This window comes from Arthrobacter sunyaminii (genome assembly GCF_018866305.1).
Lineage (GTDB): Bacteria > Actinomycetota > Actinomycetes > Actinomycetales > Micrococcaceae > Arthrobacter_B > Arthrobacter_B sunyaminii.
On record NZ_CP076456.1, the window covers coordinates 1,943,493 to 2,000,172 of the forward strand.

General features: G+C 65.0%; 53 protein-coding genes and 1 riboswitch (2 of these 54 only partly in view). Of the genes, 29 read left to right on the forward strand and 24 right to left on the reverse strand.

The genetic code is table 11. The features are described from left to right. Positions 1-210 carry the end of an alpha/beta fold hydrolase gene (locus KG104_RS18075; protein WP_237686808.1) on the forward strand. Its footprint begins 2,238 nt before the window's first position, so only the last 210 of its 2,448 coding nucleotides appear in the window; its start codon lies beyond the left edge, outside the window; its stop codon occupies positions 208-210. Between the two features lie 6 nt (positions 211-216). On the opposite strand, the gene KG104_RS08690 is transcribed toward KG104_RS18075, so the two are convergent. The 3 genes from KG104_RS08690 to KG104_RS08700 all read right to left on the reverse strand — a co-directional run bounded on the left by KG104_RS08690 (position 217) and on the right by KG104_RS08700 (position 2,225). Continuing rightward, entirely contained in the window at positions 217-483 is a 267-nt protein-coding gene (locus KG104_RS08690; RefSeq protein WP_207346755.1) for a hypothetical protein, read from the reverse strand. A 39-nt stretch (positions 484-522) separates the two neighbouring features. Continuing rightward, positions 523-1,365 carry a putative protein N(5)-glutamine methyltransferase gene (locus KG104_RS08695; RefSeq protein WP_216202365.1) on the reverse strand — a complete coding sequence of 281 codons (843 nt, stop codon included), beginning with the start codon at positions 1,363-1,365 and terminating at the stop codon, positions 523-525. 62 nt (positions 1,366-1,427) lie between these two features. Continuing rightward, a complete protein-coding gene (locus KG104_RS08700) occupies positions 1,428-2,225 on the reverse strand; it encodes a DUF4334 domain-containing protein (RefSeq protein WP_216202367.1) in 798 nt (265 codons plus the stop codon). Between the two features lie 614 nt (positions 2,226-2,839). On the opposite strand from KG104_RS08700, the gene KG104_RS18080 reads away from it, so the two are divergent. The 6 genes from KG104_RS18080 (at position 2,840) to KG104_RS08730 (ending at position 10,655) form a co-directional block, all read left to right on the forward strand. Next, on the forward strand, positions 2,840-4,192 hold the full coding sequence (locus KG104_RS18080) for an HNH endonuclease (protein ID WP_237686810.1): 1,353 nt from the start codon (positions 2,840-2,842) through the stop codon (positions 4,190-4,192). Between the two features lie 43 nt (positions 4,193-4,235). Next, the gene (hrpB, locus tag KG104_RS08710; protein ID WP_237688700.1) at positions 4,236-6,950 is read left to right on the forward strand and encodes an ATP-dependent helicase HrpB; all 2,715 of its coding nucleotides are present in this window, start codon (positions 4,236-4,238) and stop codon (positions 6,948-6,950) included. A 63-nt stretch (positions 6,951-7,013) separates the two neighbouring features. Then, a complete protein-coding gene (locus KG104_RS08715; protein ID WP_207346758.1) occupies positions 7,014-8,075 on the forward strand; it encodes an FUSC family protein in 1,062 nt (353 codons plus the stop codon). A 39-nt stretch (positions 8,076-8,114) separates the two neighbouring features. After that, entirely contained in the window at positions 8,115-8,783 is a 669-nt protein-coding gene (locus tag KG104_RS08720; RefSeq protein ID WP_207346759.1) for a response regulator transcription factor, read from the forward strand. A 14-nt stretch (positions 8,784-8,797) separates the two neighbouring features. Further along, entirely contained in the window at positions 8,798-10,048 is a 1,251-nt protein-coding gene (locus KG104_RS08725; protein WP_207346760.1) for a sensor histidine kinase, read from the forward strand. A 100-nt stretch (positions 10,049-10,148) separates the two neighbouring features. Then, a complete protein-coding gene (locus KG104_RS08730; protein WP_207346761.1) occupies positions 10,149-10,655 on the forward strand; it encodes a hypothetical protein in 507 nt (168 codons plus the stop codon). A 146-nt stretch (positions 10,656-10,801) separates the two neighbouring features. On the opposite strand, the gene KG104_RS08735 is transcribed toward KG104_RS08730, so the two are convergent. The 4 genes from KG104_RS08735 to KG104_RS08750 all read right to left on the reverse strand — a co-directional run bounded on the left by KG104_RS08735 (position 10,802) and on the right by KG104_RS08750 (position 14,862). Then, a complete protein-coding gene (locus KG104_RS08735) occupies positions 10,802-11,659 on the reverse strand; it encodes a C40 family peptidase (RefSeq protein ID WP_237686811.1) in 858 nt (285 codons plus the stop codon). A 52-nt stretch (positions 11,660-11,711) separates the two neighbouring features. Next, positions 11,712-11,862, reverse strand: a riboswitch (cyclic di-AMP (ydaO/yuaA leader). Between the two features lie 236 nt (positions 11,863-12,098). After that, complete coding sequence (locus KG104_RS08740; protein ID WP_207346762.1) at positions 12,099-12,710, reverse strand: hypothetical protein; 612 nt, start codon at positions 12,708-12,710, stop codon at positions 12,099-12,101. A 212-nt stretch (positions 12,711-12,922) separates the two neighbouring features. Beyond that, on the reverse strand, positions 12,923-13,567 hold the full coding sequence (locus tag KG104_RS08745; RefSeq protein WP_104054383.1) for a response regulator: 645 nt from the start codon (positions 13,565-13,567) through the stop codon (positions 12,923-12,925). Continuing rightward, a complete protein-coding gene (locus tag KG104_RS08750) occupies positions 13,555-14,862 on the reverse strand; it encodes a sensor histidine kinase (protein WP_207346763.1) in 1,308 nt (435 codons plus the stop codon). Before KG104_RS08750 ends, KG104_RS08745 begins: the two co-directional genes overlap by 13 nt. A 163-nt stretch (positions 14,863-15,025) precedes the next feature. On the opposite strand from KG104_RS08750, the gene KG104_RS08755 reads away from it, so the two are divergent. From KG104_RS08755 to KG104_RS08780, 6 genes are all read left to right on the forward strand, one after another. After that, positions 15,026-15,781, forward strand: coding sequence for an ABC transporter ATP-binding protein (locus tag KG104_RS08755; protein WP_104054382.1), 756 nt, complete (start codon positions 15,026-15,028; stop codon positions 15,779-15,781). 2 nt (positions 15,782-15,783) lie between these two features. Continuing rightward, positions 15,784-18,276: an FtsX-like permease family protein gene (locus tag KG104_RS08760; RefSeq protein ID WP_207346764.1), complete on the forward strand. Its 2,493-nt coding sequence runs from the start codon at positions 15,784-15,786 to the stop codon at positions 18,274-18,276. 116 nt (positions 18,277-18,392) lie between these two features. Next, complete coding sequence (locus KG104_RS08765) at positions 18,393-19,901, forward strand: MDR family MFS transporter (protein ID WP_372434094.1); 1,509 nt, start codon at positions 18,393-18,395, stop codon at positions 19,899-19,901. 239 nt (positions 19,902-20,140) lie between these two features. Next, a complete protein-coding gene (locus tag KG104_RS08770) occupies positions 20,141-20,473 on the forward strand; it encodes a histone-like nucleoid-structuring protein Lsr2 (RefSeq protein ID WP_104054379.1) in 333 nt (110 codons plus the stop codon). A gap of 377 nt (positions 20,474-20,850) precedes the next feature. After that, positions 20,851-22,089 (forward strand): cobalamin-independent methionine synthase II family protein, encoded by a 1,239-nt coding sequence (locus tag KG104_RS08775; RefSeq protein ID WP_207346765.1) that lies wholly within the window; start codon positions 20,851-20,853, stop codon positions 22,087-22,089. A gap of 87 nt (positions 22,090-22,176) precedes the next feature. Continuing rightward, a complete protein-coding gene (locus KG104_RS08780; protein ID WP_237686812.1) occupies positions 22,177-23,457 on the forward strand; it encodes an acyl-CoA dehydrogenase family protein in 1,281 nt (426 codons plus the stop codon). 274 nt (positions 23,458-23,731) lie between these two features. On the opposite strand, the gene KG104_RS08785 is transcribed toward KG104_RS08780, so the two are convergent. Further along, positions 23,732-24,313: a TetR/AcrR family transcriptional regulator gene (locus KG104_RS08785; RefSeq protein ID WP_104054377.1), complete on the reverse strand. Its 582-nt coding sequence runs from the start codon at positions 24,311-24,313 to the stop codon at positions 23,732-23,734. Positions 24,314-24,417: 104 nt separating this feature from the next. Further along, a complete protein-coding gene (locus KG104_RS08790) occupies positions 24,418-25,239 on the reverse strand; it encodes an SMP-30/gluconolactonase/LRE family protein (RefSeq protein WP_104054376.1) in 822 nt (273 codons plus the stop codon). Positions 25,240-25,431: 192 nt separating this feature from the next. Here KG104_RS08790 and KG104_RS08795 point away from each other — a divergent pair, with 192 nt between their 5' ends. Continuing rightward, positions 25,432-27,024: an ABC-F family ATP-binding cassette domain-containing protein gene (locus KG104_RS08795; RefSeq protein ID WP_104054375.1), complete on the forward strand. Its 1,593-nt coding sequence runs from the start codon at positions 25,432-25,434 to the stop codon at positions 27,022-27,024. Positions 27,025-27,072: 48 nt separating this feature from the next. Here the strand turns inward: KG104_RS08795 and KG104_RS08800 are convergent, their stop codons facing one another. From KG104_RS08800 to KG104_RS08830, 7 genes are read right to left on the reverse strand one after another with little or no spacing between them, the layout of a single operon-like run. Then, on the reverse strand, positions 27,073-28,194 hold the full coding sequence (locus KG104_RS08800) for an acyl-CoA dehydrogenase family protein (protein ID WP_104054374.1): 1,122 nt from the start codon (positions 28,192-28,194) through the stop codon (positions 27,073-27,075). Continuing rightward, positions 28,175-29,392, reverse strand: coding sequence for an acyl-CoA dehydrogenase family protein (locus tag KG104_RS08805; protein ID WP_104054373.1), 1,218 nt, complete (start codon positions 29,390-29,392; stop codon positions 28,175-28,177). Before KG104_RS08805 ends, KG104_RS08800 begins: the two co-directional genes overlap by 20 nt. Before the next feature lie 15 nt (positions 29,393-29,407). Next, positions 29,408-30,586 carry a lipid-transfer protein gene (locus KG104_RS08810; RefSeq protein WP_104054372.1) on the reverse strand — a complete coding sequence of 393 codons (1,179 nt, stop codon included), beginning with the start codon at positions 30,584-30,586 and terminating at the stop codon, positions 29,408-29,410. Then, positions 30,583-30,990, reverse strand: a complete 408-nt coding sequence (locus KG104_RS08815; RefSeq protein ID WP_104054371.1) for a hotdog family protein — start codon at positions 30,988-30,990, stop codon at positions 30,583-30,585. Before KG104_RS08815 ends, KG104_RS08810 begins: the two co-directional genes overlap by 4 nt. Beyond that, the gene (locus KG104_RS08820) at positions 30,987-31,436 is read right to left on the reverse strand and encodes a Zn-ribbon domain-containing OB-fold protein (RefSeq protein WP_104054370.1); all 450 of its coding nucleotides are present in this window, start codon (positions 31,434-31,436) and stop codon (positions 30,987-30,989) included. Before KG104_RS08820 ends, KG104_RS08815 begins: the two co-directional genes overlap by 4 nt. Beyond that, entirely contained in the window at positions 31,433-31,993 is a 561-nt protein-coding gene (locus KG104_RS08825) for an FAS1-like dehydratase domain-containing protein (RefSeq protein ID WP_104054369.1), read from the reverse strand. The genes KG104_RS08820 and KG104_RS08825 overlap by 4 nt, the downstream gene beginning before the upstream one ends. Further along, positions 31,990-33,693, reverse strand: coding sequence for an AMP-binding protein (locus tag KG104_RS08830; RefSeq protein ID WP_207346766.1), 1,704 nt, complete (start codon positions 33,691-33,693; stop codon positions 31,990-31,992). The genes KG104_RS08825 and KG104_RS08830 overlap by 4 nt, the downstream gene beginning before the upstream one ends. A gap of 153 nt (positions 33,694-33,846) precedes the next feature. On the opposite strand from KG104_RS08830, the gene KG104_RS08835 reads away from it, so the two are divergent. The 3 genes from KG104_RS08835 to KG104_RS08845 all read left to right on the forward strand — a co-directional run bounded on the left by KG104_RS08835 (position 33,847) and on the right by KG104_RS08845 (position 36,621). Beyond that, the gene (locus KG104_RS08835; RefSeq protein ID WP_207346767.1) at positions 33,847-34,644 is read left to right on the forward strand and encodes an IclR family transcriptional regulator; all 798 of its coding nucleotides are present in this window, start codon (positions 33,847-33,849) and stop codon (positions 34,642-34,644) included. Positions 34,645-34,701: 57 nt separating this feature from the next. Continuing rightward, the gene (locus tag KG104_RS08840) at positions 34,702-35,469 is read left to right on the forward strand and encodes a hypothetical protein (RefSeq protein ID WP_207346768.1); all 768 of its coding nucleotides are present in this window, start codon (positions 34,702-34,704) and stop codon (positions 35,467-35,469) included. 87 nt (positions 35,470-35,556) lie between these two features. Next, complete coding sequence (locus KG104_RS08845) at positions 35,557-36,621, forward strand: MBL fold metallo-hydrolase (protein ID WP_207346769.1); 1,065 nt, start codon at positions 35,557-35,559, stop codon at positions 36,619-36,621. Here the strand turns inward: KG104_RS08845 and KG104_RS08850 are convergent. Continuing rightward, complete coding sequence (locus KG104_RS08850; protein ID WP_207346770.1) at positions 36,601-37,053, reverse strand: acyl-CoA thioesterase; 453 nt, start codon at positions 37,051-37,053, stop codon at positions 36,601-36,603. The genes KG104_RS08845 and KG104_RS08850 overlap by 21 nt on opposite strands. A gap of 118 nt (positions 37,054-37,171) precedes the next feature. Here KG104_RS08850 and KG104_RS08855 point away from each other — a divergent pair, with 118 nt between their 5' ends. Beyond that, the gene (locus KG104_RS08855; protein ID WP_207346771.1) at positions 37,172-37,915 is read left to right on the forward strand and encodes an SDR family NAD(P)-dependent oxidoreductase; all 744 of its coding nucleotides are present in this window, start codon (positions 37,172-37,174) and stop codon (positions 37,913-37,915) included. Between the two features lie 52 nt (positions 37,916-37,967). Here the strand turns inward: KG104_RS08855 and KG104_RS08860 are convergent, their stop codons facing one another. Next, positions 37,968-39,578, reverse strand: coding sequence for a flavin-containing monooxygenase (locus KG104_RS08860; protein WP_207346772.1), 1,611 nt, complete (start codon positions 39,576-39,578; stop codon positions 37,968-37,970). Beyond that, complete coding sequence (locus KG104_RS08865; protein ID WP_207346773.1) at positions 39,575-40,519, reverse strand: alpha/beta hydrolase; 945 nt, start codon at positions 40,517-40,519, stop codon at positions 39,575-39,577. The genes KG104_RS08860 and KG104_RS08865 overlap by 4 nt, the downstream gene beginning before the upstream one ends. Positions 40,520-40,618: 99 nt before the next feature. Between KG104_RS08865 and KG104_RS08870 the strand changes: the two genes are divergently transcribed. Then, positions 40,619-41,236: a PadR family transcriptional regulator gene (locus KG104_RS08870; protein ID WP_104054360.1), complete on the forward strand. Its 618-nt coding sequence runs from the start codon at positions 40,619-40,621 to the stop codon at positions 41,234-41,236. A gap of 41 nt (positions 41,237-41,277) precedes the next feature. Here the strand turns inward: KG104_RS08870 and KG104_RS08875 are convergent, their stop codons facing one another. Next, positions 41,278-42,066, reverse strand: coding sequence for an SDR family NAD(P)-dependent oxidoreductase (locus KG104_RS08875; RefSeq protein WP_207346774.1), 789 nt, complete (start codon positions 42,064-42,066; stop codon positions 41,278-41,280). A 175-nt stretch (positions 42,067-42,241) separates the two neighbouring features. Here KG104_RS08875 and KG104_RS08880 point away from each other — a divergent pair, with 175 nt between their 5' ends. From KG104_RS08880 to KG104_RS08910, 7 genes are all read left to right on the forward strand, one after another. After that, positions 42,242-43,471: an ABC transporter substrate-binding protein gene (locus KG104_RS08880; RefSeq protein ID WP_207346775.1), complete on the forward strand. Its 1,230-nt coding sequence runs from the start codon at positions 42,242-42,244 to the stop codon at positions 43,469-43,471. Positions 43,472-43,510: 39 nt separating this feature from the next. Next, the gene (locus KG104_RS08885; RefSeq protein ID WP_104161019.1) at positions 43,511-44,371 is read left to right on the forward strand and encodes an SDR family oxidoreductase; all 861 of its coding nucleotides are present in this window, start codon (positions 43,511-43,513) and stop codon (positions 44,369-44,371) included. 212 nt (positions 44,372-44,583) lie between these two features. Continuing rightward, entirely contained in the window at positions 44,584-45,441 is an 858-nt protein-coding gene (locus KG104_RS08890; protein WP_104096793.1) for a branched-chain amino acid ABC transporter permease, read from the forward strand. Positions 45,442-45,443: 2 nt separating this feature from the next. Continuing rightward, complete coding sequence (locus KG104_RS08895) at positions 45,444-47,267, forward strand: branched-chain amino acid ABC transporter ATP-binding protein/permease (protein ID WP_207346776.1); 1,824 nt, start codon at positions 45,444-45,446, stop codon at positions 47,265-47,267. Continuing rightward, entirely contained in the window at positions 47,264-48,007 is a 744-nt protein-coding gene (locus tag KG104_RS08900) for an ABC transporter ATP-binding protein (protein WP_104161021.1), read from the forward strand. Before KG104_RS08895 ends, KG104_RS08900 begins: the two co-directional genes overlap by 4 nt. A gap of 100 nt (positions 48,008-48,107) precedes the next feature. Beyond that, positions 48,108-48,917: an SDR family oxidoreductase gene (locus KG104_RS08905; RefSeq protein WP_207346777.1), complete on the forward strand. Its 810-nt coding sequence runs from the start codon at positions 48,108-48,110 to the stop codon at positions 48,915-48,917. Further along, positions 48,917-50,137 (forward strand): acetyl-CoA C-acetyltransferase, encoded by a 1,221-nt coding sequence (locus KG104_RS08910; protein ID WP_207346778.1) that lies wholly within the window; start codon positions 48,917-48,919, stop codon positions 50,135-50,137. Before KG104_RS08905 ends, KG104_RS08910 begins: the two co-directional genes overlap by 1 nt. Before the next feature lie 105 nt (positions 50,138-50,242). Here the strand turns inward: KG104_RS08910 and KG104_RS08915 are convergent, their stop codons facing one another. Then, positions 50,243-51,853, reverse strand: a complete 1,611-nt coding sequence (locus KG104_RS08915; RefSeq protein ID WP_207346779.1) for an AMP-binding protein — start codon at positions 51,851-51,853, stop codon at positions 50,243-50,245. Between the two features lie 119 nt (positions 51,854-51,972). Here KG104_RS08915 and KG104_RS08920 point away from each other — a divergent pair, with 119 nt between their 5' ends. After that, positions 51,973-52,590 carry a TetR/AcrR family transcriptional regulator gene (locus KG104_RS08920; protein ID WP_207346780.1) on the forward strand — a complete coding sequence of 206 codons (618 nt, stop codon included), beginning with the start codon at positions 51,973-51,975 and terminating at the stop codon, positions 52,588-52,590. A 17-nt stretch (positions 52,591-52,607) separates the two neighbouring features. Here KG104_RS08920 and KG104_RS08925 read toward each other — a convergent pair whose 3' ends face one another. Both KG104_RS08925 and KG104_RS08930 read right to left on the reverse strand, forming a co-directional pair. Continuing rightward, a complete protein-coding gene (locus KG104_RS08925) occupies positions 52,608-53,366 on the reverse strand; it encodes a CoA-transferase subunit beta (RefSeq protein ID WP_104054347.1) in 759 nt (252 codons plus the stop codon). After that, a complete protein-coding gene (locus KG104_RS08930) occupies positions 53,366-54,232 on the reverse strand; it encodes a CoA transferase subunit A (RefSeq protein WP_104054346.1) in 867 nt (288 codons plus the stop codon). Before KG104_RS08930 ends, KG104_RS08925 begins: the two co-directional genes overlap by 1 nt. A gap of 121 nt (positions 54,233-54,353) precedes the next feature. Between KG104_RS08930 and KG104_RS08935 the strand changes: the two genes are divergently transcribed. Then, positions 54,354-55,088, forward strand: a complete 735-nt coding sequence (locus KG104_RS08935) for an SDR family NAD(P)-dependent oxidoreductase (RefSeq protein WP_207346781.1) — start codon at positions 54,354-54,356, stop codon at positions 55,086-55,088. A gap of 68 nt (positions 55,089-55,156) precedes the next feature. After that, a complete protein-coding gene (locus KG104_RS08940) occupies positions 55,157-55,903 on the forward strand; it encodes an SDR family NAD(P)-dependent oxidoreductase (RefSeq protein ID WP_207346782.1) in 747 nt (248 codons plus the stop codon). Positions 55,904-55,906: 3 nt separating this feature from the next. Here the strand turns inward: KG104_RS08940 and KG104_RS08945 are convergent, their stop codons facing one another. Next, positions 55,907-56,680 carry the 3' portion of an acyl-CoA dehydrogenase family protein gene (locus KG104_RS08945; RefSeq protein ID WP_207346783.1) on the reverse strand. The gene runs 402 nt beyond the window's last position, so only the last 774 of its 1,176 coding nucleotides appear in the window; its start codon lies beyond the right edge, outside the window — the gene reads right to left on this strand; it ends in the stop codon at positions 55,907-55,909.

Below are 56,680 nucleotides of genomic sequence, written 5' to 3' on the forward strand. Positions count from 1 at the left end.
AAGGCGCCAACACTGGTAATCCACGGCGACCGGGACCCCATTGTGCATCCGAGCGGGGGAGCGGCAACCGCTGCGGCCATTGCCGGCTCACGCCTGGTGACGGTGCCCGGCATGGGCCACTACTTCCACCCCGCCGTGGTGCCCGAGCTGCTGCGGCTCATGATCGGGCATCTTCCGGCGGGACGGACGGCAGAGGAGTCCGCGTACTGAGTTGTCCTACTGACCCATACCGGGGGAAACCGGAACGAAATTGATCTTGTTGTTGTCCAGGACCCGCTTGTTGGCGATGCGGGTGAAACCCTTGGCGTCCAAGTGGTTCTTGGCGCGGAAATCTGCCAGGGCGTCGTCGTACGCCTTATTGATCTGTGCGCCGGTGAGTACTTCCGTGCTGCCGTCAGTGAAAACGATGCTGACGGGGGCGGACTTGGGGAAGTGCCGGTCCATGCGAATGAAGCCGTCGTTGTCCTGCTGAAGAGTGATCAAGTGGTTCCGCCTTTAGAGATGATGAGGTTCCAGTCTTCCCTATATTTGGGCCTGTGCCGTACCAGCCCCTGTACCTGCCGGGCCGCGGCCGACGGCGATCGTTGCCTCGGGCCCCTCACTGGTGATGATTTCAGGCCGCAGGTCCTGCGCCGCCATGAGTTGGGCCACGGTGGCGGACTGCTCCCTGCTGCACTCCACCACCAGTGATCCGCCCGGGCGCAGCCATGCCGGTGCTGCGCTGATGATGCGCCGGAGAACAGTCACGCCGTCGGCGCCCCCGTCGAGGGTAATTGCAGGTTCATGGTCGCGCGCTTCCGGAGGCAGGGTGTCCAGTTTCGAAGTGGGGACATAGGGGGCATTCGCAACGACGACGTCGACCCGCCCGAGCAGGGTTTGCGGCAGCGCACTGAACAGATCACCGGCCAGGACGGTTGCCCGGCCGGCCAGGTTGATGCGTGCACATTCGATCGCTGCGGGGTGGATGTCGACGGCATAGGCCTTCAGGGAATGGCCGGTGCGTGAGGCGATGGCCAGGCTGACGGCTCCGGAGCCGCAGCAAAGCTCGACGAGCACCGGGTTGGTCAGGGCGCTGATCAGCGCTATGGCGTGAGCGGCCAGCAGTTCCGTCCGCCGGCGGGGGATGAAGACGCCGGCGGAGACCGTAATCCGCAGGCCGTAAAACTCGGCCCAGCCGAGAACCTGTTCAAGCGGAAAACCGGCGCACCGCCGCAGGACCATCTGCTCCAGATTCTTGGAGCCTGCAGTTTCGGCGCTGCGCTTTACGGCTTCGGCGAGAAGGAGACTGGCCTCCTCCTCGGCGAAAACACAACCGGACGCTCGGAGCCGTGCGGCCAGCAGTTCTTCGGGAATGGTCCGGTGCACAGGGATACTGTCACAGCTGCGGCAGCGTGGGGCAAGGGACAGAGGCGGGCGCGAAGCTGCCGCTAGCTGATCCTCACAAGCGTAAACATGAAGGAAGGATGGGGTCCGGGCATGTCCATTGCCCCCAGCAGCGTGTTCGCGTCCACTCTGCGAAAGGCATCGTTGATTGGCAGCGAATCGTAGATCATGGTGGCTGAGGCCACGCCGCGGTACTCCATCATGCGGAGTCTGGCCTTCGGCTGTGTCGTTCGGAGCAGGCGCAGCAACGGGCGGATGACGCGGCCGGCGGCCGGACGGCGCAGGATGGGGCCGAGCTTCAGGGCTGTCCGCAGCGGAACAAACCACGGATTCACCTCGAAGAGGTTGCCGTCCCTGCCGCTGAAGACCAGCGGGTGTGCGGACTCGGTGCCCTCGAATCTCTTTCCCTGCCATCCGAAGCTGCCGAGAACGCCGTCGAGGGGATGACCGGTTGGCACTTCTGCTCCCTGCCATGAGCCGGTGAGTTCGTTGATGCCCACCGGCGGGAGGGAGTCGAAAAACGCCAGGGCTTCGCTGGAGGTGGCGCCGGCGCTGAGGCCGTTCAATCCGGCCAGTGCTTGGGTGACATCGTTGTTGGGACTGATGCCGGTGGGGTTGCCGAGGCGGGCACCGGACAGCGGTGCATAGGCTTCCCAATGTCCACCGGCACTCTCGAGCTTTTCGGCATCGGAATTTGCGTCCTCATATCCGGAGGTGAAGGCTCGCGCGGCCGCAGGATTTGTTGCAGGCGCACTGCTGCGAATTGTGCGGCTCTTTCCCTTGCCGTTCTCGAACCTCACAACAAAGTCACTCCCCAGCTCTGCTGCGATTTGAGCGGCCAACGCTCTTCCCTGCTCCCCGTGAGTTCGGTCCTTACGCCGTGGTGCTGCCTTGTCACCGTTGGCTGTCGCATCCGTAATCGAGGCGTAGTAGCGGCTTTCCCAGGCGGCCAGGTCCGCTTTGAGCTGTTCACTAAGCTGTGAGTCCCCGAAGTCGACGGGACCGCCAGGGAGCCAAACAGGAGATTCGGCCCATCCGGGAAACAGTCGGACGAGGACGGGAACGCGATGGTGGTCCACTGGGCCTTCTTCCATGCGACGGGTTTTCGACGTTAGGTGAAATGTACGTGAAAGGTACCTCTGAGCAAACGTTATGAAACCCGCGGCACTCAGTCCGGGCGCCAGAACACCAGTACTTTTTCGAAGAAATTTGAGTAGGGCCGCCTTCCAATTGTGCCGGACCTGAAAGCTAAAATAGAACATATGTACTACTCGTGAAGGCTGAACGGCACGGAGGCTCCAGATTGAAAACCGCAGTCATCCCAGGTAAGCCTCCCCTTGAAGGGAGGACTTCTGACGGCAGCGCTCGCCTCTGCGGTCCCGGCGGAGAGCAGGCTGTTGACCCGGCTGTTGAGTCAGCGACGGTGGGGGTGCTGGAGGCTGCTGAGCGTGCCTGGTTGATTGATGAGATTCGGTTGTTGGAGGAGTTGAAGTCCGCGGCCGCGGCGGCGCAGGCTCGGGCTGCGGCGGCGTTTGATGCCTCGACCCGCCGGGCGCAGGTCCGGGCGGGGCTGGCGGCGGAGGAGTTGGGCCGGGGTGTGGGCGCGCAGGTGGGGTTGGCCCGCCGGGAGTCCCCGCACCGGGGCAACCGGTTGCTGGGTTTGGCGAAGATCCTGACCACGGAAATGCCGTGCACCCTGCACGCTTTGAGTGTGGGGGTGCTCAGTGAGTGGCGGGCGACATTGTTGGTGCGGGAGACGGCGTGTCTGTCCCGGGAGGACCGGGGCCGGGTGGATGCGGTGGTGGCCGGGGACCTGGCGGGGTTGGAGGCCCTGGGTGATCGGGCACTGGTAGCCCGGGTGAGGTCTTTGTCGTACGGGTTGGATCCGCAGTCGGTGGTGAATCGTGCGGCGAAGGCGGTCGAGGGCCGGTATGTGTCGTGTCGTCCGGCGCCGGACACGATGACGTATTTGACGGGGTTGTTGCCGGTGGCCCAGGGGGTGGGGGTGTTCGCGGTGTTGTCGCGGGAAGCTGACCGGTTGCGTGCTGCCGGGGATTGCCGGGGCCGGGGTCAGATTATGGCCGATACGTTGGTGGAACGGGTCACGGGGCAGGCGCGGGCGGAGGATGTGCGGGTGGAAGTGCAGTTGATCATGACGGACCGGGCGTTGCTGGCCGGGGTGCTGCCCGCAGGTGTCATGGATTCCGGTGATCCGGACGCCGGTGTTCCTGATGGTTCGGAGCCGGCGGTGTTGGCGGGGTACGGGGTGGTGCCGGCGCAGTGGGCGCGGGACCTGATCCGCGGCAGCCGGCCGGACACTGGTTCGGGTTCCGATGCTGAAGGATCATCCGCCGCGGTTGTCCTTCATGGCGTTGAAGGAACATTGTCGGGGTGGGGCAGGGTGCGGGTGCGGCCGGATCCGCGGACCGAGGTGTGGTTGCGGCGGTTGTATGCGGTTCCCGGGTCGGGGCGGCTGGTGGCGATGGATTCGAAGGCACGGTTGGTGCCGAAGGGTTTGGCCCGGTTTATCGCAGCTAGGGACCGGGTGTGCCGGATGCCGTGGTGTGGTGCTCCGATCCGGCATTTTGACCATGTTGTGCCGGTTCGTGAGGGTGGCTTGACGTCGGCGGGGAATGTTCAGGGTTTGTGTGAGGCCTGCAACCAGGCCAAGGAAGCACCCGGCTGGACCGCCCGAACCACGCAGGACATCGCGGACCACCCGCCGGACGGCAGGCACACGGTTGTGACCACTACGCCTACAGGGCATGTCTATCGGTCCATTGCTCCTTGTCCGCCGGCTCTGGAGTAAAGGTGTTGGCAGAAGTCAGGTCCGGACACGGGAGAATGGAGCGGTGAGCACACAGCATTCAACCGGCAATCCGGACCGTTCAAACGTTCTGGCCAAGGCTCCCTTCAACCTGGAGCACATCGGCGCGGGGCTGGTCTTTGCCGAGGCGCTCCCGGATCTGGCGGGGGCCCTGGACCCCGCAAACGGGAAGAACGCCGCCGTGGTGCAGGCCCCGCCGGGAACCGGCAAGACCACATTGGTTCCTCCGTTGCTCGCCAATCTCCTGGTCTCGCAGGAGAGCGCCGGCGAAGGGCGCACCGCTCCGGCGGTCACCGCCGAAATGCCTCAGCGGATTGTCGTAACACAGCCGCGCCGGGTGGCGGCGCGTTCGGCCGCGCGCCGGCTCGCTGCTTTGGACAACAGCCGTGTTGGTGCCCGGATCGGTTACACAGTGCGGGGAGAAAGCCACACCAGCCCGGAAACCATCATCGAGTTCGTGACCCCCGGCATCCTGCTGCGCCGGCTGCTCGCTGACCCGGGGCTGGAAGGAACATCCGCCGTCGTCCTTGATGAAGTGCACGAGCGCGGGTTGGAAACAGACCTGTTGCTGGGCATGCTCACCGAGGTCCGGCAACTGCGCGATGACCTGACTCTGGTCGCCATGTCGGCGACCTTGGATGCACCCCGCTTTGCTGCGCTGATTGGCAGCGGGGATGGAAGTGAGAGAGACGGGGCCAGCCCGGTTCCCGTCGTCGGCTGCGCCTCGGCACTGTATCCGCTGGACGTTCGGTGGGCGCCGGCACCGTCGCTGCGTCTGGACGAGCACGGGGTGACCCGTAGTTTCCTCCATCACGTGGCGGATACGGCGGCCGCTGCACACAGCGAACTGCTGGCCGGAAATCCGGAGGCCGATGCCCTCGTCTTCGTACCTGGCGCCTGGGAAGTCTCCCATGTGGCCGCACGTATCCGCAGTAGCGCCGGAGCCGGAACCGAGGTGCTGGAGCTGCACGGGCAGATCGACCCGCGGGAACAGGATCGGGCCGTCTCGGGGAGGTCAGCCGGTGGCAAGCCGCGAATCATCGTCTCCACCAGCCTGGCTGAATCCTCCCTAACAGTCCCGGGGGTCCGTCTGGTCATCGATTCCGGATTGGCACGGGAACCGCGCCGGGACGCGGCACGCGGCATGTCGGGATTGGTGACTGTTTCCTGCTCCCGGGCATCCGCTGAACAGCGCGCCGGACGTGCCGCCCGCCAAGGACCGGGACGCGTTGTCCGGTGCTATGACGAACGAACCTTCGGAGCCGCGCCGGCACACCAGACACCTGAGATCTCCGTTGCAGACCTGACGGCTGCAGCTCTGGTCCTGGCCTGCTGGGGCGCGCCGGGCGGTGAAGGATTGGCACTGCCGGATGCACCGCCGCATAGGGCCATGGAAGATGCCCAAATCGTGCTGCGGGATCTTGGTGCCGTGGACGCCTCCGGCGCCGTCACCCCGATGGGTAAAACGCTGGCAGGAATCCCCGCAGATCCCCGCTTGGCGCGGGCCCTGCTGGACGGATCCGGTGTTGTTGGCGTTCGCACGGCGGCAGAGACGGTGGCCTTGGTTTCCGGAGACCACCGCGCTCCGGGCGCCGACCTCACGCGCCTTCTCACCGCCCTGCGCTCGGGACGGGATCCCGGGGAGAGGCGCTGGTCGGAGGACGTGCGGCGCATGGAGTCCATCGCCCGGCGTGACGCCCGGCGTGAAGAAGCAGCGCGCCGTAAAGAATCGCTTGATGTGGCAGCCACCGACGCCGTTGGCTTCGTGATCGGGCTCGCGTTTCCGGACCGCATCGCCCGCCGGGTGCCCGGAGAAGGACCTGAGCGCTATCTGCTCTCCTCCGGGACACGTGCCGGCTTGCCGGCCGGAAGCCCGCTGACAGGCCACGAATGGCTGGCAGTTGCCGAAGTGACCCGCGCCCAAGGCCGGGACGCGGCGGGAACGGGAGCCGTGATCCGTTCCGCCGCCCCGTTGAGCGAGGAAGCTGCTGCCTCCGCGGCACGGCACCTGCTCACGGACACGCTGGAGGCACGCTTTGTGTCCGGCCGCGTCACGGCGCGGCGGGAACGCAGGCTGGGAGCGATCGTGTTGTCCTCAACGCCCGTCCGGCCGTCGGCCGAGGAAGGGAAACCGGCAGTGGCACGTGCCCTGGCATCGGAGGGCCTCGGCGTCATCGGGTTTTCTCCCGCCGCGGATTCCCTCCGCCGCCGCATGGCCCTGATCCGCCGGGAGCTGGGGGAGCCGTGGCCGGATGTTTCGGAGCCGGCGCTGCTGGCCAGGCTGGAGGACTGGCTGGCACCGGAACTGAACGCCCTGGCCGCCGGTGCCTCCGTGAACGGCATCGATCTCACCGAGCCGCTGCGCCGGCTGCTGCCCTGGCCCGAGGCCTCACAGTTGGCCGAGCTTGCACCGGAGCGGCTCGCCGTTCCCAGCGGCTCCCATGTGCGGATCACTTATCCGGACCCCGACGACGACGGCCGCCCGGTGGTGGCAGTCAAGCTGCAGGAGTGCTTCGGCTGGGCAGAAACCCCGCGGCTGGTGCATGGCAGGGTGCCGGTGCTGTTCCACCTGCTCTCACCGGCACGGCAGCCCCTTGCCGTAACGGATGACCTGGCCTCATTCTGGGCCGGGCCTTATCAGCAGGTCCGGGCACAGATGCGCGGCAGATATCCCAAACATCCCTGGCCCGAGGATCCCTGGTCGGCGAAGGCCACGGCAAAAACGAAGGCAAGGATGTAGCTGCGACGGGTATCACGTGGGTGACTCCGCGGCCGCGGTCAAGTCCGCTCATAGGCTGGTTGGGTGGCAATTCGAGATTTCCTGGCGGTCCCGGCAGGCCGTGGCCACCGATTTCCGGCAGTTCGGGTAGCCGCTGGCCTTCTGGTTCCGTTGCTGGTGCTGATTCTGCTCGGCCGCACCGACCTGACCATGTGTGCCATCTTCGGTTCGCTGACCGGAGTCTTTGGCCGCAGTGAACCCCACTGGCGCCGGCTCCGGCATCAATCACAGTCCGGGGTACTCATGATCCTGACCGTGGTTGCAGGCGTCTGGATGTCCCTTGCCGGACGAGGCGACTGGGAAGTCGTTGCAGCCGCGACAGTCATCGCCGGCATCATTTCCGTTGCCGCCGACTATCTGCGGGTCCGGCCCGCCGGGCCGTTCACCTATATTTTTGCTTTCACCGCAACTGCCGCTGCCCCGTTTACGGGAGTCGTAAGTGAAGCTGCCCTGGCCGCGGGAGGCGGCGCGGCGACGGCAGTGGTCCTGGGCATCGCCGGCCGGGCCCACGCGCGCCGCCACAGCCCGCTCCTGCACCGACCGTCCGTGCCGCCGCCGGATTGGCGGGCGATCCTGCAGCATTCGGGCAGATACGTCACCGCTGTGGCGGCGGCCGGTTCCCTTGCCGTACTGGTTGGACCCGGACACAGCTACTGGGCGATGCTGGCGGCATGCGCCCCGATTGCTGCCGTGAACGCGGCACGTGCTCCGCTGCGGGCGGCACATTTCCTCCTGGGAACCTACGCCGGAGTGCTGCTCTCGGCACTGCTGCTCCAGCCGGACTGGACCCCGGTGCAGCTGGCCGTCCTGCTGACCCTGCTGCAGTTTGCCGGTGAGATCTACGTGATCCGGCACTATGCGCTGGCCATGGTGTTCCTGACCCCTGTGGCCCTGCTGATGGGCAGCTTTGTGTCCACTCAGCCGGTCTGGGAACTGACCATTGACCGGGCGGTGGAAACCACCATCGGCGCGGTGGTCGCCGTCGTCGTCGTCCTGCTCACCACGCGCCAAAGGGGAACGCAGGCGCCCTCCACAGCGAACGATTCTGCAGCAATCGAGGGCCACGGGTACCCAAACCCGAGCTGACCCCGGGCCCGCCGGGCGCCCGGCCAATAGACTTTCGGCATGACGGACCGACCCCGGATTCTCGTCGTGGAAGATGACCGGCAGCTGTCCCGGATGCTGGCGGACCTCCTGGAATCGGAGGGCTACGCCGTGACCCTGGCTTTTGACGGGCAGCGCGCACTCCACGAGGGCCTGACCCACCCCTTCGACGTTCTGCTCCTGGACCGCGGGCTGCCCGCCATCGAGGGACTGGATGTGCTGTCGCGGCTCCGCAGCCGCGGGATCCTGACACCGGCCCTGGTCCTGTCCGCCCTGGGCAACCCCGCGGACCGCGTCGAGGGGCTGGACCGCGGAGCCGAAGACTACCTGGCGAAACCCTTTGACATTGACGAGCTGCTGGCCCGCCTTCGGGCACTGCGGCGCCGGAACATCGCACGGGTTCCCGTCCTGTCCGTGCCCGGCGGAGTTTTCGACACCGCGGGCCGCACGGTAACCACCGACGAGGGGGAAGTGGTGGTGCTCTCGGACCGGGAGAGTGCGCTGCTGGAACACCTGGCCCGCCGGCCTGGTCAGGTGTTTCCGCGGGCTGACCTGCTGAGCGCAGTCTTTCCGGAAGCGGACGACGACGGGGTGGTGGACACATATGTGCATTACCTTCGGCGCAAGCTGGGCAGGCAGGCAGTGCTGACGGTGCGGGGAATCGGTTATCGGCTCGGTGCCGGGTCATGAGGGTTCGGCGGCCGTTGAGCGCGAAACCGCGCAGTTTGGAGGACACTGAACTGCGGCGGGCCGCACTGCGGCTGGCGGTACAGTTCACGGCACTGACCGTGGTGCTGCTGGGTTTGGCCGGCGTTCTCGTGTACGGACTCGTGTCCGCCCAGACCCGGAGCGCTGCGGAGCAAACCCTCATTTCGGCTGTGGAGTCCGACTCTCCGCGGGAAGCTCCGCTGGATGTGTTTTTGGCCGTGTACGACGACGGCCGGTTGGCCGTGTCCCGCAACATGCCCTCGGGTCTGCCGGACGAAGAGGCGCTGGCTGAAGTGGCAAGAACCGGGGAGTCCCGCCGGGACACGGTAACCGCCGGGGACCGCAGCTATGAAGTCCTCACTGCCCGCCGCGGCGGCGATGTGGTGCAGGCTGCCGTCGACACACGGGAGGCCACTGAACAGCTGCGCCGCCTGGCTCTGGCGCTGGTGGTGTCGGTCCTGGCGGCGGGGGTTGCCGCCGGTGCACTTTCGGCCTGGGCGGCACGGGCCGCCATGCGGCCGATGGCCGAAGCCCTGGCCCTGCAGCGGCGCTTTGTCGCCGATGCCAGCCATGAATTGAGGACACCGCTCACACTCCTGAGCATGCGCGCACAGATGCTGCGCCGTCGGCTGGCCGCGGAAACGGATGCGCCGAAGTCCATCGAGGAAGCCGTCCACGCTGCCGACGAGGTGGTGGATGACACCAAGGTGCTTAACGGAATCCTCGAAGATTTGCTGATGTCTGCTGATCCCCGCCAATCGGGACCGTTGGAGGAGGTAAACCTGGTGTCGCTGGCCCGCTCCACCGTCAACTCCCTGGAACCCGCGGCTCATCGGCGGGGATTGACACTGGAACTTGAAGCCCCCGAGCCGCAGGTGCTGGTGCGCGGCGGACAGTTCGCGCTGCAGCGGGTGTTCACTGCGCTCGGCGCCAACGCCTTGGACTATGCCCGTTCACGGGTGCGGTTCTCGGTTCGAAAAAGCGGCGGAGAAGCGGTCATTCGTGTGTCCGACGACGGACCTGGCTTTCCGCCCGGTTTCAGCCGGCACGCCTTCGAACGGTTTGCCTCGGCCCGCGACAGGGCAGAAGAAGCGCCGGGACCACGGCATTACGGTCTGGGACTGGCCCTCGTGGCGGAAATTGCGGCACGGTACGGCGGCAGCGTCCGGGCCCTGCCGGCGGTGAATGGGTCCGGAGGTGTGCTGGAGGTGCGGCTTCCGGCAGCCCGGGAGCATTCCCCGTTCTGAGCAGCGGAACCCAGAGAGCCGTGGAAGTCTAAGAATCCTCGAAGAATCAGCTCCGAAAATAGTTGTGTAGGTAAACCACTATTGGAGGTGAGTAAACACAATGGCTTTCCGGGACAAGGTCAGGGGCCCGCTCGGCTGGATTCTTGGTGTCGTGGGAGGTCTGGCACTGCTGGTTGGTGCCTTCTTTGCCGGACTGGCCACTGGTGACAACAGCGTTGACCAGGAACAGGCGTCAGTGACCGAACAGCAGGAAAACCAGCAGGACCCGGACACGGACCAGGACTCTGATTCCAAGCCGGAAAAGGGTATGCCTGACGGTGACCACAAGATGCGTGGCGACGACAGTGAAGCCCAGGGCGACGGACAGGAGCCGGGGAACGGAGACAAGAAGGGTGTCGAGGAAGGCACCGACGACGGAACCACTGACGACGGCACCACAGAGGATGCACCGGAACGCGGGCACGCCGGGCGCCATCACGATGGCAAGTTCGACGATGGCGCCCCGGATGAAGACCGCCCGGCCAGGGACCGACACAGCGATGGTGACCACCATGAAGACGGCGGGAACGATGAAAACGAAAACACTGAGAACGAGCCCGCGGCCTGACTTTTCAGTCCACCGGCGCACCCCAACCGGGTGCGTGCCCTAACCAAAAAGAGAACGCCCGGCCACTTGGCCGGGCGTTCTCTTACCTTTATCGGGGCGCAGGTCCGTTCGCTTCCTGCGCCCCATTAGGAGCTACTGCTGCGTGATTACGCTACGCGGTAGTAGACAGCGCCGGAACCGACGTTGGCGCTCTGCTGGACAGTCTGGTTGCCGTTCCATCCGCTGTGGATGGCCTGGCCGTCACCAACGTAGATGGCGATGTGGGCAAGGCCCATGCCGCCGTCGGCGTAGTAGATGATGTCGCCGGGCTGGGGGTCAGAAACCGGGGTTCCGTAAGCAGCCAGCTGTGCCGGTGCCAGGTCGCCCACCGAGTGGCCGGCTGCCCGGAGGGCAACCTCCACCAGGACGGTGCAGTCCTGGGCGGCGCCCATCTGGGCGTAGGCGGAGTTCAGCATGATGGAGTTCGTGCCGGTGACAGCTGCACCCGTGGAAGCAGCCGGGGTCACGGAGGACGCCGGGGTGCTGAAGGTGCTGAAGTCGGCTGCGGCCGGGCTGGCTTCAGCCGGTGCGGTGTAGGCGGCCTCAGCCGGTGCGGCGTAGGCAGCTTCGGCGGGTGCGGCGTAGGCAGCTTCAGCTACCTCAGCAACAGCGCCTCCGGCATACGTGATGACGTCACCGGGGTAGATGATGGATTCCAGCGAAAGGCCGTTCAGTGCCAGGACGTTGTCCAGGCTGACGCCGTAGGTGGCTGAAATTGCACTCAGGGTGTCGCCCGACTGGACAACGTGAGTTGACGCGGTGGAGACTGCGGCGGGTGCCGGAGTTTCCACGGGTGCGGCGACAGCCGCAGGAGCGCTGTAAGACTCGGTTGAGTCGTTGGCGATGACGCCTGCCGAGGCGGGGCCGGCCATGCTCAGCACCAGGCCGGAGCCTGCCGCCATGACTGCAGCGGCGCTGCCCACGGTGCGGGCCTTGCTGCTTGCGGTGTTTGCGATTGCGGCCAACAGTCCGATATTTCCGGCACGGTGGCGTCCACGAGTATTGTTCAACATTAGAGTTACCTCTCCCGATACCTGCGAGGTGAGCTGTCGGATGCGGATGGGAGTCATCCGGTCCGCCGAAGAAACCTCGGCTGACTTAACCCCAAGGATTCAAGGAACCCGTAAGTGGTTCCCCCGCCTCTGCCGAAGTGTGAAATCTGTGGACCTTGACCAGCGGCAGAGCTAGGTAACAAGTCAAGGGCGCCGTTTCAGGTAACGGCTTGGCATCAACAGTACAAGCGGATTACGGGAAGATAACTATTTAGTAACGAAGGTCGCACAGGCGTGTGAGTGGCGCCGCTGTGTGGTATGGGTGGTCGGTGGCACAATAGGCCGCCGAGCCCCCGGAAACCGGGGGATAGGGCGAGCGGGCGGATCCCCGCGATCAGCCCGCAGGGGAGCGTTAGTCGGGTGAATCCGTCTGGCGCTCGAGCGTGGCGGAGGTCAACTCCCCGAATCCGTGCACCAGGTCACCGGGTGCAAGCCGGAGCCCGCGGGCCACACCGGAACCCTTCAGCACTGAACCGCGCTTCTCGGCCGGCAGCGAGGCATGGTCCCCGCCGTCGGCCAGCACCACTGACTCTGCACGGACGGCGCCAACGATCTGCGATCCGGAGCCAAGCACTGACCTTCCCGTCACGACGGCACCGTGGGTGAGCCGGGCGCGGTCGCCCACTGCAACAGCATCCGACCGGCCCGCCGTGAGCTGGACGCCGCCCGGCCCCAGGGTGATTTCGGAGCCAAGCAGAAGCATTCCGCCGTCCTCCGCAGACAGGAAAGTGCCCGGATAGAAGATGTTCCGGTCTCCAATGACGCAGAAACTCTGTTCGTCGACGGCAATAACGGTTCCGGGATAAAACACATTACCCTCGCCCAGCTGTGCTTTGCGGGAAATCAGTGTGGATGAAGGGTCCAGGATCTTCTGGGTGGCACAGAGCTGCAGGATTTCCGCGACGGTGAGGTAACCGAATTCTTGGCGAATACTGTCGGGATCGTTCCCTTGAAGCTCTGGCATATTCATCTCTTCCTCGTCATCTTGCCGGACCGGGTATGCATCAACCGGGACCGGGGCACTCTTTAGCCTACCTGTCCTGTTAGCTGTGCAGCAGCGGACTGGAGGGAAGGATCAGCGGAACAGTCCGATGACACGTTTGTCCAGAGTGCAGGCGGGGTGCACAGGAGAAAAAATGCTTGGGTCGGCAAATGCTTTCCGTAAATCCCAGGCAATTAGGACCGAAGGTACGCCAATGTGGCCAGAACCCGGCGGTGGCCGCTGTCGGACGGAGAAAGACCGAGTTTCGCGAAGATATTGCCGATGTGCTTGCTGACGGCGGTTTCGGAAACGGAAATGGCCTGGGCAATGGCAGTGTTGCCGAGTCCTTCGGCCACCAGCCCCAGCACTTGGAACTCCCGCGGAGTCAGCGACCTCACCGGGTCCTGCGTGCCGCGGCGGCTGAAGAGCTGGGCAATGACTTCCGGGTCCATCACCGTTCCGCCGGCCAGGACACGCCTCAGGCCGTCCACGAAATCGCCCACCTTGCCCACACGTTCCTTCAGCAGGTAGCCCACGCCCTGCGCACCGGAGGCCAGGAGCCGGCTAGCATATCTGTCCTCCACATAGGAGGACAGGACCAGGACCGGAAAGTCCGGTACCCGCGAACGCATCTCCAGCGCGGCGCGCAGCCCCTCATTAGTGAACGACGGCGGCATCCGGACATCGAGGACCGCCCCGTCCGCGCTCCCCGGCTCAAAGGCAGCGAGCAGGTCCTCAGCGTTGTCGGCCGAGCCGACCACCTCGAAACCCTCGCCCTTCAGCAACAGCTCCAGTCCGGCGCGCAGAAGGGCATCATCTTCGGCGATCAGAAGGCGCATGGCAGTTCCACCCTTAGCTCGGTTGGTCCGCCCTGCGGACTGTTGAGGATCAGCTTGCCGCCAAAAGCGGAGGCCCGGCGGGCAATTCCCGCCAGCCCGGTGCCCCTGCCGGCCCCGGGGCCGGGACCGGTGCTGGCGCCGGGCACTGCACCATACGCCGGAACTGCAGCCCCGCCGTCGCCGTCGTCGCTCACCCGGATCACCAGTACATCTTCGCGCGGTATGGCCTCCGTGCGCAGGACCACGTCGATTCGCGACGCATTCGAATGCTTCGCCGCATTGGTTAGCGCCTCGGCCAGCACAAAGTAAGCAGCTGATTCCACAGCCGCAGGAGCGCGCAGCAGGCCGTGCACGTCCAGGGAACACGGAATGGGAGAGCGGCTGGTCAGTGCTGAAGCAGCTCCGCCCAGGCCCAGCTCATCAAGGATGGGCGGGTAGATATCGTGCACGGCCTCGCGCAGGCCGGCCAGTGCCTCGGTGGCGGCGTCCTGGGCGCGGCTGATGAACGGCGCTGCGGCGGCGGGATCGCTCTCCGCTGCGCGCTGGGCCAGCCCGAGCATCATCACCACGCCCACCAGCCGGTTCTGGGCGCCGTCGTGCAGTTCCCTTTCGATTCGGCGCAACTCAGCGGCATGGGCGGTCAGAGCGCTGGCGCGGGCAGCGGAGAGATCCTGGATCCTGCGGGAGAGCTCGTCATACCGGCGGGGCGAAAGAATGGCCAGCGTCCCGCCGCTGAGCCGCCGCGCCAGCCACGGAGGCAGCAGCCACGCTGCATATCCGTAGATCAGGCCCAGCAGGACGGTGGCTCCTGCCGCAGGCCAGCTGGTCACCGGAAAGGCCAGCTCAAGCGGCGTCGCCGGGGGAAACAGCACCCATAACGGCGCCGCGAATACGTAGAGCACCGCGGCCAGCGGCAGCGCCACGGCCAGGCAGCCGGACAGCAGGGCGAAAGCCCCGTGGAACAACAGCCAGGACACGTCGCGCTTCGTTTCGGGCGCACTCACCAGCACCGCCAGCTCCCCGAAGGTGTATCTGTCCTCCAGCCGGCGGCGGTCAAAGGGCACGACGGCACAGCTGTAGGCGGCCGCACGGGCCTGCGCCCGGGACGCCAGCAGGTTCAGGGCTGCCAAAAGGCGGGGAACGGGATACAAGCCCACGCCCAGGGGCAGGAACGGAAGCAGGACGACGGCGGCTACAAGGACTCCCAGTGAAGCGGGCCAGGACATCGCCTCACGCAGGAGGAAACGAACGGCGCTCAGACGGGTCTCCAGGCTGGCACGGGCAGGAAGCTTCACCTGCTCGATTATGCCCTGCTCCGGTTCCAGCGGGGGTATAGCCAGCTATACCTCCGATTGGGGTGCTGGCTGTATCGGACCGGGAACACCTTCTCCGTAGCGTCGTAGACAGCGAAAACGCAGCGGCAACCGGCCGCTGGACCCCGAACGAAGGATCATTCCCATGTACACCGATGCCAGTGAAGTCCCCGGACCGGTTGCTCTGCGGCTGGAGAGAGTGTCCAAGAGCTACCGCACCGGAAACGCCCGCGTTCCGGCCCTGCGTGAGGTCTCCCTGTCGGTGCCGGCCGGAACCTTTACCGCCGTCATGGGACCCTCCGGTTCCGGCAAGAGCACGCTGCTGCAGTGCGCCGCCGGACTGGACACCCCGGACAGCGGACGGGTGCTGCTGGGATCCACTGACATGTCCCGCCTGCGCAGGAGGGCCTTGCCGGCTTTCCGCCGCGACCACGTCGGGTTTGTGTTCCAGTCCTACAACCTGCTGCCCCAGCTTTCCGTCGTCCGCAACGTGACCCTGCCGCTGCTGCTGGGCGGGCGCAGCGTGGAACGGGATTGGCTCAAGTACGTTCTGGAAGCTGTGGGACTGGCCGGGCTCGATGAGCGGAAGCCGCAGGAACTGTCCGGCGGACAGCAGCAGAGGGCAGCAATCGCGCGGGCCCTGATCACACGCCCGGAGGCCGTCTTCGCGGACGAGCCCACCGGTGCCCTGGATTCCGCCGCCGCCCGCCAGGTCCTGGACCTGCTGCGGCACACTGTGACCGATCTTGGCCAAACCGTGGTCATGGTGACCCATGATCCGGCGGCGGCCTGTTCGGCGGACAACGTCCTTTTCCTCGCCGACGGGCAGCTGGACGGCAGTATGGCCAATGCCAGCGTCCGGGACATCACCGAGCGTGTGGCCTACCTGGGGGAGCGGTGAACATGTTTGCACTTGCTCTGTCATCCATCCGGCACAACCGCGGCGGTTTTGCCGGTGTCTTTGTTGCCGTGTTCCTGTGCGCGGGGCTGATGACCGGCATGGGGGTCCTCATCGAATCGGGACTGCGCGGCGGTACCGCTCCGCAGCGCCTGGCCGGTGCCGACGTTGTCATCGGAGCTCCGCAGTCCATGCCCGTGCCTGAGGATATTGCCGTGCCCTTTCCCGAGCGCGTACTGCTTCCCAAAGACAAGGTGGCCGAAATTGCTTCGGTGCCCGGGGTGGAGCGGGCGGTAGGGAACGTTAGCATCCCGCTGGCTACCGGCGGCGGGCAGCGTATTGAGGCAGCCGCGTGGGATTCGGCGGCGCTGGCACCCTACACGCTGGTGTCCGGCCGGGCTCCGCAGGCAGCGGACGAGGTCGTGCTGGACGGCTCCTTTGGGACAGGACCGGGGTCCAGCATTGAACTGTCCCACGGGGGAGAGTCCGCTCAGTACACCGTGACCGGTACCGTCGCAGCTGGTGGGAGTTCCGGGAGCAAGGGCGCCGTGTCCGGCGAACCCGCAGCTTTCCTCAGTTCCTCCGGCGCGGAAGCCCTGTGGCCGCACGGGAATGCCGTCACCACAGTTGGAGTGATCGCGGAACCCGGCGCTGACCCCCGGGAACTGGCAGCCGCCATCGAAACGGAAGTGGACGGCGTCGTCGCCTACACCGGAGAGCGCCGCGGAGATGCGGAGGCCTTAGGCGGTGCCGCCGGCCGGTCCATGTTGCTGCTGCTCAGCGCGTCCCTGGCCGGGACGGCGGTCATGACAGCTGTCTTTGTCACGGCGGGAACCCTGTCCCTGTCCATCATGTCGCGCCGCCGGGAGTTCGCGCTCCTGCGTGCAGTCGGCGCCGGAACCCGACAGACCCTGGGGCTGATTCTGCGTGAAGTGTTGCTCGTCGCGGGAGTCGCCGCGCTCCTGGGCACACTGCCCGGATTCTGGCTTGCACAGCTGCTGGCACGGCAATTTACAACCGGCGGAATTATTCCCGCAGGCTTTGCCCTGGCCTACAGTCCGCTCCCGGCGCTCGCGGCCATGGCGTTGAGCGTCGCTGCCGCTGCCGGAGCCTCGCTCGCGGCTGCCCGCGGAGCCGTACGGACGACACCGACCACGGCCCTGCGTGAAGCTGTCACCGAAAACCAGGCACTGGGGCGGCGGCGGACCATTACCGGACTGGTCCTGCTGGGCGCCGGTCTGGTTGCAGCACTCACGCCGCTGGCCGTTCCCGGACTGGCAGGCCTGACGGCGGCCGCGGGAAGCGCCTTGCTGCTGATCATCGCGGCGGGAGTCCTGGGCCCCCGGATTGTGGCTGGTGTCCTCCAAGCGGTACGGCCGCTGCTGCGGCGCAGCCCGTCCGCTTCCATGGTGCTGGCCGAGGCCAATACTGCTGCCTTTCCCCGGAGGCTGGCAGCCGGCATGGTTCCGCTGGCTCTGGCGGTGGCCCTGGGGTCTGTCCAGTTATTCATGGCGCCCACGGTGGAGGCCGAAGCGGCGCAGCAGTCTCGTGATTCAATCACGGCCGATTATCTGGTCTCCGCACCCGCCGGTATCTCCGCGGATCTTGCCGCACGGATTGCGGCAGTGCCGGGCGTGCAGGCCGCAACACCCGTAGCCAGGTCCGCGGTTCTCGCGCAAACCACCTTCCTGGGGATGGAAGACACCGTGGAGGCGTACATGATCTCCGGGCTGGGCGAACAGGACCTGTTTTCAACGCTGGATCTGGGCACCCGTGAGGGTTCACTGGAACGGCTGGCAGAGCCCGGCACCGTAGCGCTCAGCGAAGACCTGGCCCGGTCCTCAGGCACCAGGGTGGGCGAAGAATTTTCCTTCCACTATGGGGACGGTACCGAGGCTGCCGCCGTCGTTGTTGCAACCTATGAGCGGGGACTGGGATTCGGTGATCTGGCCATCGACAACGGAACCCTGCGGGAACACACCACCTCGGCACTCAACGACTATGTGCTGATCACTGCGGACTCCGGTGCGGATACCGGCGGGCTGAGTGCCGCCATGGAAGACCTGGGGCTGACGATGCTGGACCGTGACGCGCTGGGTGCTGCCGGGGCTGCCGAACGAAGTTCTGAGTCCTGGATTTCCGTTGTTGGCCTGCTGGTCCTGCTGGGATATGTCGGTCTGTCCGTGGTCAACAGCTTGGTCATGGCCACCGCCCGCCGGCGCCCGGAGCTCATGCTGCTGCGTGCGCTGGGGGCCACGGACCGGCAACTGCGGCGTATGACCGGCGTGGAGGCTGCGCTGATGGTGACAACCGCGGTTTTGCTGGGAAGCCTGCTCGCCCTGCCGCCGCTGATCGGCATCGCTTTCAACGTTTCCGGGCAGCCTGTTCCCACCATTGTTCCGGGGATATTCCTCGCACTGGCAGGGACGACGGCGGCACTTGGGCTGGGCTCCATCGCCGTGGCCACACGTGCCGCACTGCGGCAGGTGCGGGAATAATCCAGCCGAGGGGCCGGTTGCGTCCGATTGCGGGTCCCCGTAGGGGCCCGCATAGGATTGCACCCCTGGCCAGACCCGCTTTAAACGCCCAACACCGTGAACAGGACTCCACCCTTTTGAGTAATAACCCGTCTTCCGTCGCCACTTCCGCGCCGCCGTCGTCCACCGCATCGAAAAGCCGTAAACCGGCCGCACCCGACGCCCTGGACCCGCGCACCAAGACCGTGATCGGGTTGTTGCTCGTCTCGTCCTTCGTGGTAATCCTGAATGAAACCATCATGAGCGTTGCGCTGCCGCGCCTGATGGCTGATCTGAATATCACCGCCGGTACGGCCCAGTGGCTAACCACCGGGTTCATGCTGACCATGGCCGTGGTCATCCCCGCCACCGGGTTCCTGCTCCAGCGGTTCTCCATGCGCGGCCTCTTCATGACCGCCATGTCGCTCTTCAGCGCGGGAACACTGCTCGCGGCACTGGCCCCGGGGTTCGGAACGCTGCTTTGCGGCCGTATCATTCAGGCCGGCGGGACCGCCATCATGCTGCCGCTGCTGATGACCACGGTGCTAAACGCCGTCCCGGCCCACCGGCGCGGACGCATGATGGGCACCATTTCCATCGTCATCGCCGTCGCCCCCGCCATTGGCCCCACCGTTTCAGGCATCATCCTCAATGCCCTGGACTGGCGCTGGATGTTCTGGCTGGTTCTGCCGATCGCGGTGCTCTCCCTCGTGGTGGGTGCACTGAAGGTGCAAAACCTGACCGAACCCAAGAAGGTTCCCTTTGATGCGCTCTCGATCGTGCTGTCCACTCTGGCCTTCGGCGGACTGATCTTTGGCCTGAGCAGCATCGGCGAAGCCGCCCAGGGCGAGGCCCTGATGCCGCTGTGGATTCCCCTGACCATTGGGGCCCTGGCCATGGCCGGATTTGTTTTCCGCCAGCTGGTACTCCAGCGCACGGACCGGGCGCTGATGGACCTTCGCACGTTCGCCAGCAAGCCCTTTGTCGTTGCCATAGTCCTGGTTCTGGTCAGCATGATGGCGCTGTTCGGCTGCCTGATTGTTCTTCCGCTCTATTTGCAGAATGTCCTGGGCCTCAGCACCTTGAACACCGGTCTGCTGCTCCTGCCCGGCGGTGCCGTCATGGCGATCCTTTCCCCGATTGTGGGAGGACTTTTCGACAAGTTTGGTCCCCGCCCGCTGGTGATCCCCGGTGCACTGGTGCTCAGCGGCGCGCTGTGGGGCATGACTACGCTGGACGAGTCCAGCCCCGTGCCCGTAGTAATCGTGCTCCACTGCCTGCTCAACGCCGGCCTGGGTTTCATCTTCACGCCACTGTTCACCTCGGCCCTGGGCTCCCTGGACAAATCGCTCTACTCCCACGGCAGTGCGATCATCAATACGCTTCAGCAGCTGGCCGGTGCCGCGGGCACAGCAGTCTTCATCACCCTCATGACCACCGGAACCACGGATGCGGTCAACGACGGAATGGCGGGCATTCCGGCCGCTGCGGCCGGTGTGCACACTGCATTCTTCTGGGGTGCGGTCATCTCGCTGGTGGCCCTGGCTGCGTCCTTCTTTGTACGCCGGCCCACCAATGAACTGCCCGACGGCGTGACCATCCACTAAACGCCCGCGCAGTGCAGGACCCGGGCATTCCGGGCCGCGGATGCCCGTTGTGCAAAGCAAGGGGACGGAATCCGTTTTGCGCATACTCTGACCGAATCGCCCGGGGCATTGAAACCGCCGCGAAGAATTACTTGTGCCGGCTGAAAGCAAAATGTGCCCGGCAGCCTATTCCCGGGAAGCCGATTGACTAAACTGATTGGCAGGGGTGGTCCAGAATTAGCGGAAAAGAGAGAAACCACGTGGCTCAGAAAACTCAAGTTCTGTTGATTGATGACCTTACCGGTGAAGACGCTCAGGAAACGGTGAAAGTCGGCCTGGACGGGGCCCAGTATGAAGTGGACCTGACATCGGAGCATGCGGCTGAGCTTCGGGAAAAGCTGAGCCCTTATATCTCCAGCGGACGCCGTCTGCGGGGCGGTTCCAGCGGGCGCAGCTCCCGGCGCGACAGTGCGCCGCGCAGCGACAACAGCCGAATGATTCGTGAATGGGCTGTTGCAAACGGCTATAAACCAAGCGCGCGCGGCCGCATCAGCCAGGAAATCCGGGACGCGTACAACGCTGCCCAGAGCTGAACGTTTGGGGCGGTTCCGCAGGGCTGCGCCGGAGGGACCTCGGATCATTGATTCAGATCCGAGGTCATTGCTGTGGCTTCCAGCCGTGGTCTGTCCGGACGCCAAACCAGCGCAACATTCCGCCATATGTCGGCTTCCGGGCGTCATATAACGCGCCACTGGGATTTGGCTGCCTGCACGTGCATGCTGGGACGTGAGCCCCTCCGCACGGCACCCGGCACCCGCCGGGGAGGGGGCGCCCCACGCGTTGCCAGTGGATAAAGCTTTACCCACACCATCCAGAGCAGCTGAGAGACCTGCCTCCGCGACGCTGCAGCTTCCCCCGGAACTTCCTTTCCGGAAAGGTGCTAACGGCAGGAACGATGGAAGGAAGCCCCATGACGCATGATCACATTCCCACCACCCACGCCGGCTCTTTGCCCCGGACGCCGGAACTGATTGCAGCCAACGCCGCACGCACTTTCGCAGACGACGGGTTCACCCTGGAACGAACCTCCGAATTCGACGGGTTGCTTACCGGAGCGGTAATCGATCTGGTGCAGCGGCAAAAGGATCTTGGCATAACCATTCCGGGCGACGGCGAATACGGCAAGGCGATGTCCAATGCGGTGGACTACGGGGCGTGGTGGACATACAGCTTCCAGCGCACCGCAGGTCTGGAACTCACCGAGTTCAATCCCATCACTGCCGGCCCGCTGCGCAGTGAACCCGGAAACGTCCGGCTGACGTCGTTCGCTGACAGGAGGGACTGGACCCGATTCGCTGCAGCTTATTCGGATCCGGAAAGCGGAATTCACCTGGGCAGGAACGCCACCTCGTTTCCCACAGCCACCGGACCCATCAGCTATACCGGCCACGCGGCCTTGGCCAGCGACATTGACAACCTCAAATCAGGATTGGAAGCCGCCGATCTTCCCACCGGATTTATCACGGCGCTGTCGCCGGGATCTGCCAGCCGCATCGGCAATGACTACTACGGCAGTGAAGAAGAATTCATCTACGCGTGGGCCGACGTCCTCCGGGAGGAATACAGGGCCATCGTCGAAGCCGGTCTTGTTGTGCAGATCGATGATCCGTCCATTGCCGAAAACTGGGACCAGATCAATCCCGAGCCAAGCGTGGAAGACTACCTTCGGTTCACCCAAATCCGCGTTGAGGCTTTGAACTATGCCCTCCGCGGGCTGCCGGAGGAGCAGATCCGATTCCATGTGTGCTGGGGATCCTGGCACGGACCGCACACCACCGACATCGAGTTCAGCGCCATCGTGGACCTGGTCCTGGGCATCAACGCCGGCGCTTATTCCTTTGAAGCAGCCAACGCCCGGCACGAGCACGAATGGACCATCTGGCGCGACAGGCAGCTGCCGGAAGGCAAGGTCCTGATTCCCGGCGTCGTTTCCCATGCCACCAACGTGGTGGAGCATCCGGAACTGGTAGCCCAGCGCATTGAACGCTTTGCCGGGCTCGTGGGCCGGGAGAACGTCATTGCCGGGACCGACTGCGGTCTGGGCGGCCGGATCCATCCGGATATTGCCGCTGCGAAACTCGAGTCACTGGGCGCAGGCGCGCAGCTTGCCGGACGCCGCCTGTTCGCCGGGGTGTCTTCCACCAGCTAGTGCGCCACCCTTGACGAGGTCCTGCACCGCGGACATACTCGGTTACTAAACGATCATTTAGTTGCCGAACAACAGGCCGGAGCCGACATGACCGCAGGAATTGCAAACCAACCGGAAATTACTGAGCCGAGCGAAGCCATGGAAACTCCGGAGGCGACCGGTTTCAGCTTCGATCCGACCGCGGTGCAGGACGTTGACAGTGACCTGTACCTCTTGGACAACCTCCTCGATGAGCAGGCGCGCGATGTCCAGCGCCGGGTGCGCGCCTTTGTGGACAATGATCTTCTGCCGGTCATCAATGACTACTGGGAGCGCGCTGAGGTTCCGTATGAATTGATCCCGAAACTGGCGGCCCTGAATATTGCCGGCGGAACCATCCAGGGTCACGGATGCCCCGGGCTGACCCGGCTTGCCGCTTCCACCGCAGCGGCTGAGCTGGCCCGCGGGGACGGATCCATCAACACGTTTTTTGGTGTGCATTCCGGCCTGGCCATGGGCAGCATCGACATGCTGGGCTCCGAGGAACAGAAGCAGCGTTGGCTGCCGCCCATGGCGAGGTTCGAAAAAATCGGTGCCTTTGCGCTGACCGAGCCGGAACACGGTTCAGATTCCGTGTCACTGGAGACCTCTGCCCGGCGAGAAGGGGACGAATACGTCCTTAACGGCAGCAAGCGGTGGATCGGCAACGCAAGCTTCGCCGACGTCGTCATCATCTATGCCCGCGATGAAGCCGACGGTGCGGTGAAGGCGTTTGTGATGGAAAAGGACGGGGAGGGCAACCATCCGGCCGGCTATAACGCCACAGTGATTACCGGCAAGATGGGCAAGCGCGCCGTGCTGCAGCCGAATATCACCATTGAGGACCTGCGGATTCCGGCGGAAAACCGGTTGGATCACTGCAATTCGTTCAAGGACGTCAACAAAGTACTGGCGGCCACCCGCGGGGGAGTGGCGTGGGAGGCACTCGGGCATGCGGTTGCGGCCTACGAGATTGCCGTGGCGTACGCCAAGACGCGTGTGCAGTTCGGAAAGGAAATTGGCCGGTTCCAGCTGGTGCAGAACAAGCTGGCGAACATGCTGGCACAGCTGACCGCCATCAAATTGACGTGTTTCCGGCTCAACGAGCTGGCCGATGAAGGAAGCATGACCAGCCCCATGGCCTCCATGGCCAAGATGTTTGCCGCACGCCAGGGCAGGTGGATCTGCTCGGAGGCGCGGGACATTATGGGCGGCAACGGACTGCTCCTGGAAAACCATGTTGCCCGGCACCTCACGGACATGGAGGTGGTCTTCACCTATGAAGGCACCGACAGCATGCAGTCCCTGATTCTGGGCAGGCATATCACGGGGTTCTCGGCGTTCGCATAACCGGCGGCCCGCGAGGGGAGTAGCGGGAGCGGAGTAACGGGAGGGCGGCGCTGAGGCGCCGCCCTCCTTTTTTGTGGAGCACCTTTTGGGATCCGCTGCCTGGAGTTGTTGCTATCCACTAGTATCCACTCATATAAAATTTTCCAGATATGCGCCGTAGTCCCCGCACCCAATACAAAATCACCCCCTTGCCGCACCACCAACACGTTCAAAACCCATCAAAGACGGGAAGGGTGCAACCGGGGGACAGGTTCCGGACCGAAGTTCAAATCCCTCAGAGGTTGTCGACTCCGAGCAGCCGCAGAGCCATGAGGCTATGGTGCTCACCAATCTCTGCCGCGCTGAGCCGCCCGTCACCGCGGTACCAGCGTGCTACATCGATGCACAGGGAAAGCAGGGTAACCACCGCCATGTTTGCGTCCGGAACGTTGAACACACCTTGCTTCAAACCGTCGTCAACAATGGAGCGGAATTCATCCTCCACCTGGTGGCGCATCTGCAGGACTTCGGCCAGATGCTCGTCGCTCAGCGCCGGCAATTCGAAGTTCACTACACGGGAGCTGGTGTGGTTGACCGCCTGCCATTCCACCAGGTTCCGGACCAGGGCTGCCATCCGGTCCACCGGGCTGTCGTCCTTCGAGCTGCCCGCGCTGGCCCGCACCAAGTCCAAGGTCTTCTCATGCCCCACCTTGGAAATGCAGTAGAGCAGATCTTCCTTGGACTTGTGGTGCACGTAGACGGCTCCGGGGGTCACCCCGGCGCCGGAGGCGATGTCCCGCGTAGTGGTGCCGTGAAAACCTTTCGCTGCGAAGGCGGCAGTGGCGGAGGAGAGCAGCCGCTGTGCTGTGTCGGTCATGGCCGTTGCTCCGTATTCTGCGTGCGTGATGTGTCGCTGAATGAGCGATCAGCAACCAGCGTAACAGCGGCCCAATCCGGGCCCGGCAGTTACTTCATCCGCAGTTACTTCACCCGCAACCCCATGACGTGGCCGGTGCGCTTGGCGGCCGGGTCCATGGCCTGAGGCCACTGCGCCGTCATCATGAACAGCAGTCCGCCGTCTTCGCCTCCGGCGGCGCACGAGAAGCAGCCCTGGTCCAGCTGGATGGTTTCGAGCACCGAGCCGCCCTGGGCCACCCGGACACAGCGTTCCCCGGGGACCTCGGCGAACCAGATCCCGCCGGTGCCGTCCCAGCAAATACCGTCCGGAGCACCGCCGGCAAGATCAGCCCACAGTGAGCCTGCGCCGAGGCTTCCGTCTTCCCGGATAGGAAACGCGGTGAGGCGCCCGGCATTGGACTCCGCCACCACCAGCGTGCTGCCGTCCCCGCTCACCAGCATGCCGTTGGGGAAGGCCAGGCCGCCGGCAACCTGTTCCACGGAACCGTCCGGCCGGATGAGGGCAATGGCGCCGTTGTCGGCTGATTCCCCGGAATAGTCGTAGCCGATGCCGTTGACATAGATATTGCCCGCGGGATGCACCGCGATTTCATTCCACGGGTACTCGGAGATTCCGTGCAGGTCCGCCAGAGGGACCAGGCCTGCATGCGGCACCTCCAGCAGGACGGCTGCATCGCTGCCGGAGACCACCGCCATCCGGCCGTCCGGCAGCCAGTCAAAGCAAATGGGTGTTGACGGCACGCCGGTAACCCGCCGGACGTTCCCCGCGGCGTCGAGGGCGGAGATTGTGCCGGCCAGCCAGTCGGCAAACCACAGTTCGCTGCCGTGCCAGCGTGCCGATTCGCCCATTCCCAGCCCGGACACAAGGGTTTTCGCGTCGGACATCGAACACCTCTCTTAATCGGTAAAGGTGAACCTGCCATGGACTGTCCAGTATGCCGCTGCGGCCGGGCTTCGAACAGGGAGAGTCCGCAACAGATAAGATGAGTGGCTGGTCAACGGATGCAAGACCAGCAGTGCGTCCCATCCGGCCGCCGGCACCGTTCACCAGTTCCCATCCCGAGAGGAAATCCCCGAATGAGCCTAATCCGGCTGCAGGACGTCAATGTTGGCTTCGACAAGACACAGATCCTGCGTGAGGCGTTCTTCCGGCTGGAACCCAAGGACCGGGTGGGACTGATCGGCAAAAACGGTTCAGGTAAATCCACCCTGCTGAAACTGATCCTGGAACAGGTGCAGCCGGACTCCGGCACGGTCAGCGTGGAGACGGGGTTGAAAATTGGCTACTTCTCCCAGTTCTCCGAGCTCAACGGTGAATCCACGATTACCGAGGTCCTGGACGCCCTGTTCGTGGAGATTAAGGCCGCTGAAGCCGAGCTTGCCTCCATTGATGAGGCCATTGCCGCAGATCCTGAGCCCAAGGCGCTGGATAAGCTGATCCGCCGGCAGTCGGAACTGTTCGAAACCATGGACCGGCTGGACGGCTGGGACTATCCGCGCCGGATCGACGCCGCCCTGACCACGCTGGGGTTCAGCGAAGCACACCGGACCTGTCCCATCGATGCCCTGTCCGGCGGCTGGCGCAACCGTGCCGCCCTGGCCAAGATCCTGCTTCAAGCACCGGATGTGCTGCTGCTGGATGAACCCACCAACTACCTGGACGTTGCCGGCGTGGAGTGGCTGGAAGGCTGGTTCCGCGATTTCCGGGGCGCCGCCGTCGTCGTCTCCCACGACCGGAAGTTCCTGGACGCCGTAGTGACCCGCATCATCGAGGTGGAGAATTACCACCTGCACGAATACCCCGGAAACTTCGGCGAATACGTGATCCAGAAGCAGTTCCGGCTCAAGGCGCTGCAAAGCCAGTTTGTGCATGAATCCGAGCTGCTGGCGTTTGAAGCGGAAGGTATTTCCGACCGGCGCGAGGCCGCGAAAGCCGGCAGCGACGGCCTGGGCAGCAAGCTGGCCAAGATCAAGAAAGCCCGGGCTCCGCGTCCGGTGGACCAGATCATCACGGAGATTTACGGCGGTCTGCACGTCAAGGACAACCTGTGCCGGGTGGAGTCCGTGGCCAAGTCCTACGGTGACAGGACGCTGTTTCAGGACCTGAGCTTTGAAATCCGCCGCGGCGACCGGCTGGTGGTCCTCGGTTCCAACGGCAGCGGCAAGACCACGCTGCTGCGTGTGCTGACGGGCGAGGAAAAGGCCGACGCCGGCAAGGTTGCCTGGGCGAACGGGGCGAAGATGGTTTCCTACAACCAGGTGCTGGCGGAGCTGGACGACGGCGACACCGTCACGCACTCGGTCAACGCCATGCCGGACAGCCTGGCCCTGACCGCCACGAAGAAATCAGTCAACCGGTTCCTCACCATGTTCCAGTTTTCCGAAGCAGATCTGAAGCAGAAGATCGGCAACCTGTCCGGCGGACAAAAGGCACGCGTGGCCATGGCCCAGTGCCTGCTTTCCGGTGCCTCCGTGCTGCTGCTCGATGAGCCCACCAACCACCTGGACCTCTCCAGCACCCAGGTCATGGAACGGGCGCTGCTGCACTTCCCGGGAGCTGTGGTGGTGGTCAGCCACGACCGGTTCTTCACCGACAAGATCGCCAACCGGCATCTGGTGTTCGGTGCCGACGGCGCCCGGCCGGGCGAGATCGACCTGCGGGTTGCCTAAGCCCCCGGCCAGCGCCTGTCACGGCAGCCGGCCGGAGGTGTAGGAGAGTTAAGCCGGGGTTCCGATCATCGGTACGGTTTCCAGCATTGATCCGAGTTCGGACATCAGGGCCGGAGCACTGCCCAGGGAATAGGCGTTCTGCCGTCCCCACAGGAAGTAGCGGTGGATCTGGTAATCGATGTCCGCGCCCATGCCGCCGTGCAGGTGCTGGGTCGCCAGCACGACGCGAAGGCCGCCGTGTGCCGCCCACCAGGACGCAACGAGCGACGCGGATTCCGCGCCGTCGTCGCCTCGGTCAACGAGCCAGGCGGCCCGGCGGGTGGTGAGCTTGATGCGCTCGGCATCAAGGTGTGCGTCGGCGGCCCGGGCCGAGACGGCCTGATTGGCCGAGAGCGGACGGTCGAACTGGATGCGCTCGGAGGTGTAGGCCGCAGTGATGGCGATGGCTTCTTCGCAGATTCCGGCCTGGACTGCCGCCAGGGCAATGCGTCCGAGCATGCGTGCCTGCTGCACCGGCATGGATCCGCCGGTGAGCACTTCGTCGTCACCAACGTGCACCGCATCCAGAACAACACTGGCGGCCGCACCGTGACTCGTCAGGGAAACGCTCTCGCGGCTGACCCCCTCCCGGTCCACGGGCAGGATAACGGCGATCACGCCGTCGTCTGTCTTCACCGGCACCAGCAGGGCAGCTGCATTACCGGCACCCGGGACCGCCAGCAGGGTGCCGGAGATCCGCCACCCGCTGCCGTCGCGTTCGCCGCGTACAGCGTTGTCGCCGTCAACGGCCGCGTCAATGGCACCGGTAATCAACAGCGATCCGTCAAGGAACCCGGGCAGCCAGCGGTCGCGCTGCGCGTCCGTTCCCCAGCAGGAGATGGGCAGCGCGGCCATGGCGACGGCGGCGGCGAAGGGAACCGGGGCAACCCGCCGGCCCTGCTGCTCCAGTACCGCCACCAGACCGAGGACGCCCAAACCGGAACCGCCGTGTTCTTCGGGCAGTGCCAGCCCCAGGATTCCTGTCTCCGCGAGGGCTTTCCACAGTGCGTCGTCGTGCCCGCCTTCTTCGCGCTCGACGTCCCTCACGCGCGTGGTGGTGGCCATCTGCGTGAAGACTTCCTCCGCCAGCTGGGCTGCTTCGCGCAGATCCTCATCGAGTTCGAACTGCATGTGCCTCTTCCTTCTTCTCTTGGCGGCGGACCGCTACGGTCATTCCCAGTGACTTGGCGGCAACAAGATCCCGCAGGACCTCGTTGCTGCCCCCACCGAAGGTATTGTTCTGCGCGCGGCGGGCCAGTGTCTCGACCCGGCCGCTGATGGCGGCACCGCGGGATCCCGGGCGCAGCAGGCCTGCCACACCCAGCACGTCCTGCAGCTTGCCGTAAACCTCCACGACTGTTTCCGTTCCAATCACCTTCGCTGCGGCTGCGTCTCCGCCGGCCAGCGTGCCGGCGGAAACATCGGCAACGAGCCGAAGGTTCACCAGCTCCGCCGCTGAGAGCAGGGCGTAAACCTCCGCCAGTGTCGAGCGGACCCAGGGCAGGTCCAGGACGTGTCCGTCACCGTACGGTTCGGTGCGGGCCCAGTCCAGAACCTGGCTGAAGAGCTCGTTGGCGATGCCGCCGCGTGCGGCCAGGGCAACGCGTTCATGGTTGAGCTGGTTGGTGATCATCCGCCAGCCCTCGTTGAGTTCGCCGACGACATTGCTCAGCGGGACCCGGACATCCTCGTAGTAGGTGGCGGCGGTGCTGATGCCGCCCACGGTGTGGATCTCGGTGGCAGAGAATCCGGGGGCCGTGGTGGGCACCATGACCACCGAAATACCCTTGTGCCGCGGTGCATCGGGGTCCGTGCGCACTGCCAGCCAGATCCAGTCCGCAAAGATGGCGGCGCTGGTGAAGAGCTTGTTGCCGTTGATGACCAGCTCGTCGCCTTCGATCCGCGCGGTGGTGCGCAGCGAGGCGAGGTCGGTGCCGGCACCGGGCTCCGAGTAGCCGATGGCGAACATCAGCTCTCCGGCCAGGATCGGCGGGAGGAAGAACTCCTTTTGTTCCTGGGTGCCGTGTTTCATCAGGGCGGGCGCAACCGTGTTCAGGCTGACCAGGGACAGGGGCGCATTGGCGCGGATCACTTCGTCATAGAAGACGAACTGCGCTTCGGGGTCCTCGCCCCGCCCGCCGTATTCCTCGGGCCAGCCAAGGCCCAGCCAGCCGTCGGCGCCCATCTGTTTCAGGATCCGGGAGAACGTCGGGCCGCCCTCGGTCTGGTCCACGAGGTCGCGGGCGTCGTCGGCGTTGATGATCCTGGCGAAGTAGGCGCGCAGCTCCGCGCGCAGCTGCTTAGAGGCCGGTGAAAGATCTGGATTCATTGTCACTCCTGGGACTCAGTGGTCGGTAGCAAGGATGAGTGCGCTGTGCGGCACGGGCGAACCACCGGTGACCAGCACATTCGCGAGGTTTTTGGGCGGCTGGTTGACCGATGTGCCGCGGATCAGGCGCACGCCTTCGGCAATTCCGTTCACACCGTGCAGATATCCCTCGCCAAGCTGGCCGCCGTGGGTGTTGATCGGCAGCGAACCGGTGAGCTCCAGCTGGCCGTCGGCGATCATGTCCTTGGCCTCGCCGCGCTTGCAGAAACCGTATTCTTCGAGCTGCAGCAGGACCATGGGGGTGAAGGCGTCATACAGGATGGCTGCATCGATGCCTTCCTGGCCGTGTCCGGCCTGCTGCCACAGCTGCCGGGCTACCAGTTCAACTTCGGGCATCTCATCGATGTTGTCCCGGTAGTAGCTGCTCATGGAGATCTGCTGCGGGCCCACGCCCTGCGCGGCGGCAGTGATGATCGCCGGAGGATGCGGAAGGTCACGCGCGCGTTCGGCACTGACGATCACCAGTGCCTGCCCGCCGTCGGTCTCCTGGCAGCAGTCCAGCAAACGCAGCGGATCCGCGATCATCCGGGAGGCCTGGTGGTCCTCAAGGGTGATGGGACGGTTGTGGAACCACGCCAGCGGATTGTTCGCCGCATGTTTGCGGGACAACACAGAGATCTGCCCGAAGTCAGCGCTGGTCACGCCGAACTCCTGCATGTAGCGCCGGGCGAGGAACGCCTCCTGCGCCGCAGGGGTGAGCAGTCCGTACGGATTGATCCAGTTGCGGTACTCCTGGTCCGTGGTGGTGGCGTAGGCAAACTGCGGGGGACCGGAGCCGAAACGGTGTCCGGAACGCTCGTTGAAGGCCCGGTAGACGACGACGACGTCCGCCACTCCGCTGGCGACCGCCATGGCTGCCTGCTGCACGGGAGCGCAGGCTCCGCCGCCGCCGTGCGGGATGCGGCTGAAGAATTTCAGCTCCGGGATCCCCAGCGCCCGGGCCACGGCAATTTCCGGATTGTTTTCCATGGAGAACAGGGAGAAGCCGTCGACTTCCTCAACCGGGATCTGCGCATCGGCGAGCGCCGCCAGTACTGCTTCACAGGCGAGGCGCCATTCACTGCGTCCGGAGTCCTTGGAGAATTCGGTGGCGCCGATTCCGGCAATGGCTGCCTTCCCCGAGAACCCGCTCATGCCGCGGCCTCCTGGCGGGTCAGGTTCACCGTTGCCGTGACATGGATGCCCCGGTCATGGGAGCCGGTCACCTTGACCGTGGTCCCGGCGGCATCCGCGGCGATGATTTCTCCGGTCAGGTGCAGAACGTCCCCGGGGTGCAGCGGCATACCCAGACGAAGGGAGACCGAGCGCAGCCGCGCAGCCGGTCCGGCCCAGTCGGTGACGTAGCGTCCCACGACACCGTTGGTGGTATTGATGCTGATAAAGATGTCCGGCGTTCCCCGGTTAATGGCCGCATCCGGATCGTGGTGCACATCTTCGAAGTCCTGCGAAGCGATGGCGCCGGCAACTATGAAGGCGCGGTCGATCGGGATGTCCAGCACCGGAAGCGTTTCTCCCGGTGTGAATCCGTTGCTGCTCATGACACTCCTTGCTGAGTAACGTCTGATTCCCCGTGTCCGGGCCGAAGCCTCAGACGGGGGAGTACCTCGCCGTGGGCGTGTTCGGCAAAGTAGACCTCCACCGGGCAGCCGACGGCGAGGGCATCGTGGTCGGTGGGCTCGAAGTCCGCCACCAGACGGGTGCCGGTATCCAGGTCCACGAGCCCTACCAGGAGCGGATAGGTGAAGGCCGGATCCTGAGGGTGGTGGACCACGGTCCAGCTGTGGAGGGTTCCCTGCCGCGAAGACTCCACCGAGTCCCAGTCGAATGATCGGCACCGGGGACAGCTTGGGGCGGGCGGATGGCGCAGGGTTTCGCAATCCGTGCACCGCTGCACGAGCAGGCGGCCCTCCGCGGCGCCGTCGAACCAAAACACGTTGTCATGTGTCCGCACCAGATGCGGAACAGCAGTGCCCGGGATAGTCATGAGTCCTCCTTGGGACGAAACCGCAGCAGCGTGAACTTTTCGGTGGCGATGGTGTTCTGTTCGGCGTCCACATACCGTTTGCCCAGAACGAGGAAGAACCCTTCGCCGAGTCCGGTCTTCTTGGGCCCGGCGACGGAATCGATGGTGATGTGGCAGCTGACCTGTGTTCCCACCGTCAGTTCGCGTTCATACTCCTGCTCCATCTGGGTGGCCACCACCGAGGTGTACCCGGCCTGGTCCAGCAGGGACAGCAGCTCCGCGTAGGGGGTGGCCTCGACGACGCCTTCCGCCCGCGCGCGCTGCACTTCCCGCCAGCGGCGGTATCCGGACATCACCCACGTGGAAACCATGGCCGGGGGAGCGATGATGCCGCTGCGGCCGTTCTCCAGTGCCGCTGTCTCGTCGACGTAGACCGGATTCCGGTCGTCCAGGGCCTCGGCCCAGTTGCGAATCATCGCCTCCGACACCCCGTAGCGGGCCACCCGTGGAGGCTCAGCTACAGTTCCAACAAACCGCTGCAGATCCTCAGCGCGCAGTACGTGTTGGGCAGTTGTCATCGGGTACCAGCTCCTACAGTTTCTACGAGGGCAGCAGATGCTGCGGGGAGGGAATTGATGCGCCCCGCCGCGATGAATTCATTGCGCAGTGCTTCACGGTGTCCATCCTCCATGCGGATGTAAGCACTGCTGCGGTTCCGGGCCCACCAGACGTTCTCCGCTTCCCAGGCCACCTTGCGCAGTGGAGCCTTGTCGATTTTCGCGTTGGCTGTGGTGGGCGCTTCGTCAACTACTCGAATAAAGGTGGGACGCCATTTGGTGCCGAGGTCCGGTTGGGCATCGAGAAAGGCTGCCAGATCAACGGGATCGAATTCGGCGCCCGGATGAAGCACCAGGGTGCACATGAGCTGATCGCCCGTCAGCGGGTCCGGTACGGCATAGGCATGGACTCCGGAGACGGCCGGATGCCGCGAGATAATGCGTTCAATGGGAGCGGTGCCGAAGTTCTCACCGTCCACCCGCAGCCAGTCCGAGGTTCGGCCGCCGAAGTAGAAGTAGCCCTCCTCATCGCGGTACCCAAGATCCCCGGTCCAGAAGTCCTCTCCACCGAACCGCAGGCGTTCGGCCATCGCCTCGGGGTTCTTGTAATAACCCTCAAAGCGAGGACCTGCTCCCACCACGACGATCTCCCCCGTGGCTTCCTCGGCATTGAGGAGCCGTCCGGTGTCGTCGAACTGTGCCCTGGGGCATTCCGTGCCGTCGGCGGAGCGGATCTCCACCGCCATGCCGGCAGCCGGGAGGCCGAGGGCGCCGGCGGGCGTGCCCGGTACGGGAACGATGCGGATGATGCCCTCGCTTGACCCAAAGCCTTCACGGACCTCGCAGCCGAACCGCCGCCGGAAGCTTTCCGCTTCGGCAGGAGATGCCTCGGAGCCGAAGACTGATTCAAGGCAGTTGTCGGCGTCGGCCGGATCTTCCGGCTGAGCCAGAATGTAACTCAGTACGCGTCCCACGTAGTTTACGAACGTCACCTTGTGCTCGCGGATATCGCGGGCGAAACGGCTGGCCGAGAACTTGCGGACCATGACCACTGTGGCCCCGGCCTCGGCCGCCGTGGCCAGGTTCATCATGATGCCGTGGCCGTGGAACAGCGGCAGGTGCAGGTAGCTGACGGACCCGCGGTGCAGTGAAATGCGCTCCGTCAGGCTGGGAGTCACTGTGCCCAGGCGTCCCTGCGTGCAAATGACGGCCTTGGGGGCTCCGGTGGATCCGGAGCTGAACAGCAGCAGATAGATCGCGGACGGGGCCGGTATTTCTGCGGGCAGGGGAGCGCCGGCATGGGATTCGAGCAGCTGAGCGTAAGCCTCAGACTCCACGTCGAAGATGCGGCCTGCCGGCACCGGCAGCTCCGGGCAGTCATCGGACGCCAGATAGAGTGGTTCGCTGATCAGGAGATCGCAGTCCGCGTGCTGCATGTCATGCGTGAGTTCAGCACCGCGCCGTGTCGGGTTGATGCCGACAATGACGTCGCCGCTCAGTGCTGCCGCGAGAAGCCAGAAGACATAGTCGGGGGTGTTCTGCAGCAGGACTCCCACATGGACCTGGTGGCGTCCGGTGCCGGGCTCAATGGTCCCGAGGATGGCGGCGCGGGTGGATGCCTCGTCGATGACCTGGGCCCAGCTCCAACTCCGCCCCTCGAAGCGAAGGCCCTCATGCTCGTCCTGCGCGCGGCTTGTCACCACTTCTGCGTACGTTCGCACCGCATCTTCTCCTTGTTGTCCCAGCATTTGGCTCTACGCTAGGTGAACTTCAGCCCCGCTCCGCCGCTGTCCCACCCAGTGGAATCCGCTGGGTGGAATCCCGCTGGGCGGAACCGCCACGGCACCGGGCGTACGGCGCGGCAAACTGTACCCATGACTGATGCACAGCAGTTTGGTGATGCGCTGCGGGACGGCGCGGGACCGCGCAGCGGTGTTCTGGAACGCGTCACCCTGATCATGGACTGCCTCGGCGAGGCCCCCGGCCACCTCGTGCTCGAAGACGTTGCCGCCATCACCGGGCTTGCAAGGTCGACAACCTTCCGGTTGCTCCGCAAGCTGAGCGATCTGGGCTGGGTCAGCCACGACGTTGAAGGCTATGTGCTCGGACCGCGGTTGGCGTACCGCGGAGTGTTGTCTGATTTTGACGGGCTCCGGGCGGCGGCGTCACCGGTGCTGGCTGAGCTGGCAGCCGCGACTGGCTTCGTTGCGCATCTTGGCATCATGCACCGCGGGTTCGTGGATTATGTGGACAGGACCGGCACGGGCGCTCAATCGAGCGTGCCCACGCGGATTGGAACCAGAATCTTTGCTCCGGAATCGACCTCCGGCATGGCGATCCTCGCCTGGATGGACCCCGAGGAAGTTGACGCCGCCATTGAGCACGCCGGAGTGAACCGCACGGGCAGCCGCGAGGAACTTCACCGTGAGCTTGCCGCTGTACGGCGCCGGGGAGGCCTGGCCTACCGGGACGGCAGCCGCCATGCCAGCGGCGTCAGCTCCGTGGGTGCGGCCATCATCGGTCCCGGGGGACCGGTGGGTGCGGTGTCGGTTGCACACCGGGGAGCCATCCCCGAGCAGGTCACCGGTCCGCTGGTGCTGCGCGCCGCCGAGGCCATTGGCACCGGGTTGGGTAACGGGACGGGTAACGGGACGCGAAGCCTGCCGCGGTGAAACCGGAAAGACAGCTCTGCTACGGTAACCAAACAAGTGCTTGACAAAGGAGTTTGCATGCTCGCCGAGATGGCCTTTTTCTCATTTGTGGAACTCACGGACCCCACGACGCACGGAGCCTACAACCGTTGGCATCAACTCGACCACCGGCCGGAAAACCTAGCCCTTCCCGGCGTGGCCTGGGGGGACCGCTGGGCACGCACCGGCAAGGAAACGGAGCCTGTCCGAGGAACGGCCGTGGACGGCACTGACTACGTGGCAATGTACTGGTTCCGGCCGCCCGTGGAGGAGAGCGTCGCGGCATGGGACCGTCTCGGGGAAGCATCATTTCAATGGGGGCGGGGTCCCATCATTCCGGGAGTTCGGCGGCCGCTGCTCGGTTTCTTTCGACCGGTCAAGGGCTACGCAGCGCCGCGCGTGCTGGTCGATCCGGACGTCCTGCCCTACCGTCCGAACCGCGGGCTGCATCTGACCCTGACCCGCTATCCAGAGCCCCACAGCCGGGATGCACACGATGCCTTCGCCTGGGAAGATACCCGCCTGATTCCGGAACTGCTCGGGGTGGACGGGGTGGCCGGGGCCTGGACCTTCTCATTCAGCCATCCCCAGCAGCACGGCACGCTGCCGTTCAAAGGGTCGGTGTCCGCGCCTCCCGGTGGCCTGCGGGTCCGAATGCTCTACTTGGACGAAGATCCGGGTCCAACGGCTGAGGCCGTCACGCAGGCGGAACAGGCCGTCAACGCGGCACCGGAAGCACCGCGAAACACGGGTGAGGTGCTGTTCGCCTCGCCGCTGCAGACCATCATTCCGTGGCAGGACTGGTAGCTCTCCGTCATCATCGAATCCAGCGGCCCTTGATGCGTCCCGTGACGCGGACGCCGTCGTGGACAAAGCGCTTGCTAGACTCTCGCCATGAGCAGCAACGGAGTGCGTACCGTCCGCCCGACGAGCGCCGGGCAGCTGGCCGCACTGCAGTCCGGAGAACTGCCGCGGCCTGAACGTGTTGCGGACAAAGTGTGGGCCATAGCCGCGCCCATCCCCGAAGGCAGCGTCACTTACACTCTCAGCTATGTCCTGGTCAGCGCCGATTCGGCGTCGTTCTCCATCCTGGACCCGGGCTGGGACTCACCCGTTAACCTTGACGCCCTTCACCGGTCCCTGGGGCTGATCGGGCTTACCCTCGAACGCCTCTCCACCATCGTCGCCACCCACCACCACCCCGACCACCTCGGTATTGCAGCCACGCTCAAAGCCATGACGGGTGCAAGGGTGGTGCTCTCCCGAGAAGAGCGGGCTGTCCTGACGCACCAGCTCAGCCCTGAGTTGCGGAGCCCGGCGTCGTACACCCCGGTCCTGGAGGCATGGGGAGTACCCGTTGCACACCGCGCCGAGCTACTCGCGGCCTTTGCACGGCCGCCGGTATTCTCCGACATTGAGCCGGATCTGATGCTGGACAACGGCGACGTGCTGGATCTGGGCGGCCACACCTTAACGGCCGTCGCGACGCCGGGTCATACGGGAGGGCATCTCTGTTTCGCCGACGATGAGCGCGGACTGCTCTACAGCGGTGACCACGTACTGCCCCAGATCCACTCCGGGTTCGGTCTTGGCTCCCTGCCGGCAGACAAGCCGCTGCCTGATTACCTGACGTCGCTGCAGTCCCTGCAGCGGTTCGGCGGATACGAGGTGCTGCCGGGACACGAGTTCCGCTTCCGCGGACTTGACGCGCGGGCCGCTGACATTTGCTCGCACCACCTGCGGCGTACGCAGCGCATTGCCGATCTGCTGCCCGAACTGGGGGATGCGCCAGTGTGGGACTACGCGCGGCGGACCCACGGACCGGGCTGGTCCCGTCTGTCCGGATTCTTCCTGCACGCAGCGCTGCGCCAGACCGAAATGCACCTGGACCTGGCCCGGAGCGGGCCTGCGGTGCTCGGCGCACTCACGGAGGCTGCTTCAGCCGGTCGGGCCGGCTAGGCACTCCCGCAGAATGTCCGGCAGCCGGATAGGCCGCTGATCGGGGGAGACAGTCACGAGCCAGTTCGACGCGGTGGCCACCAGCGCGTTGTCGGCGCGGCGCCACATCTCAAAGTCGAACCGTACGGAGGACGTACCGATTTCGCCCACCCTGAGTTCGATGGTGATTTCCTCAAAGAGTTTGGCCGGCAACAGGTAGTCACAGTGGGTTGCCCTGGATACGGTCCACCAGCCGAACCGGTCCAAGAGCGTGTCCTGCCGCAGGCCATTCAGGAACAGATATTCCGTCTGCAGGGCCTCCATGCGGGGAAACCATGTCGCGTAATACAGGATTCCCGCCGGATCGGTATCCGCATAGCTCAGCCGCTGCGTGTGCTCGTGCAGCACCGGGCGCCGCTCCCTGTGCACCTGTTCCGTCCGGTTATCCGCCATCAGCTCCCCGTCATCCTCTGAATCCCGCTCCGGCCGTCCCGGTATCCGATTCCGGGCTATGCTGGCAACACTACACAAGCAAGTGCTTGTTTTCTATTGCCACTGCAGGGGAGCAGCCATGACAGCACCTGATTTCGGATTCCGCCGGGGCGACGCCATCCTTATCACCGGCGCCGGGAGCGGCATCGGCCGTGCCACCGCGGTGCGGGCCTCGGAGCTGGGGCTGCGGGTGAGCGCCTGGGACCTGAATGCCGACGGCCTGTCAGAGACTGCCGCGGTTATCCGCGCCCGTGGCGGGGAAGTGCACACGGTGGTCGGAGACGTCACTTCCGAGGACGTTGTGCAGGAAGGGCTTGCAGCGGCGCGCAGCACGCTGGGCGGGCTGCGCTACCTTCACAATAATGCGGGTCCGTCATCCGGAGCTCCGCTGGCCTTCGACGACGCATTGAACATCAGCGTCGGCAGTGTTCGCCGGCTCACCGAGGCCTGGGCCGCCGGCGGACTCCCTGACGGTGCCGCGATGGTGGTCACCACCTCCGTCGCCGGCAACCTGGTGGGCACCGAGGTTGACTGGTACTCGGCGGCCAAGGCCGCGCTGATGGGTTACGTGCGCCACACGGCGGCCCACCGCGCCGGTGAGTTCCGCTCCAACGGCGTCGCACCCGGCATGACGGACACCCCCAGGCTGCAGGGATTTGCTGACAGCGAGCGCGGGAAGGCTGTCCTCAGCCGCATTCCGCTGGCCCGGATGGCCAGTCCGGACGATATTGCCTATGCAGTGCTCTTCCTCCTATCGCCGCTGGGCTCCTACATCAACGGCGTGTTCCTGCCGGTCGACGGCGGGTGGACGATTACGCAGTAGGCGGCCCGGCAGGCGGCAGCCCGGGGACCGGACGGACCGGGCCGCACCCCCTTCAGTTTTCACTGAACACAAACCCGGGGTACCCGTTTCCGGCCACTTCGTCGAGGCGGGCGGTGTAGGTGTGGAAGCCGCCGAGGTAGGGCATGAAAGTGCGCGGCTTGCCGGGGATGTTCGCCCCGGCGTACCATGACGGCGCGTCGGCAAACAGCGTCTTCCCGGCAACCTCGCCCAGATGCGCCGTCCACGCGGCGGCCGCGTCGCTGCGCGCTTCGACCGACGAGTACCCGTGCTCGGCCGCGTGCAGGATGAGCCGGAGCGCATAGGATCCCTGCTGCTCGGAACCGAGCGCCATGTTGGAGAGCACGCTGGGGCTGCCTGGTCCGTTCAATGTGAGCAGGTTCGGAAAGCCGGGAACTCCGATACCCAGATAGGTCTGTGCACCGTCCTTCCAGGCGTCGCGTACGGTGCGTCCGTGCCGGCCAATGATGTCGATGGCGGTCAGTGCGCCGGTGAGCGCATCGAAACCCGTCGCGTAGACAATCGCATCCAACGCGTGGAACCCGGACTCCGTCTGAACGCCCCCGGGCGTGATGGCGGTGATCGGGTCCCGGCGAAGATTCACCAGGTGTACATTCGGCCGGGTATAGGTCTCGAAGTACCCGGAATCCGTGCAAATGCGCTTTGTGCCGATGGGATGGTCCGTCGGCGTGAGGTCTCGGGCCAGATCCTCATCCCGCACGATGTTCCGGAGCCGGCGTTCAAAGTAGACGCGCGCCGCATCATTGATTTCCGTGTCGATTGTCTGGCGTTCAAAGGCCTTGCCGTAGAGCACGCCGCCGCGCGTCCAACTCTCGGCCAGGACCTGCTCACGTTCCTCCGGGGCCAGATTCTCGTAGGGAACCGAATAGGATCCCCAGGGGCTCCCCGCCGCACTGTTCCAGGACTCCTTCCGGCGGCGGGGGTACTCCTCGAGTACCTGCTGCCATTCCTCGTCTGCGAGGGGACGGTTGTAGGCGGGAACACTGTAATTGGCGCTGCGCTGGAACACGGTCAGCTCCGCGGCCTGATCGGCAATCAGCGGGATCGACTGCACGCCGGAGGAGCCGGTTCCCACGACGCCGACACGGAGGCCGGTGAAGTCCACGCCTTCGGCCGGCCAGTTCGCTGTCAGGTACACGGCGCCGGCGAAGGAATCACGGCCGGGAAGATCCGGAAGGTTCGGCTGGGACAAACTCCCGGTCGCCATGACCAGCCATCGGGCCGTGACGGTGTCACCGGCGCTGGTGGAGATGTGCCACACCTGAGCGTCCTCGTCCCAGCGTGCACCGGCAACCTTGGTGTCGAAGCGGTAGTCCCGGCGCACATCAAACCTGTCGGCAACGTGGCTGAGGTAGCGCAGGATCTCGGGCTGCGTGGCGTAACGCTCGCTCCAGCGCCACTGCTGCTGCAGGTCCTCGTCAAAGGAATACGAGTAGTCGATGCTTTCCACGTCGCAGCGTGCCCCGGGATAGCGGTTCCAGTACCAGGTTCCGCCGACGTCACTGCCGGCCTCGATGCCAAGAACGTTCAGCCCGGCCCGCCGGGCATGAATGGTTGTGTACAGGCCGGCAAAACCTGCGCCCACGACGACGACGTCGCGGCTGGCGGTGTTGTTGCTGCTCATGGGGTGTGCTCCTTGGTGACGGTGTTTTGGCCGGCGAACAGCCTGGTGAAATCGGCCCACAGGATGGAGCGGGCGGATGCTCCCGGTCCGTAGCCGGGCATGGTGAGGAAGCCGTGGAACTGGTCCGGGTAGTGGCGGTGCAACGCAGTGTTTCCCGCCCCGCGCAGCAGTGCAGCATAGTCGCGTCCCTCGTCGCCAAGGGGATCGAGCCCGGCGGTGACGGTGATCGACGGCGGCAGGGATGAGAGGTCTTCAGCCGTTTGCGGCATGAACCGCCAATCCGGAGCGGCCTCCGCGGCGGGTCCGCCAAGGTAGGTCTCCCAGTAGAAGCGCAGGGCACGGGCGGTGACGAAGTAACCCTCTGCCCTCAGCCGGTAACTTTCGGATTGCATGCGCGGATCGAGCATGGGATAGATCAGCACCTGACCGGCAATCAGGTCCGACCCGCGGTCCCGCAGGGTTAGGGCAGCTGCGGCAGCCAGATTGGCGCCCGCACTGTCCCCGGCCAGAACCAGGCCCCGGGCCGCTTCCCCCCTGTCAGCCAGCCAGTGCGCGACCGCGACGACATCAGCCACCGGGGCCGGCGCCAAATGCTCGGGCGCCAGACGGTACTCAACGGAGACAACGGATGAACCCGTCCCCGCCGCCCACAGCCGGCAGAAGCGATCGTGCCCGGCTATCGATCCGTGCAGGAATCCGCCCCCGTGGGCGTAAACCGTGGCCGGGGCGGACGGAGACGGTGCGTGGGGGCGGTAAATCCGCACGGGAATGCCGCCGTGCTCCGACGGAACAAGTGCATCCTCCGCTGCCGCAACATCATCGAGGTTCTGTGCGGGAGGGATCCGCGCATCGACAGCCGCGCGGGCTGCCAGTGGGTCCATGCCGGCAATATCGGGAAAGGAAGCATTCAGAGCTGCCAGCATGGTTTGTGTCTCGTCCATTGATCTCCTTTGATCCGGGGGACAGTAATAAGGAGACTATGACTAATAGTCATAGTACGATTTGAAATATGACACAGGACCAGCAGGGGGTCAAGAGCAATGAAGACTGAACCCGAATCCGACGCCCAGGCGCCGGCCGAACTTCCCGCCACCAGCCGTGCTGTGCTGGGTATCCTCTCCTTCGGCGAGGAGCTCTCCGGCTACGACGTCAAGCGGTGGGCTGAACAGAGCCTGGCGTTTTATTACTGGGCGCCGTCCCAGAGCCAGATTTACTCCGAACTCAGGCGGTTGGAGGATCAGGGTCTGGTTGAATCCCGGGTCGAGCAGACCCATGCGGCAAAAAGCCGGCGGCTCTATTCGATTACCGGTGTGGGCCGCCGCCGCATGAGGGAATGGATTGACGGGCAGGCGCCGGACCCCGTTGTGCTCAAGCAGTCCATGGTGCTCCGGCTCTGGGCCGGACACAACGGTGAAGCCGAACGGCTCGCCGAGCAGTGGGCCGACTATGCCGACCAGTCCCGGGATACTGCCGCACGCGCCGCAGCACATGCCCTTTCGGCAGAGAAAGTGCCGGCCTGGCGCTTTCCTGCACTTGCACTGGAGTGGGCGGAAAAGTACTACCGCGATGAAGCTGCCCGGGCGGAATGGGTACTCGAACGCCTGGCTGAACTGGAGGCGGCAGAACGGGACGGCGGAGGCGCAGCGGCCGAGCGCTGACGGGCGGGGGAGCGCGGTGCCTGCTCCCGGAGTCAGCGGCGCTAGACGCCGTACCCGCCGTCGACGTCGAGCTTCTGCCCCGAGATGAACCCGGCGCGGTCCGACGCCAGGAAAACGACCGCTTCGGCAACGTCTCCGGCGCTGCCGAAGCGGCGAAGCGGAATATTTGCCGTGGCTGCGGCAAGCGCCCGCTCGTCGAGATCTCCGGATTCCATGAGCCGCGCCGACATTCCCTCGGTCAGCATTCCCGGGCCGACGCAGTTGACCCGGATGCCAAACCTGCCCTCCTCGGCCGCCAGTGCCATGGCCAAGGCCTCAACTCCACCCTTGGGCGCTGCGGAGAGACCGTCCCTGACCGGATAACGCCGGGTGGCGGCGGTGGTGACAACAACAACGGAGCCGGCAGAGGCACGCAGTGCCGGCAGCGCGCCCGACACCACGTTGAAGAAGCCAACGAGGTCAGCCTCCACCTGGGATGCGAACTCCGCAGGTGAGACCCGGGAAAGATGAACCATGGGTACGTGCGGTCCTGCAGCATGCACGAGCGTGTGGATTGCGCCGTGCCTGGCCAGGAGCTGCGTGAACAGCGCATCGACGGCGGCGGTGTCGGTCACGTCAAGGCGGTGGGCCGAGGCCTCCGAACCCAGCTCTGTAAGCAGGCCATCAGGCCGATTGCTTCGGTAGGTCAGGGCCACCGTGCTTCCCCCGGCAGCCAGCCTGCGGACAATGGCTGCACCGATGCCGCCGGAACCGCCCACCACCAGGGCAACACCGGGCTTCGCGCTGAATTCCGGTGATGCGCACGACAGGTCCTCTGTGGAAGTTTGCATTGCCGCACACTAACAGTTTCCACTGGCCAAGCAAGCGTTTGTTGACTAGCGTCGCATTGTGTTAGCGTCCAGACAATCAATCGCTTGGTGAACTACTGGCCGTCTCGACAGGGCCACGGCGAGAGATCATGCTCTGCACCCCCACACCCGGGATTGTCTTCAAGGGAGAAGTTCAATGAATGTTTTGCCGTTCCGCGGCCGCCGCGGACTCTTGGTTGCCGCAGCAGCAACAACAACCGCACTGATCCTCTCGGGCTGCGGCAGCGAGGCCGGAGCTGGAGAGGCAGGGGACGAACCGTTCCGCATCCTCGTCCTGGGCGCGCTGAGCGCCGAGGGTGCGCTCGGCATCAACGCCTCAACCTCGGTCCTTGCCGCTCAGGCCGGAGCTCAGGTGGCAAACGAAGACGGCGGTATTCTTGGCCGCGACATCGAAGTCGAGGTTGCCGATGACCAGGGCGACCCTACGGCTGCCGTGACGCTGGTCCGCGAAGCCATAAACTCCGACACGCCTCCTGACGCCATCCTGAATTCCGGGCCATCGCAGGTGGCGGATGCCACGCTGCCCATCATCAACCAGGCGGGCATCCTTTCCTTCAACATTGGACCTACCGAAACTTCGCTGGATCCCTCGGTCTTTCCACTGAACTTTGACATCTCCGCCGGTCCCAGCCATCACGTGGCCGGCCAGGCGAACCACTTCGAAGAGATGGGGTACACGTCGGTCGGCGTTCTGCACGGGAGCAGCTCCTACGGCGAGTCATACGGCAACCTGGCCGACGAGGGGTTTGCAGACGGGGGTATGAAGGTCGTCGGAAATGAAGAATACGACGTCGCCTCGCTCGACATGACGCCGCAGCTCGAGGCGCTCCGGGCAAAGAACCCGGACGTACTGGCCTTGGATGCATACGGAGCCCCGCTGGGGTACATACTGCAGGGTCTTGAAAAGCTGGGCTGGGATGTACCGGTCGTGGGCAATGTTTCAGTTGCCGCTACCGGACTGGTCAACACTCCGCCTCCGTCGGGGGTGTTGGGAACGGAGCAAGTGGAAAACCTCGTGATGGAGGTCTACCGAAGCACGGTTTACAACCCCGAAGCGGAAGTAACCAACCGTGCGGTGGAAGCGATGCTCTCCATTGACCCCATCAAGGCCACCCTGATCCTTGCCTACAACTACGACGCCGTGATGCTGCTCAAGGCAGCTGCCGAGTCGGTCGGAAGCACGGATGACCCCGAAGCACTTGCCGCTGCCTTGGAGGACCCGGAGGTCACCAAAACAGCAGAGACGGCCATCCTGAACGAATACGTCTTCAGCGCGGATGAGCATTCACCGGCCATTGCCGGCGACGAGTTCCAGTTCATTCCGCCGTCGGCTGTCAAGGACGGACAGTTCCACGTCGCGAAGTAGGAACCGCAGCGGAAATCGGGCGAGCATCAAGGGGCAACCATGAGCAGTGCGGAGCACTTATACAACGGCAAAACCGCAGTCATCACGGGCGGCGGATCCGGTTTGGGCGAAGGCCTGGTCCGGCACGCCGCCGCCCTGGGCATGAACGTCGTCGTTGCCGATATCAACGAGGCTGCTGCCACGAAGGTCGCTGATGACATAGTTCGGGCCGGCGGAAACGCTGTTGCGCTTGCGGTCGATGTCCGTGATCCGGAGCAGGTCGACAGCCTGGCGGAGGCGTCCTACAGGATCTTCAAGCGTGTGGACCTTTTGGTCAACAATGCGGGCATCGAGCAGTTCGGATACCTCTGGGACACCCCCGTCGCGAACTGGCGCAGGATCCTGGACATCAACGTCAGCGGAGTGTTTCACGGAGTGCGGTCCTTTGTGCCGAGGATGATCTCGGCGGGCGGCAGGAGTTCCGTGTGGAACACAGCGTCAGTCGGAGCGGTCACGGGCATCAGCCGCCAGGGACCATACCTGGCGACCAAACACGCGGTCCTGGGCCTCACCGAAGCACTGAAGCTGGATATGGACCATGCCGGCCATGACATCAGTGTTGCCGCCGTGCTTCCCGCTGCCGTCTCCTCCCGCATCTTCTCGGATGCGGGGACAGTTCTCGAGGGCGACCTGGAAGCAGCAGAGGGTGCCCGCAGGGACATGATGACCCTGCTTCCCACAGCCTTGGATCCGCTGGATGCCGCGCGGGCCATCTTCGACCAGGCGGCGGCCGGAGAGTTCTACCTGCTTTCCCAGCCCGGATACGTCGCCGCCATCATGGCGGACCGGGGTTTGCAACTAACCCGGCGTTCCGCCCCGCAGGAGCCCCGGCGGCACAGTTTCGCAGCGCGGGACCACTAGGTTCCGATTGACTCCCCACCCACCTGCACGGCCCCTGCGGTGCCGTCCGGCCCGTCTGCGGCCGCACAGCCCGGCAGCGGGATCCGGCATCACAATTCACAGAGGAATCAACGTGTTCGCAGAGGAAGAAACATGAGTCCGCACATCCAGTCCGCTGAGGCAGCGTTTGGGTTCAGCAGCGCCGGCTGCACCGGGCTGAGGGGAGAACTCCGATGACCGTCATACTTGGCGGCCTTGCGCTCGGCGCCGTCTACGCGCTGGTTGCGATCGGCTACAACATCATTTTCATCTCGTCCAAGACCTTCAACTTCGCCCAGGCCCAGCTCATGATGTTCGGCGCGTTTATCGTCTACACCGGAGTATCAGTCTTCGGACTGAATCCGGTCATCGCTGCAGTGCTGGCCATGATCATCGTCGCGGGCATCGCCTACCTCGAGTTTGTCCTCGCAATCCGTCCGGTGAAGGACCAGCACAACGTTCTGGTCACCACGCTGGGGGCCGCAGTGCTGTTGGACGGGTCGGCCCAGCTTCTCTGGGGCGGCGAGCCGCTTAAGGTTCCCTTCTTCGCCGGCGATTCAGCCATCGACATCTTCGGCGGCCGGGTCTATCCGGTGGAGATAGCCCTCGTTCTCGTGGTCGCCGTGCTCGTCATCGGATTCGCCGTCTACGGCCGGGTCTCACTGACCGGGCTCGCCCTGCGCGGCATGTCGGAGGACAGCGAAGCTGCCCAGCTCCGCGGGGTCAACGTGCGCAACCTTGCGCTGATGACCTTCATCTTTGCCGGTGCCCTCGCCGGCCTGCTCGGAGTTATCGTCGGACCCAAAACCTTTGCCGTGGCTACCCTGGGCACCGCCCTGGCACTGAAGGGCTTTGTGGTCCTCGCGATCGGCGGGTTCGGCTCGATGCCCGGTGCTGCCGTCGGCGGTGTCATCGTTGGGCTGACCGAAGCGCTGGCCGCGCGTTATCTGGGAGGCGAGTTTGCAGTCCTGGCAGTCTTCATCCTGCTGATCGTCATCCTGCTCCTGCGTCCTTCAGGACTATTCGTTCGCACCAAAGAGAGGACGGTCTAGCCATGGCATTATGGGTTCGACTTCGCGCACTGCCGGCCTGGGTGTTTCCGCTGCTGATCGGAATCATCATTGTCCTTCTTCCCATGCTGGGAATTCCCTATTCCACGCAGCGGCAGGTGCAGCTCACACTGATCCTCGCCCTCGTCGTGAGCGGCCTCAACCTGAGCCTTGGCTACGCCGGCGAGCTCGCCCTCGGCCAGCCGGCGGTATATGCCGCCGGTGCCTACACCGCAGGCCTGATGTCAAAGGCAGGACACACCGAGATTCTGGTCCAGCTGGCCGCGGGCGCGCTGGCCGCCCTGGTGGTCGGATTGATCACCGGAGTACCGGGCCTCAGGCTGGGTGGATGGTCCCTCGCCATGACCTCCTTCTTCCTCGTGCTGCTGCTTCCGGACGTACTGGCGATCTTCAAGGAGGTAACCGGCGGCCGCAACGGGCTCAGCGGTATCACGCCGCCCACCCTGTTTGGCCAGCGCATCACCGACGACATGCTGTTCATGGTGGTGGCGCTCGTCGTCGTCGTCTGGTTTGTGATTGTCCGCAACATCATCGTGTCCCGGCACGGTGTGGCATTCCGTGTCCTGAAACGCAGTCCGGTGCTGGCCTCGTCACTGGGCATCTCGGTGTTCCGGATGAAGCTCACGGCCTATGCGCTGGGTGCTGTTCCCGCCGGCTTGGCCGGCGTGCTGTTCGCCAACGTCGACCTGTACGTGTCACCGGAGGCCTTTGCCTTCGGATTTGCCACCACGGTGCTGGCGGCTTCCATTCTGGGCGGCTCGGCCAGCATCTACGGAGCCCTGGTGGGTGCGGCAATCCTTCAGTTCGCAACCAACAGCTCCCGCGAGTTCCAGGAATACTCCCTGCTCTTCACCGGGATCTTCCTGATTGTGGGCGGCGTGTTCCTGACCGGCGGCATCGCCGGCCTGCTGCGGACGGCGGTGAGCCGGCTCGATGCACGGGCCCGGCAGGCAGGACCGGTGCCTGCCGCACCGGATTCGCCCGCAGATACCGCCCTCACCGGTTTTGCCGGCAAGCGGCTGGTCATCGACAACGTCTCGAAGGCCTTCGGCGGGAACAAAGCGCTCAAGGGCGTATCGCTGACTGCCGAGCCGGGGCGGGTGACTGCCCTTATCGGCCCCAACGGATCAGGCAAGACAACCCTGTTGAACATGGTCTGCGGATTTTATCGGACGGACACCGGGGCGATCTCCATTGACGACCGCCGGCTGGATTCCACGGGGCCCGACGCCGTGGCGCGGGCCGGCGTGGCCCGCACCTTCCAGACCCCCAACATTCCCGAGGGAATCACCGTTCTTGAGGCCGTCGTTTCAGGGCGTTACATGTCCAACCGGGCATCGATCCCCGCGGCGGTCCTCCAGCTGCCCGGGTTCCGCCGTATCCGGCGGGAAGACCGAAGCGAGGCCGACCGCGTCCTTGGGTTGGTGGGCCTCACTAAGTACCGCGACGTCGAAGCCGTGTCGCTGCCCCTGGGCATGCGCCGGATGCTCGAAGTTGCCCGGTGCCTGATCTCCCGCCCGGGAGTGCTTCTCCTGGACGAAGTAGCCTCCGGCCTGGACGAACACGAGGTGGAGATGCTCTCGGAGGTGGTCCGCAAGGTGACGGCAGCCGGCGGCACCGTGGTCTTGGTGGAGCACAACTTCCAACTCGTGCTCTCCCTTGCCGACACCATCGTGGCGCTGGCCCACGGCGAGGTCATGGCCACCGGAACACCGGCCGAGATCGAATCAAATCCGCGTGTGCTCAACGAGTACCTCGGCATCGAAGCAGATGAGGAAGCGATGATGGAACCGGAAGGTCAGCGATGAATGCGACAACGCAGGCTCCACTGCTCAAGGTCGAACGAATGGTCACCGGATACGGGGATCTGCGGGTGGTCCGGGACGTGTCTTTCGAAGTGCGGGCCGGACGGCTGACGGTCCTGCTGGGCCGTAACGGTGCCGGCAAGACAACGACTCTCCGTGCTGTGTCAGGTCTGAACAAACTTGCAGGCGGCAGCATCACGTTTGACGGTGAGCCGATCGACAAGCGCTCGGTGGCGGATCGCGTGCGAATGGGAATGTCCTACGTGCAGGAGGGCAAACGCGTCCTGCACGCCCAAACCATCGAGGAGAATCTGCTGCTGGGCGGGCGCATTCGAAAAGTGCGCCGTGCCGTGCTACACGAGGAAATCGAGCGCATCTACTCGCTGTTTCCGATCCTCAAGGAGAAGCGCTCCCTGCCGGCCGGAAGCATGTCCGGCGGCCAGCAGCAAATGCTGGCGATTGGGTCCGCACTCATGGCCAAGCCGCGGCTGCTGCTCCTGGACGAGCCCTCCGGCGGGCTCGCTCCGGTTGTCGTGAAGGAAGTAATGCAGCGGGTCGCCGAGCTGAAGGAGACCGGGATCGGCATAGTGCTGGTGGAACAGGCGGTGGAAGCCTCTGTGGCCATCGCGGATGACGTGGTGGTTGTGGATATGGGCCGCAACGTTCTCGCCGGACCGGCTGCTTCGGTTGATCTTGAGGACCTGAAGCGGGCCTACTTTGGTGCACCTTCGCACCACCCGTGACGGCTGGCAGCCACCACGCAAGACCGCTTAACGACAACCTAGCGTTTGCTTGGTACAGTGTGAACCATTCGCGCCGTCGCGAAGAAAGGGCAGGGAACCGATGTCGATAACTATCGATCTCACAGGCTGGGTTGTACTCGTTACGGGAGGCGCACGCGGTGTGGGTTCCGGCATTGTTGACGCCTTCGTTGACGCCGGCGCCGCCGTCGAAATCTGCGGCCGGACAGAACCCGAACCGCCGTCCGGAACCGCGTCGCAGACGGTGCACTTCAGCGCCGTTGACGTGCGCGATGATGCGCAGGTGCGTGCCTGGGTTGCCGACGTCGTCGAGCGCCGCGGGCGCATTGACGTGGCCGTCAACAATGCCGGCGGCTCGCCCTTCGGCCGTTTCGAGAGCGGTTCAGCCCGCTACCAGCGCGCAATCACGGAGTTGAATTTCCTTTCCGCGGCCCAGCTGGCCAACGCGGTGCACCCGGTCATGATGGCGCAGGAGCAGGGCGGATCGATCATCAACATCACCTCGATCAGCGCCCGCCGCCCCAGCCCCGGCACTGCGGTTTACGGGGCGGCGAAGGCCGCCCTCGAAAGCCTGACCGGCAGCCTGGCTGTCGAGTGGGCGCCGCGGATCCGGATTAACGCGGTGAGCTGCGGACTGGTGGCGACCGAGGGCGCCGCGGACCACTACGGCGATGCCGACAGCTATGCCCGCGTGGCAGCCACCATTCCGCGCGGACAGCTGGCCCGTCCGGACGAGATTGGTGCCGCCTGCGTCATGCTGGCCTCGCCGCTGGCCAGCCACATCACCGGAGCAGTGCTCGACGTCGACGGCGGCGGCGAATGGCCCGCTTTCCTGGCCCACACCCCGCACGCCGACATTCTCAAACCTCACGAAGTAGAAGGAGCACACTGATGACCGAAGCGGTAATTGTTTCTGCGGTACGTTCACCCATTGGCCGGGCCAACAAGGGTTCGCTGCGCGGGATGCGCGGTGACGACCTCGCCGCGCAGATGGTGCGGGCCGCCCTTGACGCCGTTCCCGGTCTCGACCCGGCCACCATCGATGACCTGATGATGGGCTGCGCCCAGCCGGCGGGGGAGCAGGGCTACAACATTGCCCGCATGGTGGCCATGCAGCTTGGCCTGGATTCCGTTCCGGGCACCACGGTGCACCGCTACTGTTCCTCATCCCTGCAGACCAGCAGGATGGCACTGCATGCGATCAAGGCCGGTGAGGGCGACGTGTTCATTTCAGCCGGCGTGGAGACTGTCTCGCGCTTCGGCTTCGGCAAGTCCGACGGCATGCCGGACACCAAGAACCCGGCGTACTTTGACGGCATGGAGCGCACCAAGGCCATGGCCAAGGACCACGAAGCCCGCTGGAGTGATCCCCGCGAACGCGGAGAACACCCCGACATCTACATTGCCATGGGCGACACTGCCGAAAACGTGGCCCAGCTGCGCGGCGTCTCCCGCGAAGCGCAGGACGAGTGGGCGGTGCGAAGCCAGAACCTCGCCGAGGCCGCCGCAGCGCGCGGCTTCTGGAAGACCGACATCACCCCGGTTACCCTGTCCGACGGAACCGTAGTCTCCACTGATGACGGTCTGCGCGCCGGCGTCACGCTCGAGAAGCTCTCAACACTGCAGCCGGTGTTCCGCGAGCACGGCACCGTCACGGCTGCCAACTGCTGCCCGCTGAACGACGGCGCCGCCGCCCTGGTCATCATGAGCGACCGCCGCGCCGCCGAACTGGGACTGACTCCGCTGGCCCGCATCGTTTCGACGGGTGTTGCAGCTATGACGCCGGAGCTGATGGGGCTGGGTCCCGTTGACGCCGTGGGCAGGGCGCTGGCCAATGCCAGAATGTCCATCGGCGACATGGACATCATGGAGCTCAATGAGGCTTTTGCCGCCCAGGTGCTGCCCTCCATCGACGACATCGGCATCGACCCGGACAAGGTGAACGTCAACGGCGGTGCCATCGCGCTGGGCCACCCCTTCGGCATGACCGGGGCGCGCATGACCACGACGGCGATCCACGCACTGCAGGAGCGCGACGAACAGTTCGCCGTCGAAACCATGTGCGTGGCCGGCGGCCAGGGCATGGCCATGATCCTGGAACGGCTGAGCTAGCCACTGCCGGCGCACAAACTCCAGTGTGCGCACAAAAGGGCGGTTGCAGGATTCCCTGCAGCCGCCCTTTTCATGTGTGCCGGTGATCCGGTCCGGCTTACCGGCTCACAGCTTTGACTTCAGCACCTTTCCGGTGCTGTTGCGCGGGAAATCATTGACGATGACGAAGCTGCGGGGCACTTTGTAATTCGCCAGCCGGGTCTTGCAGAACGCGGCCAGGTCATCAGCCGTCGGCATCGGATCGGCGTCGTGGAGCAGGGCAACGTAGGCCCTGCCCACTGAACCCATCCGCTCGTCGTCGACGCCTACCACGGCGGATTCGTTGACGGCGGGGTGCTGCCGCAGCACGTTTTCAATCTCGGCCGGATAGACGTTGAAGCCGCCGACAATGAACATGTCCTTCAATCGATCAGTGATCTTCAGGCAGCCGTGCTCGTCCAGCCGGCCGATATCGCCGGTGTGGAACCAGCCCTGGGCGTCCACGGCATTGGCAGTGGCCTCGGGGTCATCGAAGTACCCCAGCATCACATTCTCGCCGCGGAGCAGGATTTCGCCGTCGTCACCGACAGGCACATCGTTCCCGGCTGCATCGGCAACCCGGATCTCGACGCCGGCCACTGCCGGCCCCGTGGTCTGCTTGGCATGTTCCAGGGATTCACCGGGCCGGGACAGCGTTGCCACCACGCATTCGGTCATGCCGTACGCCTGCGCCACGGTGCGGAAACCGAGCACCTCCGACATGTCCCGGAAGAGTGTTTCCGGGGCCGTTGCGGCCCCGGCAATGGCGAAACGCAGGGATGAAGTGTCGTACCTCTTCAGGTCCGGATGGTTCAGCAGCGAGGTGAAGATGGTAGGCACGCCGGGCAGGACGCTGATGCGCTCTTTCTGGACCAGCTCCAGCAGTGCCGAAGCATCAAAGGTTTCCACCGGATAGATCGTGGCCCCGGCCAAAAGCGCGGCGATCACCCCCGCTTTATAGCCGAAACCGTGGAAGAACGGGTTGACGATGGCGTAGCGGTCCTCGGCGGACAGCTCAGCACCCGCTGCCCAGGCCCGGGCAACGCCCAGTGTCTGCCGATGCGCGCTCATGACCCCCTTGGGCAGGCCGGTGGTTCCGGAGGTGTACAGGATGTCGACGACGTCGTCGGGCTGCACGGCTGCAGCCGCCGCATCGAAGCGCTCCTCCTCACCCGCGCCGTCGGCGAGGAAGGACTTCCAGCTGCTTTCGCCGGGCTCATCCGCCGTGCCGTCGAGCCGCACGACAAGCCGCACCGAGGGCAGGCCCGGCACCGGCGCTGAAAGGGCCGGCTCTTCAGCACCGTCGCTGACGGCATCCACTGCTGCAGTGCGGAGCGTTTCCAGGGGCCGGCGGCCGAGGAAATCATCGGCAACCACCAGTACCGACGCGCCGGAGCGCCGCAGGATCATGGCAGCCTCATGGCCGGTGTAGCGGGTGTTCAGCGGCACCACCGCCGCTCCGACCGACTGTGCACCCAGCATGGCGAGAATGAAGTCCAGCCGGTTCGGGGCCCAGAGGCCCACCCTATCGCCCGGGCCCACACCGTGTGCCAGGTAGGCGCGCCCGGCCTCCGCGATGCGTTCGCTGAGTTCACCGTAGGAAACGGCAGTGTCTGCGGCCACGACGGCGGGGTGGTCGCCGAGCCGCGCCATGTCGGCAAGCAGCTGGGGAATGGTCCGTGCGTCAGAGAGATGCATCGAGGAATCCTTTCATTCCATGTGACAAAAAACGCAATGGCGCGGCTAATACAGTAACGTGCCTAAAATGCGGGAGAATTGAGCAAATGCTTGGGTGAATTCGTATATAAGGAGAAATGATGGCAACGCGCAAGAAACCGGAATCAGCAGCCAGTGAGCAGGGTTCCGACCGGCGGGAACAGCTACTGGCCATTGCCGCCCACCTGATAGCCACCCGCGGATACTCCGCGACGACGGTGCGTGACATTGCCGATGAAGCGGGCATCCTCTCGGGCAGCCTCTACCATCACTTCTCCTCCAAGGAAGCGATCCTGGAGGAAATCCTGCGGTCCTTCCAGGGTGGACTGCGGCAGCGGTCGGAGGAGATTGCCGCTGCCGGCGGCGGGCCGCGGCATGTCTTTGACGAACTCGTCCGGACTGCCTTTGTCACCATCGAGAAACAACCGGACGCCGTTGGCATTTACCAGAATGAGGCGGCGTTTCTGGCCAACATTCCAGGCTTCGAGTTTGTGGCCGAGGAAGGCGCCCGCATTGAATCGATCTGGCTCAGCGTGATCCAGGAGGGCCAGCGCGAGGGTGTTTTCCGCGCCGACCTTGACTCGGCAATTACCTACCGCTTCATTCGTGACGCCGTCTGGTCCACGGTGCGCTGGTTCCGCCCGGGCGGCCGGCACTCCGCCGAGAGTGCCGGCCGCCACTTCCTTGAGCTGATCCACTCAGGCCTCCTGCAGGACTGATCCGTTCAGGAGCCGGTCTAGTTCGGGACTTCCCGGGACCGGCTCCCGCGCGGATCCAGCACCTCGCGGATGAGGTGCAGCTCCTCGTCCGTGGGAACGCGGGTAAGCGGAGCACCCTCCACCTCCAGCGCGAAGCCGGTGTTGTCGATGATCTCCTGGGGATCAACCCCGGGATGGATGGAGAGCACCGTGACACGGCCGTCGTCGTCGTAGCCCAGGACAGCAAGATTGGTGACGATCACGCCCAGGTGGTGGAACCGCATGGAGGTGCCGGCCGCACGCGCACGGTCGTTGCCAACGCCTGAGACCATGTCCACGGACTCGACGAACAGGCGGGCGCTGTGCCGGGACACCCAGTAGTCCACCCGGTGGTTGGCGGTGTTGCCCGGAGCTCCCCGCACGCCGATGAGCTGGCGCTTGGGCTTGTTCCAGTCGCCGATCAGCGAGATGTTCTGGTTTCCGTAGCGGTCAATCTGGCTGGCGCCCATCATGCTCTGCCGGCGGCCGCTGGCCACGATGTCAAAGATGCGGCGGAACGGCGCCCAACCTTCGATGGTCCCGCCGCCGGCAGCCGTTTTGCCCAGCGGCGGCGGCTCGCTCATCATGAAGGCTTCCCCGTCGCTGAGGACCAGGTCGGGGGAGTGGGTGAGCTTGGCGAGCCTGGCACCGATGGTCGGAATCGTGCCCACGGCGTGCGCGAGGATCTCGCCGGACTCACGGTAGGTGTCTGAGCACGCCGCGATGCAGATTTCGGCGGTGGTGGCGTCTGCGGTCATTACTTCTTCTCCTGTACTGCGTGGAAGCGGGCAACCGCCTCGTGGTAGCCGGCTTCGTCGCCGCCGAGGAACTCGGCGACAAAGGCGCGCCAGCTTTCGGGGTCTTTGGCGGAGGCGGCGTAGTGCTTCTGGAATGCCTCGTCGCGGCCGTAGTCCGGCTCGCAGGTGGTGAAGTGAGCACCGCGCGGGGTCTCAATGACACCGGTGACGTACATGCGGCTGAGCATCAGGGTGTGGAACGAGCCTTCGTCCAGCAGGTCTTCCGTTTCCACGATCCGCTCCGTGGTGACGAAGGTGCGCGCTGCCGCCATGGCGAACAGGTCATCAAAGTACGGATCCGGGCCGAGGAACTGCGCGTTGCCTCCGCTGTCCGAGCGGTTCACATGGATCAGGGCCACGTCGAGCGGGGTCGCCGGCACCGCAACATACTCGTCATCGGAGTAGGGGGATGCCACGGTCTTCAGATGCGGATTCGCGGCCATGACGTCGGACCCGATGCCTGCCAGCGTGGGCAGGAAGGACAGCCGCGAGGCTGCGGCGCGCAGTCCGGTGACAAACATGCCTTCGTCATACTCGTTGATCTCCAGCTCGCCGCGTTCCCGTGCTGCGGTAAACAGGGGATCCAGGGCAATGCTGTCCAGCGAGACGAAGCCGTAGATGAGCTTGCGGACCTTGCCCGCGGCAACCAGCAGGCCGACGTCGGGGCCGCCGAAGGCGACAACGGTCAGGTCGGTCACGTCGCTGCGCAGCAGTTCGCGGACCGCCGCCATGGGCTTGCGCCGCGATCCCCACCCTCCGATGCCAATGGTCATTCCTGACTCAATGGACGAAACCGCCTCACTAAGTCCAATCCTCTTGTCGGGCATCCGGTCCTCATTTCCCGCATCATTGCGAAACCTAGCGCTTGTTTGGTAGCTAGACTAGCATGACCCCATGGCGCCGTACCGGTGCCGCGCACAAGACAAACCAACGTCGCGGAGGACAGGCATGGGGCAGAGCAGGGGCGGGCACATTATTGTGACCGGGGGCGCCAGCGGGATCGGTGCAGCCGCCGTCGAGCAGCTTGCCGGGCGCTGCGCCCGCGTCACGGTATTCGACCTGCAGGATCCGGTGGCCGGGAGCCGGCCCGAAAACGTGGACTACATGGCGATCGATGTGTCGGAGGAGCCCGCCGTGGCGGAGGCAATCGCCCGTGCCCGGACGCGCGGCGGCGTCGTCACCGGGTTGGTGACCTGTCACGGCATCCGCGGCGCTTTCCTGCCCGCGGTGGACCTGGATGTGGAGCACACACGCAGGGTCCTGGACGTGCATGTGCTCGGTACGCTCGTGGTTAGCCGCGCGGTGGTGCAACAGCTCGCGGGGACTCCGGCGTCAATCGTGACGGTCTCATCCACAACGGCGTACGGCGGATGGGAGAAACAGGCTGACTACGGTGTTGCCAAGGCGGCCGTCCGGCAGCTCACCGAGAATCTGGCCATCGAATGGGCGCCGGGCGGTGTTCGGGTCAATTCAGTGGCTCCCGGGCATACCCTCACGCCCATGGTGCAGGAAATGCTCGACGGCGGTTACGACGCCGGTTCCGTTTTCGCCCGAACACCCCTGGGGCGCTTCGCGACGCCGCAGGAGGTGGCGGACTGCATTGTCTTCCTCCTTCTGGACGCAACCTTCGTGACCGGCCAGTGCCTTGCTGTTGATGGCGGCTGGACAGCCGTTGGAAAGTGAAACCCGACAGTACGAACAATACGAACAAGCCGATTTGTTGATGCACGCCAAACCAGTGAAGGACTTCCATGAACGCAGTTGAACCGGTTATCTCCCTGGACGGAAAAGTCGTGCTGCTCACGGGCGCTGCGGGCGGACAGGGCCGCGCGCACGCGGCTCTGCTTCACCGTCTGGGTGCGCGCCTCGTGCTGACCGATGTGGACGCCGACGGGGTTTCGGCCCTGGCCCGGACCTTCGAATCCAACGCGCTTGGCCTTCGGCACGACGCATCCTCACCGGAAGACTGGACCCGGGTGGTGGACGCGGCAGTGTCTGCGTTCGGCCGGGTGGACGTCCTGGTGAACAATGCGGGCTATTGTCCGGTTGCTCCGCTGGCGGAAACGAGCGAGGACATCATCCGACGCGCCATCGACATCAACCTGATCGGCCCCATCCTTGGCATGCAGGCAGTTCTTCCCGCCATGCGCGGGGCCGGCGGGTCGATTATCAACATCGCGTCGACGGCCGGCGTCGCCGGTTATGCCAACCGCGTGCCGTACTCCGCGTCCAAGTGGGGGCTGCGCGGGGCCAGTCGGTCAGCGGCCAGGGAATACGGCCCGTACGGCATCAGGGTCAATACGGTGTGCCCCGGTGCCGTGGACACCCCGATGATCACCGAGGAGACCCGTGCCGGCACCGGATTCATAGCTACGCTTCCGATTCCCCGGGCCGGGCGGCCCGGGGAAATCTCAACGATGGTGGCTTTTCTCGCCAGTGACGCCGCCAGCTACTGCACCGGCCAGGACTTCATTGTGGACGGCGGGGTTACGGCGTAGGGCTCACAGCGTAGCGAGAGCTTCCTGCCTCCGGCGGGGCTCGGCGCCGGCCGCGGGCGCGGGGATGATTCCCAGCAGCCCTCCCAGCCGGCGCCGGTGCTCGCGCGCAGACCCGAAGAGCTGGCTCGTGGAATGTGCCCGCTTGAAGACCAGCTGGGCGTCATGCTCCCACGTGATCGCGATTCCGCCGTGAATCTGCACAGTTTCAGCGGCCACCTTGTCGAGGGCGTCTGCGCACCACGCAGCGGCTGACGCCGCGCGTTCCGGCAGGTCCGCAGCATTGGTTCCGGCCGACCAGGCCGCGGCCCAGGCAGTGGTGCGCGCCGTTTCCACCTGCACGAGCATGTCGGCCATCCGGTGCTTAAGGGCCTGGAAGGAGCCGATTGCCCGGCCAAACTGCACGCGCTGCTTGGAGTATTCAACGCTCATGTCCAGCCCGCGCTGCGCGGTTCCCACCTGCAGGCAGCTCACCGCTACGGCGGCGATGTCGCGGATTCTCTCCAGCGACCTTTCGGCGTCCAGCTGAAGCGCGCGGGCCGGAACCCGGTTGAAGGTCAGTGTCGCGAACCGGATGGTGGTGTCAACGGCCGGGGTGTTCACCCGCTGGACCGCGGCGGCGTCCAGAACCTCGAACAGACCCACACCCTCCGGCGTAGACGCGACGGCAATGACCGTGTCGGCGGTAACGCCGTCGAGCACCAGGGTTGCCGCTCCATCCAGGGTCCACTGCTCGGGCCCCTGTTCGCCCGGCGTGGCGGTGATGCCGGAACCGGTGGT

Bases quoted from the DNA above. Each gene is read 5' to 3' on its own strand.
- KG104_RS08840 (WP_207346768.1), top strand. From the start codon at position 34,702: ATGCTCGCCGAGATGGCCTTTTTCTCATTTGTGGAACTCACGGACCCC.
- KG104_RS08755 (WP_104054382.1), top strand. From the start codon at position 15,026: ATGTACACCGATGCCAGTGAAGTCCCCGGACCGGTTGCTCTGCGGCTG.
- KG104_RS08820 (WP_104054370.1), bottom strand. From the start codon at position 31,436: ATGACTATCCCGGGCACTGCTGTTCCGCATCTGGTGCGGACACATGAC.
- KG104_RS08850 (WP_207346770.1), bottom strand. From the start codon at position 37,053: ATGGCGGATAACCGGACGGAACAGGTGCACAGGGAGCGGCGCCCGGTG.
- KG104_RS08810 (WP_104054372.1), bottom strand. From the start codon at position 30,586: ATGAGCGGGTTCTCGGGGAAGGCAGCCATTGCCGGAATCGGCGCCACC.
- KG104_RS08760 (WP_207346764.1), top strand. From the start codon at position 15,784: ATGTTTGCACTTGCTCTGTCATCCATCCGGCACAACCGCGGCGGTTTT.
- KG104_RS08785 (WP_104054377.1), bottom strand. From the start codon at position 24,313: ATGACCGACACAGCACAGCGGCTGCTCTCCTCCGCCACTGCCGCCTTC.
- KG104_RS08855 (WP_207346771.1), top strand. From the start codon at position 37,172: ATGACAGCACCTGATTTCGGATTCCGCCGGGGCGACGCCATCCTTATC.
- KG104_RS08825 (WP_104054369.1), bottom strand. From the start codon at position 31,993: ATGACAACTGCCCAACACGTACTGCGCGCTGAGGATCTGCAGCGGTTT.
- KG104_RS08920 (WP_207346780.1), top strand. From the start codon at position 51,973: ATGGCAACGCGCAAGAAACCGGAATCAGCAGCCAGTGAGCAGGGTTCC.
- KG104_RS08745 (WP_104054383.1), bottom strand. From the start codon at position 13,567: ATGCGCCTTCTGATCGCCGAAGATGATGCCCTTCTGCGCGCCGGACTG.
- KG104_RS08795 (WP_104054375.1), top strand. From the start codon at position 25,432: ATGAGCCTAATCCGGCTGCAGGACGTCAATGTTGGCTTCGACAAGACA.
- KG104_RS08925 (WP_104054347.1), bottom strand. From the start codon at position 53,366: ATGACCGCAGACGCCACCACCGCCGAAATCTGCATCGCGGCGTGCTCA.
- KG104_RS08845 (WP_207346769.1), top strand. From the start codon at position 35,557: ATGAGCAGCAACGGAGTGCGTACCGTCCGCCCGACGAGCGCCGGGCAG.
- KG104_RS08790 (WP_104054376.1), bottom strand. From the start codon at position 25,239: ATGTCCGACGCGAAAACCCTTGTGTCCGGGCTGGGAATGGGCGAATCG.
- KG104_RS08895 (WP_207346776.1), top strand. From the start codon at position 45,444: ATGGCATTATGGGTTCGACTTCGCGCACTGCCGGCCTGGGTGTTTCCG.
- KG104_RS08935 (WP_207346781.1), top strand. From the start codon at position 54,354: ATGGGGCAGAGCAGGGGCGGGCACATTATTGTGACCGGGGGCGCCAGC.
- KG104_RS08875 (WP_207346774.1), bottom strand. From the start codon at position 42,066: ATGCAAACTTCCACAGAGGACCTGTCGTGCGCATCACCGGAATTCAGC.
- KG104_RS08805 (WP_104054373.1), bottom strand. From the start codon at position 29,392: ATGAATCCAGATCTTTCACCGGCCTCTAAGCAGCTGCGCGCGGAGCTG.
- KG104_RS08865 (WP_207346773.1), bottom strand. From the start codon at position 40,519: ATGGACGAGACACAAACCATGCTGGCAGCTCTGAATGCTTCCTTTCCC.
- KG104_RS08885 (WP_104161019.1), top strand. From the start codon at position 43,511: ATGAGCAGTGCGGAGCACTTATACAACGGCAAAACCGCAGTCATCACG.
- KG104_RS08910 (WP_207346778.1), top strand. From the start codon at position 48,917: ATGACCGAAGCGGTAATTGTTTCTGCGGTACGTTCACCCATTGGCCGG.
- KG104_RS08815 (WP_104054371.1), bottom strand. From the start codon at position 30,990: ATGAGCAGCAACGGATTCACACCGGGAGAAACGCTTCCGGTGCTGGAC.
- KG104_RS08860 (WP_207346772.1), bottom strand. From the start codon at position 39,578: ATGAGCAGCAACAACACCGCCAGCCGCGACGTCGTCGTCGTGGGCGCA.
- KG104_RS08870 (WP_104054360.1), top strand. From the start codon at position 40,619: ATGAAGACTGAACCCGAATCCGACGCCCAGGCGCCGGCCGAACTTCCC.
- KG104_RS08880 (WP_207346775.1), top strand. From the start codon at position 42,242: ATGAATGTTTTGCCGTTCCGCGGCCGCCGCGGACTCTTGGTTGCCGCA.
- KG104_RS08930 (WP_104054346.1), bottom strand. From the start codon at position 54,232: ATGCCCGACAAGAGGATTGGACTTAGTGAGGCGGTTTCGTCCATTGAG.
- KG104_RS08900 (WP_104161021.1), top strand. From the start codon at position 47,264: ATGAATGCGACAACGCAGGCTCCACTGCTCAAGGTCGAACGAATGGTC.
- KG104_RS08780 (WP_237686812.1), top strand. From the start codon at position 22,177: ATGACCGCAGGAATTGCAAACCAACCGGAAATTACTGAGCCGAGCGAA.
- KG104_RS08915 (WP_207346779.1), bottom strand. From the start codon at position 51,853: ATGCATCTCTCTGACGCACGGACCATTCCCCAGCTGCTTGCCGACATG.
- KG104_RS08740 (WP_207346762.1), bottom strand. From the start codon at position 12,710: ATGCCAGAGCTTCAAGGGAACGATCCCGACAGTATTCGCCAAGAATTC.
- KG104_RS08835 (WP_207346767.1), top strand. From the start codon at position 33,847: ATGACTGATGCACAGCAGTTTGGTGATGCGCTGCGGGACGGCGCGGGA.
- KG104_RS08775 (WP_207346765.1), top strand. From the start codon at position 20,851: ATGACGCATGATCACATTCCCACCACCCACGCCGGCTCTTTGCCCCGG.
- KG104_RS08730 (WP_207346761.1), top strand. From the start codon at position 10,149: ATGGCTTTCCGGGACAAGGTCAGGGGCCCGCTCGGCTGGATTCTTGGT.
- KG104_RS08905 (WP_207346777.1), top strand. From the start codon at position 48,108: ATGTCGATAACTATCGATCTCACAGGCTGGGTTGTACTCGTTACGGGA.
- KG104_RS08890 (WP_104096793.1), top strand. From the start codon at position 44,584: ATGACCGTCATACTTGGCGGCCTTGCGCTCGGCGCCGTCTACGCGCTG.
- KG104_RS08720 (WP_207346759.1), top strand. From the start codon at position 8,115: ATGACGGACCGACCCCGGATTCTCGTCGTGGAAGATGACCGGCAGCTG.
- KG104_RS08800 (WP_104054374.1), bottom strand. From the start codon at position 28,194: ATGCAGTTCGAACTCGATGAGGATCTGCGCGAAGCAGCCCAGCTGGCG.
- KG104_RS08940 (WP_207346782.1), top strand. From the start codon at position 55,157: ATGAACGCAGTTGAACCGGTTATCTCCCTGGACGGAAAAGTCGTGCTG.